The sequence below is a fragment of the Agrobacterium sp. 6Ca8 genome (genome assembly GCF_055382765.1).
Genome location: NZ_AP026435.1, coordinates 509,100 through 566,770, shown reverse-complemented (window position 1 = coordinate 566,770; position 57,671 = coordinate 509,100). Strand labels below are relative to the sequence as shown.

At 57.2% G+C, this 57,671-nt stretch carries 42 protein-coding genes, 3 pseudogenes and 2 riboswitches (2 of these 47 cut by a window edge); of the genes and pseudogenes, 19 read left to right on the top strand and 26 right to left on the bottom strand.

All coding sequences use genetic code 11. The features are described 5' to 3' along the window. Both ACZ5A6_RS26350 and ribB read left to right on the top strand, forming a co-directional pair. A pseudogene (locus tag ACZ5A6_RS26350) lies at nucleotides 1-1,273 on the top strand (ATP-binding protein) (it extends 832 nt beyond the left edge of the window). 148 nt (nucleotides 1,274-1,421) lie between these two features. After that, nucleotides 1,422-1,571, top strand: a riboswitch (FMN riboswitch). A gap of 119 nt (nucleotides 1,572-1,690) precedes the next feature. Then, nucleotides 1,691-2,332, top strand: a complete 642-nt coding sequence (ribB, locus tag ACZ5A6_RS26345) for a 3,4-dihydroxy-2-butanone-4-phosphate synthase (protein ID WP_464111493.1) — start codon at nucleotides 1,691-1,693, stop codon at nucleotides 2,330-2,332. 117 nt (nucleotides 2,333-2,449) lie between these two features. Here the strand turns inward: ribB and ACZ5A6_RS26340 are convergent, their stop codons facing one another. From ACZ5A6_RS26340 to ACZ5A6_RS26325, 4 genes are all read right to left on the bottom strand, one after another. Further along, nucleotides 2,450-3,238, bottom strand: a complete 789-nt coding sequence (locus ACZ5A6_RS26340; RefSeq protein WP_003517081.1) for an SDR family oxidoreductase — start codon at nucleotides 3,236-3,238, stop codon at nucleotides 2,450-2,452. Nucleotides 3,239-3,253: 15 nt separating this feature from the next. After that, on the bottom strand, nucleotides 3,254-4,732 hold the full coding sequence (locus tag ACZ5A6_RS26335; protein ID WP_019565851.1) for a sugar ABC transporter ATP-binding protein: 1,479 nt from the start codon (nucleotides 4,730-4,732) through the stop codon (nucleotides 3,254-3,256). A 120-nt stretch (nucleotides 4,733-4,852) separates the two neighbouring features. After that, the gene (locus ACZ5A6_RS26330; protein ID WP_003517083.1) at nucleotides 4,853-5,782 is read right to left on the bottom strand and encodes a sugar ABC transporter substrate-binding protein; all 930 of its coding nucleotides are present in this window, start codon (nucleotides 5,780-5,782) and stop codon (nucleotides 4,853-4,855) included. Nucleotides 5,783-5,914: 132 nt separating this feature from the next. Continuing rightward, the gene (locus ACZ5A6_RS26325; protein ID WP_464111492.1) at nucleotides 5,915-6,895 is read right to left on the bottom strand and encodes an ABC transporter permease; all 981 of its coding nucleotides are present in this window, start codon (nucleotides 6,893-6,895) and stop codon (nucleotides 5,915-5,917) included. A gap of 437 nt (nucleotides 6,896-7,332) precedes the next feature. Between ACZ5A6_RS26325 and ACZ5A6_RS26320 the strand changes: the two genes are divergently transcribed. From ACZ5A6_RS26320 to ACZ5A6_RS26300, 5 genes are all read left to right on the top strand, one after another. Further along, nucleotides 7,333-8,142 (top strand): transketolase, encoded by an 810-nt coding sequence (locus ACZ5A6_RS26320; RefSeq protein WP_076844245.1) that lies wholly within the window; start codon nucleotides 7,333-7,335, stop codon nucleotides 8,140-8,142. Then, entirely contained in the window at nucleotides 8,142-9,098 is a 957-nt protein-coding gene (locus tag ACZ5A6_RS26315; RefSeq protein ID WP_013637522.1) for a transketolase family protein, read from the top strand. The genes ACZ5A6_RS26320 and ACZ5A6_RS26315 overlap by 1 nt, the downstream gene beginning before the upstream one ends. A gap of 115 nt (nucleotides 9,099-9,213) precedes the next feature. Continuing rightward, complete coding sequence (locus ACZ5A6_RS26310) at nucleotides 9,214-10,683, top strand: FGGY family carbohydrate kinase (RefSeq protein ID WP_464111491.1); 1,470 nt, start codon at nucleotides 9,214-9,216, stop codon at nucleotides 10,681-10,683. A gap of 20 nt (nucleotides 10,684-10,703) precedes the next feature. Beyond that, nucleotides 10,704-11,657 carry a sugar-binding transcriptional regulator gene (locus tag ACZ5A6_RS26305; protein WP_003517093.1) on the top strand — a complete coding sequence of 318 codons (954 nt, stop codon included), beginning with the start codon at nucleotides 10,704-10,706 and terminating at the stop codon, nucleotides 11,655-11,657. A 29-nt stretch (nucleotides 11,658-11,686) separates the two neighbouring features. After that, nucleotides 11,687-12,472, top strand: coding sequence for an SDR family oxidoreductase (locus tag ACZ5A6_RS26300; protein ID WP_003517095.1), 786 nt, complete (start codon nucleotides 11,687-11,689; stop codon nucleotides 12,470-12,472). Here the strand turns inward: ACZ5A6_RS26300 and ACZ5A6_RS26295 are convergent. From ACZ5A6_RS26295 to ACZ5A6_RS26285, 3 genes are all read right to left on the bottom strand, one after another. Further along, nucleotides 12,462-13,016 (bottom strand): peroxiredoxin, encoded by a 555-nt coding sequence (locus ACZ5A6_RS26295; RefSeq protein ID WP_173994762.1) that lies wholly within the window; start codon nucleotides 13,014-13,016, stop codon nucleotides 12,462-12,464. The two genes, ACZ5A6_RS26300 and ACZ5A6_RS26295, sit on opposite strands and share 11 nt — an antisense overlap. Before the next feature lie 333 nt (nucleotides 13,017-13,349). Then, a complete protein-coding gene (locus ACZ5A6_RS26290) occupies nucleotides 13,350-13,643 on the bottom strand; it encodes a type II toxin-antitoxin system RelE/ParE family toxin (RefSeq protein ID WP_113292066.1) in 294 nt (97 codons plus the stop codon). Then, nucleotides 13,643-13,897 carry a type II toxin-antitoxin system ParD family antitoxin gene (locus ACZ5A6_RS26285; RefSeq protein WP_464111490.1) on the bottom strand — a complete coding sequence of 85 codons (255 nt, stop codon included), beginning with the start codon at nucleotides 13,895-13,897 and terminating at the stop codon, nucleotides 13,643-13,645. Before ACZ5A6_RS26285 ends, ACZ5A6_RS26290 begins: the two co-directional genes overlap by 1 nt. Nucleotides 13,898-14,375: 478 nt before the next feature. Here ACZ5A6_RS26285 and ACZ5A6_RS26280 point away from each other — a divergent pair, with 478 nt between their 5' ends. Further along, nucleotides 14,376-14,906 (top strand): carboxylesterase family protein, encoded by a 531-nt coding sequence (locus tag ACZ5A6_RS26280; protein WP_464111489.1) that lies wholly within the window; start codon nucleotides 14,376-14,378, stop codon nucleotides 14,904-14,906. Between the two features lie 376 nt (nucleotides 14,907-15,282). On the opposite strand, the gene ACZ5A6_RS26275 is transcribed toward ACZ5A6_RS26280, so the two are convergent. The 4 genes from ACZ5A6_RS26275 to ACZ5A6_RS26260 all read right to left on the bottom strand — a co-directional run bounded on the left by ACZ5A6_RS26275 (nucleotide 15,283) and on the right by ACZ5A6_RS26260 (nucleotide 27,075). Continuing rightward, the gene (locus tag ACZ5A6_RS26275) at nucleotides 15,283-16,584 is read right to left on the bottom strand and encodes an HlyD family type I secretion periplasmic adaptor subunit (RefSeq protein WP_464111488.1); all 1,302 of its coding nucleotides are present in this window, start codon (nucleotides 16,582-16,584) and stop codon (nucleotides 15,283-15,285) included. A 26-nt stretch (nucleotides 16,585-16,610) separates the two neighbouring features. Beyond that, nucleotides 16,611-18,680, bottom strand: coding sequence for a calcium-binding protein (locus ACZ5A6_RS26270; RefSeq protein WP_464111487.1), 2,070 nt, complete (start codon nucleotides 18,678-18,680; stop codon nucleotides 16,611-16,613). 12 nt (nucleotides 18,681-18,692) lie between these two features. Continuing rightward, nucleotides 18,693-20,414, bottom strand: coding sequence for a type I secretion system permease/ATPase (locus ACZ5A6_RS26265; RefSeq protein WP_464111486.1), 1,722 nt, complete (start codon nucleotides 20,412-20,414; stop codon nucleotides 18,693-18,695). A 70-nt stretch (nucleotides 20,415-20,484) separates the two neighbouring features. Beyond that, nucleotides 20,485-27,075, bottom strand: coding sequence for a peroxidase family protein (locus ACZ5A6_RS26260; protein WP_464111485.1), 6,591 nt, complete (start codon nucleotides 27,073-27,075; stop codon nucleotides 20,485-20,487). A gap of 309 nt (nucleotides 27,076-27,384) precedes the next feature. Between ACZ5A6_RS26260 and ACZ5A6_RS26255 the strand changes: the two genes are divergently transcribed. Then, complete coding sequence (locus ACZ5A6_RS26255; protein WP_464111484.1) at nucleotides 27,385-28,818, top strand: sensor histidine kinase; 1,434 nt, start codon at nucleotides 27,385-27,387, stop codon at nucleotides 28,816-28,818. 8 nt (nucleotides 28,819-28,826) lie between these two features. Here ACZ5A6_RS26255 and ACZ5A6_RS26250 read toward each other — a convergent pair whose 3' ends face one another. The 4 genes and pseudogenes from ACZ5A6_RS26250 to ACZ5A6_RS26235 all read right to left on the bottom strand — a co-directional run. Further along, nucleotides 28,827-29,498 (bottom strand): response regulator, encoded by a 672-nt coding sequence (locus tag ACZ5A6_RS26250; protein ID WP_464111483.1) that lies wholly within the window; start codon nucleotides 29,496-29,498, stop codon nucleotides 28,827-28,829. A 388-nt stretch (nucleotides 29,499-29,886) separates the two neighbouring features. Next, nucleotides 29,887-31,140, bottom strand: a complete 1,254-nt coding sequence (locus tag ACZ5A6_RS26245; RefSeq protein WP_464111592.1) for a type II toxin-antitoxin system HipA family toxin — start codon at nucleotides 31,138-31,140, stop codon at nucleotides 29,887-29,889. Next, on the bottom strand, nucleotides 31,133-31,444 hold the full coding sequence (locus ACZ5A6_RS26240; protein ID WP_464111482.1) for a helix-turn-helix domain-containing protein: 312 nt from the start codon (nucleotides 31,442-31,444) through the stop codon (nucleotides 31,133-31,135). The genes ACZ5A6_RS26245 and ACZ5A6_RS26240 overlap by 8 nt, the downstream gene beginning before the upstream one ends. Nucleotides 31,445-31,649: 205 nt before the next feature. Next, nucleotides 31,650-31,913, bottom strand: a pseudogene (locus ACZ5A6_RS26235) (TetR/AcrR family transcriptional regulator); the annotation flags it as partial. A 47-nt stretch (nucleotides 31,914-31,960) separates the two neighbouring features. Here ACZ5A6_RS26235 and ACZ5A6_RS26230 point away from each other — a divergent pair. After that, a complete protein-coding gene (locus tag ACZ5A6_RS26230) occupies nucleotides 31,961-32,398 on the top strand; it encodes a helix-turn-helix domain-containing protein (RefSeq protein ID WP_464111481.1) in 438 nt (145 codons plus the stop codon). Between the two features lie 348 nt (nucleotides 32,399-32,746). Here the strand turns inward: ACZ5A6_RS26230 and ACZ5A6_RS26225 are convergent, their stop codons facing one another. The 6 genes and pseudogenes from ACZ5A6_RS26225 to ACZ5A6_RS26200 all read right to left on the bottom strand — a co-directional run bounded on the left by ACZ5A6_RS26225 (nucleotide 32,747) and on the right by ACZ5A6_RS26200 (nucleotide 40,813). Then, complete coding sequence (locus ACZ5A6_RS26225; RefSeq protein WP_019565843.1) at nucleotides 32,747-33,775, bottom strand: methionine synthase; 1,029 nt, start codon at nucleotides 33,773-33,775, stop codon at nucleotides 32,747-32,749. Nucleotides 33,776-33,799: 24 nt separating this feature from the next. Next, on the bottom strand, nucleotides 33,800-34,777 hold the full coding sequence (locus ACZ5A6_RS26220; protein WP_076844257.1) for a DUF1852 domain-containing protein: 978 nt from the start codon (nucleotides 34,775-34,777) through the stop codon (nucleotides 33,800-33,802). A gap of 103 nt (nucleotides 34,778-34,880) precedes the next feature. After that, a riboswitch (cobalamin riboswitch) is annotated at nucleotides 34,881-35,093 on the bottom strand. A 194-nt stretch (nucleotides 35,094-35,287) separates the two neighbouring features. Beyond that, a pseudogene (locus tag ACZ5A6_RS26215) lies at nucleotides 35,288-35,436 on the bottom strand (Fic family protein); the annotation flags it as partial. 443 nt (nucleotides 35,437-35,879) lie between these two features. Further along, a complete protein-coding gene (locus tag ACZ5A6_RS26210) occupies nucleotides 35,880-37,160 on the bottom strand; it encodes a hypothetical protein (RefSeq protein WP_464111480.1) in 1,281 nt (426 codons plus the stop codon). Nucleotides 37,161-37,252: 92 nt separating this feature from the next. Then, nucleotides 37,253-39,220, bottom strand: coding sequence for a glycosyltransferase family 2 protein (locus tag ACZ5A6_RS26205; protein WP_111802777.1), 1,968 nt, complete (start codon nucleotides 39,218-39,220; stop codon nucleotides 37,253-37,255). Nucleotides 39,221-39,358: 138 nt separating this feature from the next. Beyond that, on the bottom strand, nucleotides 39,359-40,813 hold the full coding sequence (locus tag ACZ5A6_RS26200; protein ID WP_035200851.1) for an HlyD family secretion protein: 1,455 nt from the start codon (nucleotides 40,811-40,813) through the stop codon (nucleotides 39,359-39,361). Nucleotides 40,814-41,426: 613 nt separating this feature from the next. Between ACZ5A6_RS26200 and ACZ5A6_RS26195 the strand changes: the two genes are divergently transcribed. The 8 genes from ACZ5A6_RS26195 (at nucleotide 41,427) to ACZ5A6_RS26160 (ending at nucleotide 51,989) form a co-directional block, all read left to right on the top strand. Beyond that, complete coding sequence (locus ACZ5A6_RS26195) at nucleotides 41,427-41,939, top strand: RNA polymerase sigma factor (protein ID WP_464111479.1); 513 nt, start codon at nucleotides 41,427-41,429, stop codon at nucleotides 41,937-41,939. 32 nt (nucleotides 41,940-41,971) lie between these two features. Next, on the top strand, nucleotides 41,972-42,913 hold the full coding sequence (locus tag ACZ5A6_RS26190; protein WP_112402625.1) for a FecR family protein: 942 nt from the start codon (nucleotides 41,972-41,974) through the stop codon (nucleotides 42,911-42,913). Nucleotides 42,914-43,047: 134 nt separating this feature from the next. Next, nucleotides 43,048-45,489 (top strand): TonB-dependent siderophore receptor, encoded by a 2,442-nt coding sequence (locus ACZ5A6_RS26185; protein WP_464111478.1) that lies wholly within the window; start codon nucleotides 43,048-43,050, stop codon nucleotides 45,487-45,489. Between the two features lie 4 nt (nucleotides 45,490-45,493). Further along, entirely contained in the window at nucleotides 45,494-46,381 is an 888-nt protein-coding gene (locus ACZ5A6_RS26180) for an ABC transporter substrate-binding protein (protein WP_464111477.1), read from the top strand. After that, entirely contained in the window at nucleotides 46,378-48,357 is a 1,980-nt protein-coding gene (fhuB, locus tag ACZ5A6_RS26175) for a Fe(3+)-hydroxamate ABC transporter permease FhuB (protein WP_464111476.1), read from the top strand. Before ACZ5A6_RS26180 ends, fhuB begins: the two co-directional genes overlap by 4 nt. A gap of 111 nt (nucleotides 48,358-48,468) precedes the next feature. Further along, nucleotides 48,469-49,194 (top strand): ABC transporter ATP-binding protein, encoded by a 726-nt coding sequence (locus ACZ5A6_RS26170; RefSeq protein WP_112752677.1) that lies wholly within the window; start codon nucleotides 48,469-48,471, stop codon nucleotides 49,192-49,194. A gap of 510 nt (nucleotides 49,195-49,704) precedes the next feature. Beyond that, on the top strand, nucleotides 49,705-51,462 hold the full coding sequence (gene ggt / locus ACZ5A6_RS26165; protein WP_464111475.1) for a gamma-glutamyltransferase: 1,758 nt from the start codon (nucleotides 49,705-49,707) through the stop codon (nucleotides 51,460-51,462). 296 nt (nucleotides 51,463-51,758) lie between these two features. After that, nucleotides 51,759-51,989, top strand: coding sequence for a BrnA antitoxin family protein (locus tag ACZ5A6_RS26160; RefSeq protein WP_060643007.1), 231 nt, complete (start codon nucleotides 51,759-51,761; stop codon nucleotides 51,987-51,989). A 282-nt stretch (nucleotides 51,990-52,271) separates the two neighbouring features. Here the strand turns inward: ACZ5A6_RS26160 and ACZ5A6_RS26155 are convergent, their stop codons facing one another. The 3 genes from ACZ5A6_RS26155 to ACZ5A6_RS26145 all read right to left on the bottom strand — a co-directional run bounded on the left by ACZ5A6_RS26155 (nucleotide 52,272) and on the right by ACZ5A6_RS26145 (nucleotide 55,421). After that, entirely contained in the window at nucleotides 52,272-53,171 is a 900-nt protein-coding gene (locus ACZ5A6_RS26155; protein ID WP_464111474.1) for a sugar phosphate isomerase/epimerase family protein, read from the bottom strand. Nucleotides 53,172-53,304: 133 nt separating this feature from the next. Continuing rightward, a complete protein-coding gene (locus ACZ5A6_RS26150; RefSeq protein ID WP_065660593.1) occupies nucleotides 53,305-54,477 on the bottom strand; it encodes a Gfo/Idh/MocA family protein in 1,173 nt (390 codons plus the stop codon). Between the two features lie 20 nt (nucleotides 54,478-54,497). Further along, complete coding sequence (locus ACZ5A6_RS26145; RefSeq protein WP_464111473.1) at nucleotides 54,498-55,421, bottom strand: sugar phosphate isomerase/epimerase family protein; 924 nt, start codon at nucleotides 55,419-55,421, stop codon at nucleotides 54,498-54,500. A gap of 133 nt (nucleotides 55,422-55,554) precedes the next feature. Between ACZ5A6_RS26145 and ACZ5A6_RS26140 the strand changes: the two genes are divergently transcribed. Next, nucleotides 55,555-56,568, top strand: coding sequence for a LacI family DNA-binding transcriptional regulator (locus ACZ5A6_RS26140; protein WP_080863846.1), 1,014 nt, complete (start codon nucleotides 55,555-55,557; stop codon nucleotides 56,566-56,568). Nucleotides 56,569-56,647: 79 nt separating this feature from the next. Here ACZ5A6_RS26140 and ACZ5A6_RS26135 read toward each other — a convergent pair whose 3' ends face one another. Next, nucleotides 56,648-56,881, bottom strand: a complete 234-nt coding sequence (locus ACZ5A6_RS26135) for a putative quinol monooxygenase (protein WP_464111472.1) — start codon at nucleotides 56,879-56,881, stop codon at nucleotides 56,648-56,650. 71 nt (nucleotides 56,882-56,952) lie between these two features. Continuing rightward, on the bottom strand, nucleotides 56,953-57,671 hold the 3' portion of the coding sequence (locus tag ACZ5A6_RS26130; RefSeq protein ID WP_464111471.1) for an NADP-dependent oxidoreductase. Its footprint extends 298 nt past the window's final position; the window shows 719 of its 1,017 coding nt (coding positions 299-1,017); the start codon falls outside the window, past its right edge — the gene reads right to left on this strand; its stop codon occupies nucleotides 56,953-56,955.

Sequence of the window (57,671 nt, the reverse complement as noted above, 5' to 3'; positions counted from 1 at the left end):
AACCTCACGTCTGAAAGCGGAAGAGCATCAACGGCAGTTGAATGAGGTTCTGGAAGAGCGCGTCGCGGAGCGAACGCGTGAACTGGAAGAAGCATATGCTACTGTCATGGAAGAGGTAAGCCAACGAGAACGAGCTGAGCAACAGTTGCGCCAGTCCCAGAAGATGGAAGCGATCGGCCAACTCACCGGCGGCGTGGCGCACGATTTCAACAACCTCCTGATGGCCGTCCTCGGTAATCTTGAGTTGCTGCGAAAGTGCGTTGGCAATGACGCAAGGGCAATCCGCCTCATCGAGGGTGCCCAACAGGGCGCAAAACGTGGCGCTTCCCTCACCCAGCGGCTTCTCGCTTTCTCGCGCAGGCAGGACCTACGCATTGACCCGGTCGATATGCGAGCGCTAGTCACCGGAATGGAAGACCTTCTGAAAAGATCCGTCGGCTCGACCGTGGTGATCAAAACTGACGTGCCAGATCACCTTCCTCTGGTCTCGGCCGACGCCAACCAGGTCGAGCTCGCGCTCCTCAATCTCGTTGTCAATGCCCGTGATGCCATGCCTGACGGAGGCGAGATCGTTATCGGGCTGCACGATATCCATCAGAACGTCCAGGCCGGTGAGCTTGCGGCAGGCAATTACGTCGTCCTCTCGGTCGTCGACCAGGGCCACGGAATGGATCGTGACACGCTGCTAAAGGCTATCGAGCCGTTTTTTTCGACCAAGGAACTTGGAAAAGGCACCGGTCTTGGTCTTTCCATGATCCATGGCCTGGCGTCCCAGTTGAAAGGCGACCTCAAGCTGACAAGCGAACTGGGTAAGGGCACAAGGGTGGAACTGTGGATCCCAATCTCGACATCCGAAATCACAAATGACTCCGCAGCGATTGAGGTCTCGGCTGGCGCGACCTCGAGCGCCTCAGGACCGAAACGAATACTGCTGGTGGATGACGACCCTCTCATAGCGATGAGCTCAGCCGATATGCTGATGGACCTCGGTCACGATGTCGTTGAAGCGCATTCGGGGAAAGAGGCACTGGAACATCTGGGAGACGGAAGCGGCTTTGACATCCTGATCACCGACTATTCAATGCCCGGCATGACCGGCGGAGATCTGGCAATTGCAGTGCGCCATATTGTCCCAAAGCTTCCGATACTCATCGCCTCGGGCTATGCAGAACTGCCGCCTGGAGTTGATCTTGACGTTGCACGGCTCGGCAAGCCTTATACGCAGGATCAGCTGGAGCGGGAGCTTCATAAGCTGTTTAACGATCCGACGTAAACGCCGCCGTCTGGTCTCTTACCCCAGACTATTCTTATTCCGAAATGAAATACCCGGTCTCGAATATAATCGGGATATCCGTTTCGCGCGCGCGGAGGCTGGCAAAATATTGCCGCTTGCGTCCTCCCCATTTGATAACTTATGTTGGCAATGTTCTCAGGGCGGGGTGCAATTCCCCACCGGCGGTATCGGGATTTTCCCGGAGCCCGCGAGCGCTTCCGGTCTCCAAAGCCGGAAGGTCAGCAGATCCGGTGAGAGGCCGGAGCCGACGGTATAGTCCGGATGGAAGAGGACAAGGCAAAAGACGCCCGCATGCAGCGGGCTTCGCATTGCATTGTTCGCCCAAGGGATATTTGGCGCTTCTTGAAGCGCGAAAATGCCGCAAAACGGCATAACCCTTGAAAGGCTTGAAAGAAAATGACCATTGCTAAAATTGAAGACGCAATCGAAGCCATATCCCGTGGCGAGATGGTGATTGTCGTTGACGACGAAGACCGCGAAAACGAAGGCGATATCATCGCCGCATCCGACAGCATAACCCCGCAGCAGATCGCATTCATGATGAACCATGCGCGCGGGCTGATCTGCGTCGCCATGCCGGGAGAGCGCCTCGACGCGCTCGACATTCCGCTGATGGTGTCGCGCAATACTGAATCCCTCAAGACAGCCTTCACCGTCTCCGTGGACTATATTCCCGGCACTACGACAGGCATTTCCGCTGCCGACCGGGCAAAGACCGTGCGTGCGCTGGTGTCGGAAGGCTCGCGTCCCGAAGACTTTGCCCGCCCCGGCCATATCTTCCCGCTACGCGCCAACCCTGAAGGCGTGCTCGGCCGCACCGGCCACACGGAAGCCGCCGTCGATCTATGCCGCCTGGCCGGCAAGTACCCCTGCGGCACCATCTGCGAAGTCGCCAATGACGACGGCACCATGGCCCGCCTGCCCCAGCTGGAAATCTTCGCCGAACGCCACGGTCTGATCGTCGTGACGATCAAGGACCTCGTTGCCTATCTGAAGGGCGAGGTTGTCGAGGAAGTGGCGCAGAAGCAGGTTGCCTAGTCTTCACGCGCCTGTGCGGTGAATAAAAAACGCCCGGCAAAAGCCGGGCGTAAAATCAACAGACCACCTTACCTCTTGCACGTGGTCATCAATTCGGGCGGCGCTGCCGGGCAAACCCTACCAGCAGCAGAACCCGCCATCTACCAAAAGGTCCACGCCCGTCACGAAGCTCGCCGCATCTGACAGCAGGAAGATCGCCGGGCCGACCATTTCATCGACGCCCGCCATGCGCTGCATCGGGGTCTGCTCTTCGAACAGTTTCGTCTGGTGCACCATTTCCGGCCGCGTGTTCATCGGCGTCGCGGTGTAACCCGGCGAGATGGTGTTGACGCGGATGCCGCGCCCCACCCATTCCATCGCCATGGATTTGGACATGTGGATGACGCCAGCCTTCGATGCATTGTAGTGGCACTGCATCAGGCCGCGATTGACGATGACGCCGGACATGGAGGCAATGTTGACGATTGCGCCGCGACCGTTCTTCAGCATGGCATTGGCTTGCGCCTGGCAGGAGAGGAACACACCCTTCAGGTTGATGTCCATCATCGTCTGGAACTGGCTTTCCTCCATTTCCTCGGCGGGATTGGCGTTCGCGATGCCGGCGGCATTGACGGCAAGCGAGAGAGCACCGAGTTCGGCCTGCGTGCGTGCTACCGCTTCGCTCAGCGCCTGCTTGCTGGTGACATCGGCGGCGATCTGGATCGACTTGCGACCAGCCCTGGCAATGAAATCGGCCGTCTGCGCCAGGCCGTCATCGGTGCGGCGGTCAAGCAGCGCGACATCGGCACCGGACTGGGCAAGCCCCATGGCGATCCGCTGGCCGATGCCGGAACCGGCACCGGTGACGAACGCCACCTGGCCGGAAAGATCGAAGAGTTTCGGCGCGTTGAGCGTGATGGTGGACATTCTCTATTTCCTTCTTCAGATGGTTGCCAGTTCCATGACCGAGACGTCGTTGGCCTCGTCGCGATTGAGGATTCCGGCCTGTTTTCCCTGCGCAAGAACGAGGATACGGTTTGAAACGCCCAGCACCTCTTCCAGATCGGAACTGACGACGATGACGGCAACGCCGCTTTTGGCCAGACCGACGATAATATCGTAAATGCCAGCCCGCGCGCCGACATCGATGCCGCGCGTCGGCTCGTCCAGCACAACCACGCGCGGGTTACGTGCAAGCCATTTGGCGATGACGACCTTCTGCTGGTTGCCGCCGGAGAGATCCGAGGCAGGCTGTTCGCTGCGGCCCTTCACGCCGAATTTTGCAATTGCCTCCTTCGTAAAAGCACGCTTGATGCTAGGCGTTATCCAGCCGGTGCCGACACGGTCGAGATTGGCGTAGATCAGGTTTTCACCGATCTCATGCTCAACAACCAGCCCCTGAAGCTTGCGGTCTTCCGGCACCATGACGATGCCCTTCGCAATCGCATCCGCCGGGCTTTTCAGCGTCAGTACCTGTCCATCGAGCAAAACCTCGCCCGCACTGGTCGGATCGGCACCGGAAATGGCACGCACCAGTTCGGTACGCCCCGCGCCGATCAGTCCGGCAATTCCAAGAATTTCGCCTGCACGCACGCCGAAACTGATGTCGCGGAAAGAATTGCCCGTGCCAGTCAGCCCCTTGACCTCTAGCACCGTTTTTTCCTGCGGTTCGGGCAGCGCCGGGAACAGGCGTTCCAGCGACCGGCCGACCATGCTTTCGACGATGGTGCGCACCGGTGTCGCGCTGTCTTCAAATTCATGCACCCGCTCACCGTCGCGCAGCACGACGATGCGGTCGGTGATCTGCCTGATCTCTTCCATGCGGTGGGAAATATAGATGATGCCTACGCCCTCTGCGCGCAGCTTGCGAACCTGCTCGAACAGGGCCTGGGTTTCTGCACCGCCAAGGGCCGCCGTCGGCTCGTCGAGGATCAGGAGCTTGGCATCGAGCGCCAGCGCCTTGGCGATTTCGATCAGTTGCTGGTTCGCGGTCGAAAGGCCCGCCACCTTGCGGGTTGCGGGAATATGCAGATTGAGACGCGCCAGCTGCTGCTGCGCCCTTCGCACCATTTCGGCGCGGTCGACGATTCCGTTCTTCATCGGCCAGCGGCCGATGAAGACGTTTTCGGCGATGGAAAGCTCCGGCAGAAGCTTCAGCTCCTGATGGATGAGTACAATGCCCTTGTCTATCGCCTCACGCGGCGAAGCGGGCGTATAGGGCTGGCCAAGCCAGGTCATCTTTCCTTCGGACGGCTCGCGGGAACCGGCGATGATGCCAGACAGGGTGGACTTGCCCGCCCCGTTTTCACCCAGCAACGCCACGACTTCACCCGGATAGACGTCGAGATCGACGCTTTTCAGAACCTCGAGCGGGCCATAACGTTTGCTGATGCCACGGAGCGAAAGAACCGGCTCGCGCATGACGGGACCTCCTGGGAAACACGCGTGGCAGCGATGCGCCACGGCTTTGCGTCCGAATTGCCTGAAAACGAACAGATGACGCCCCCGCGCATCCGGCTGGAGTGCGCGGGGGCGGATGCATCAGGGGTGATTGGCAATGAAACCGTCGACGTTTTCCTTCGTCGTCAGCGTCGCCTCGGAGAGTTGCACGGCCGGAACCTTCTCGCCGCCGACGATCTTGACGGCCATTTCCACAGCCGTGCGGCCCATCTTCTGGGTCTGCTGCGTCGCTGTCACGTCAAAGACGCCGTTCTTCAGCGCCTCAAGCGCTGCCGTGTCGCCATCGAAGCCGCCAACGACGATCTTCTGCGAGGGGTTGGCGACCTTGATCGCCTGTGCCGCGCCGAGCGCCAGACCGTCTGCCTGGGCAAAGACGATGGAAACGTCCGGATTGGCCTGCAGCATGTTCTGCATGATCTGGAAGCCTTCATCCTGGCTCCACATGTTGGACCACTGTTCGGCAACGATCTTCACGCCGGAATTGGCCTTGACCGATTCCATGCAGCCCTTGGTGCGGTCGACTTCCGGTGTCGTGCCCTTCTGGCCATGAATGATGACCATCTTGCCCGAGCCGCCTGCCTGCTTGATGATGTAGTCGCAGACCGACTTGGCGGAAGCGACGGAATCGGTGGCGAGGAAGGTATCGCCCGGTGCGCCGTCGGCATTGCGGTCGATGTTGATGACGGGCACACCGGCCGCCTTGGCAAGCTTGACCGGAACGGTCGCCGCAGCGGCACCAGCGGGAATATAGATCAGCGCGTCGATGTTCTGCGTCAGGAGATCCTGGATCTGGTTGACCTGCGTCGGACCGTCGCCCTTGGCATCGACGGTGACAACGGTGATGCCGCGCGTCTTGGCTTCGGCTTCGACGGCCTGCTTGATCTGGTTGAAGAAGTTCGCCTGAAGATTGGCAACGGCAAGGCCGATCTTCTTGACTTCGGCGGCGTTGGCCGAACCGAGCGACAGGGCCAGAAGGGCGGCGGATGTCAGCAGAATGCGTGAAAATTTCATGATTATTCCTCCATTTGTTGATTTTTGACCTTCGGGCAGATCAAACCTCCTCCCCTTCGGCCGCTTTTCACGCCTCCCATACCGGGAGGATCGTCTATTGCGCGGACGGCTCATCGCCCTCCGCAGGCAAATTCAGCTTCTGCGCCGGCGCAATGTTTCAGCGCCCACGGCCAGCACGATAACCACACCGATGATGACCTGTTGCAGAAAGGGAGAAACATTGAGCAGGTTGAGGCCGTTGCGCAGCACACCGATGATGAGCACGCCGATCAGCGTTCCGCCGATGCCGCCGGCACCGCCCGAAAGCGAGGTCCCGCCGATGACGACAGCCGCAATCGTATCCAGCTCGTAGCCAAAACCGCTGGAGGGCTGCACCGAGTCGAGACGGGCTGCAAGAACGATACCCGCAAGACCGGCAAGAACCGCACAGGCAACATAGACGCAGATCGTCACCAGGGCGACGTTGATGCCGGCAAGTCGCGCCACTTCCGGGTTGCCGCCAACGGCATAGACGGTGCGGCCTTCGGAGCGGAAGCGCAGGAAAAGAAACGATACCAGAACAACGACCAGCATCAGCAGCACGGTCGCCGTCAGCACGCCGAAATGGCGGTCGATGGCCAGCATCATGAACCAGTCAGGGAAACCGACGATCTGCTGACCGTCCGTGATCATATTGGCAAGGCCGCGCGCCACCGACATCATGGCAAGCGTCGCGATGAAGGCCGGAACCCGAAAGGCGGTGACGAGAACGCCGACGACAAGGCCGCAGGCTGCGGATGCGATGAGCGCCAGCATGATGGCCATGCCCATGGGCATGCCCGCGACATTGGCTGTCCAGCCCATGATCATCATCGAAAGCGCCAGCACCGAACCGACGGACAGATCGATGCCGCCGAGCAGAATGACAAAGGTCATGCCAACGGCCATGATGCCGAGCACGGTGATCTGGTCGAGGATGTTGAGACCGTTTCGAAGCGACAGAAAATTTTCGCTGGTGAAGGTCAGGAAGACACACAGCAGCAGCAGGCCCAAAAGAGGTCCGGTCGCACCGCTTAGCCAGGCAAGCGGGCTTCTGGTGTGCGTAACCCCCTCATCGCGTTCAAGCACGGACATGGCTCCTCCAAGTGGCTATCTTGCATTTTTTAAACCGATTAGAATAATTATTCATGCTCGGTGAAACATGCATAAGCCAGTTGAGAGAAACTTGTCAATAGGCTTGGAGGGCGGGATGGGCCTTGCGGGTGATGGGATGGCTTCACACCTGCGCCTCTCATCCCGTTCCAGTGCGCATCGCGGGAATCCAGCTCAAGCGCGCCTGCGTGGCAAGGAGAGCCCTTTCCGCCAAAGGACTTAGGTTGAGCAGGTTCCTTTTACGGACCGAGGAATGAGGCGGGGAGGCGCGCTTCATCATTGGTGAAAATGAAGCGGCAGAAATAATCGGCACGGATTGAAACAGGACAATTCACAATTCCGGCTTGACAGAAACGCCACGTCTGCAATTATATAAACAGCTGTATAAATATTCACACGCATGTTTTGAAGAGGATCCCATGCAGCCCACAGAGCTAGAGCGCATTGCGCGCCAGATTCGCCTTCGCGACGTCCAGGCTGTTTTCGAAGCGGGTGCCGGCCATATCGGCGGAGAAATGTCGGCGATCGACATCATGACCGCCCTTTATTTCCGCGTATTGCGCATCTGGCCGGAAGAACCGAAGAACCCTGCCCGCGACCGTTTCGTGCTGTCGAAAGGCCACACCGCCTGCGCGCTTTATGTGACGCTCGCCAAACGTGGCTTTATCCCGGAAGAGGAAATCTCGACCTTCCTGCAACCCAATTCCCGCCTCAATGGCCACCCCAACTGCAACAAGGTGCCGGGGGTCGAGACCAATACCGGCCCGCTTGGCCACGGGCTTCCAGTTGCCGTCGGAATGGCCAAGGCGGCCAAGCTTTCGGGAGCGGATTACCATACCTATGTCATGACCGGTGATGGCGAGATGCAGGAGGGCTCCAACTGGGAAGCCATCATGTCCGCCGCGCAGTTCGAGCTTAACAATCTGACGCTTATCATCGATCATAACCGTTTCCAGCAGGGTGCTGCGATCTCGGAAACCAACGACGTCGCGCCGCTTCGCCCGAAGCTTGAAGCATTCGGCTGGGAGGTGAGCGAAATCAACGGCAACGCGATGGAAGAGATCGTCCCGGCGCTCGAACATCGAGGCAAGCGCCCGCATTGCATCGTTGCGCACACCAACAAGGGTCACGGCATTTCGTTCATGCAGGACCGCGTCGACTGGCATCACAAGGTTCCAAGCAAGGAACAATACGAAATTGCCGTCAAAGAACTTTCGGAGGCATTGTAATGAACGCGCCCGTAACCGCCGCCAAACTCTATGATTGCCGCGACGCCTTCGCCGAAACGCTGGAAGCGCTGGCTGCTGCAAACGACAGGGTCGTGGCCGTTTGCAACGATTCGGTCGGCTCCTCGAAGCTCGGCGGCTTCAAGTCAAAATTCCCCGAGCGCCTCGTCAATGTCGGCATTGCCGAACAGAACATGGTGGGCGTCGGCGCCGGCCTTGCCAATGGCGGCCAGCTTCCCTTCGTCTGCGGCGCATCCTGTTTTCTGACCGGTCGCGCGCTGGAACAGATCAAGGCAGACCTCGCCTATTCCAACGCCAATGTGAAGCTCATCGGCATCTCCTCGGGCATGGCCTATGGCGAACTGGGTCCGACACATCACTCGATCGAGGATTTCGCCTGGACCCGCGTTCTGCCGAACCTGCCGGTCATTGCCCCCTGCGACCGCATCGAAACGGCCGCCGCCGTCAAATGGGCTGCGGACTATGCCGGGCCCTGCTTCCTTCGCCTGTCGCGCGTCGGCGTGCCGGACCTTCTGCCTGATGGCCACGTCTTTGAACTCGGCCGCGCCAACCTGCTGCGCGAAGGTTCCGACATAACGCTGATCGCCAATGGCACGCTGACACACCGCATCGTCAAGGCCGCCGATATTCTGGCCGGTCGTGGCATCAAGGCGCGTGTGCTTAACATGGCAACCGTGCGCCCGATTGACGAGGCGGCCGTCATTGCCGCAGCGAAGGAAACCGGCGCAATCCTGACGGCTGAGGAACATTCGATCTTCGGCGGTCTCGGCTCTGCCATCGCCGAAGTTGTTGTCGATCACGCCCCCGTGCCGATGAAGCGCCTCGGCGTTCCGGGCGTCTTTGCCCATACCGGCTCGGCAGAATGGCTGCTCGATGAGTTTGGCATGGCACCCGCGGCCATCGCGGAGGCTGCAGCAGCGCTGCTCAAGAGAAAGTAAATCTCCTCCCAGGGTCGTCGCGTGTCTTCGGATGCGCGGCGACACCCTTTGCAATATCGTCGTTTAATCACCGCAAGGCTGAAACGAAAAAACTGCCGACGAAAGAACTCAAGTGATGCGCGCCATTCTGTCCATCGATCAGGGCACCACCAATTCAAAGGCCATTCTCGTTTCTGAAACAGGAGAATTGCTGGCGCGCGGTTCATCGCCGGTCGGCATCACATATCCGCAGCCCGGCTGGGTCGAGCAGGATCCGAACCGTATCTGGGCCTCGGTGCGCGAAGCGATTTCCGCCTGCCTGTCTTCGGCACCCTCTGCCGTCAACATTGAAGCCATCGCCATTTCCAACCAGCGCGAATCGGTGACGATCTGGGACGGCGAAACAGGCGAGCCGCTTGGCCCGGTCTTGAGCTGGCAATGCCGCCGCACCGCGCAGGAATGCACCGATCTCATCAGCAAGGGCCATTCCGAACGTGTCATGGCGCTGACCGGCCTGCCTATTGACCCGATGTTTCCCGGCGCCAAGATGCGCTGGCTGTTGGAGCGTGCGCCGAAGGGCCGCAGCCTTCGCCTCGGCACCATCGATAGTTGGCTGATCCACTGCCTGACCGGCGGCAGAGTGCATGCCTGCGATGCCTCCAACGCGGCCCGAAGCCAGGTGCTCGATCTCAACCGGCAGGTGTGGAGCGAAGAGCTTTGTGACCTTTTTGGCATCGACATCAACGCCCTGCCCGACCCGCGCGACAGCAGCGGCAACTTCGGCGTGACATCAGGTGTTCCCGGCATCAAGGACGGCACGCCTATTCTGGCTGCCGTCGGCGACAGCCACGCCGCCCTCTTCGGCCACGGCGCCTTCAACCCCGGTGACGGCAAGGTGACGTTCGGCACCGGCTCATCGGTGATGACGACGCTGCCGCATTTCATCGCGCCAGAGCGCGGCATCACCACGACTGTTGCCTGGAGGATTCACGGCAAGCCGACTTTCGCCTTCGAGGGCAATATTCTTGTGTCTGCCGCCTCCCTGCCGTGGATGACGGACATTCTCGGCCTGCCAGATGTCGCATCTCTTGTGGAGCTTGCCGCGACCGCTGAACCAGATGGTCCCGGTTTCGTCCCGGCCTTTGTCGGCCTTGGCGCGCCCTATTGGGATTCCAATTGCCGTGCGCTATTTTCGCAGATCAATTTCAGCACAAGTCGCGCGCAGATGGCCCGCGCCGTTACCGATTCCATCGCCTTTCAGGTTTATGACGTCTTCTCGACCATGCGCGCGCAGTCGCCCTCCGGCTTCGGACAGCTTTTCGTGGATGGCGGGCCGAGCCAGAACCGTTTCCTCATGCAATGCGTCGCCGACATGCTGGACCACCCCGTCATCCAGCGTGACGCGCCGGAAGCCTCCGCACTTGGCGCGGCCTATCTTGCCGGCCTCGCCCTCGGTCTGTGGAGCGATCTCGACGCCATCGCCGCGCTCAACAGTCACGGCAACGCCATCGCGCCTTCGTCCAGTGACGGCAGGCAACGGCTTGCCGTCTGGCGCGACGCGATTGCGCGCTCGACGTTACCTGTGACGTCGGGTAAGGGTGAATAAAAATTCACCCTGGAGGGCTTATGGGCAGGATCAACGAACTTCGGATGATATCCCGCGTGGCGCAGATGTATTTCAGCGAGCACAGGCGGCAGGCGGAGATTGCCGAACATCTCAATCTTTCGCAGGCCACCGTTTCGCGCATGCTGAAGCGTGCCGAAACGGAAGGTATCGTGCGCACCAGCATCATTCCGCCGCCCGGTACCTATAGCGATCTTGAAGCACAGCTTCGCGAACGCTTCGACCTGCCGGAAGCCATTGTCGTCGATTGCAGCGAGGATCGCGACGGCGCGATCATGGCCCGCATCGGCGAGGCAGCCGCGCATTTTCTCGAGGTGACGCTGTCGCAAAACGAGATCATCGGCGTTTCCAGCTGGAGCCAGACGATCTTCAAGATGGTGGAAAACATCCATCCGCTGAAGGGCGCCAAAGCGCGTTACATCGTCCAGACGCTAGGCGGCATGGGCGATCCTTCCGTGCAGACGCACGCGACCCAGATCACCACCCGGCTAGCGCGGCTGACGGAGGCCGAACCGAAATTGCTGCCGGTCCCCGGCGTCGCCACCTCTCGCGAGGCCAAGCTTTTGATGCTGGCCGATCCCTTCGTGCGCGAAACAATTGATCTTTTCGGTTCAATCACGCTCGCCATCGTCGGTGTCGGCGCCGTCGAGCCATCGGAGCTTCTTGCCCGTTCCGGCAATATCTTTTCCGCCAAGGAGCTTGCCGATCTCGCACAGGCGGGCGCCGTGGGCGATATTTCGCTCAGGTTCTTCGACAAGGACGGCAAGCCCGTCAAGACACCGCTCGATGACCGGGTCATAGGCCTTCCGCTGGAGAACCTTGCCAATGTCGACCGCGTCATTGCACTCGCCGGCGGCTCGAAAAAGACCGAGGCGATCGCCGGCGCGCTCAGAACCGGCGTGATCGATGTTCTCGTCACCGACAAATTCACCGCCGAACGACTGGTCGGCACATAAACACAGCCGTTATCCCATAAGGAGGAGACATGAGGCGCTTTGAAGGTCAATCCGTATTCGTGACTGGAGGCAACAAGGGCATCGGTTACGGCATCGCCCGCCGTTTTGCCGAGGAAGGCGCGAAAGTCGCCATCGCCTCTGTCGACAAGGACACCAATGACGCCGCCAAAAAGCTGGCGGACGAAACCGGCTCAGTCACCCATGGCGTGATCCTCGATGTGCGGGATGCGGCGGCGGTGCGCGAGGCCTATGGCGCAGCCGAAGAGGCAATCGGTCCGCTTTCCATCTCCGTCCAGAACGCCGGCGTCATCACCATCTCCAAGATCGAGGAGCTGACGCAGGAACAGTGGGATTTCAACCTCGATGTCAACACCAAGGGCGCGTTCCTGTGCTGCCAGGAGGCGATCCGCCGCTTCCGCGCAAGTGGCACCAAGGGCCGCCTGGTTAACACCGCCTCTGGCCAGGCCCGCCAGGGATTTATCTATACCCCCCACTACGCCGCTTCAAAATTCGGCGTCGTCGGCCTCACGCAAAGTCTGGCCAAGGAACTGGCGCCCGAAGGCATCACCGTCAACGCCATTTGCCCCGGCATCATCCACACCGAAATGTGGGATTATAACGACCGAGTCTGGGGCCAGATGCTCGGTGACTACAAGCCCGGCGAACTCATGGCCGAATGGGTGCGCAACATTCCAATGCGCCGCGCAGGAACACCAGCCGAAGTGGCAGCCTTGGTGGCGTTTCTCGCCTCCGAGGATGCGGCCTACATCACCGGCCAGACAATTAATGTCGATGGCGGGCTGATCATGTCGTAGCACTCAACCAATCGATGACGGCATCTGCGTTCTTCTCTGGCGGATGGACCGGGTAAAAGACATGCTTGATAACGCCCGTTTCGATAATCATCGTGAGCCTCTTTAGCAATGTCAGGCCTCCAGCCTGGAACGTTGGAAGGCGAAGGGCTGACACCAGAAGGAGTGAATGATCGGAAAGCAGAGGAAACGGCAGGTGAAGCCGCTCTGCTGCCTCTCGCTGATACTCCGTGGTCTGCGTAGAAAGGCCAAACAGACGCTTTGCTCCCAATGCCTTCAGTTCAGCGAAATGATCACGGAAGGCACAGGACTGTGGTGTACATCCCCTCGCGCCGGGTATTGCGTCCCATCCGTCAATAGCCTTGCCTCCGGGCGGGCTTGTCCGGGGGTAAGCATAGACCACGGTTAACCCAGGCCCACGCAGATCGACGGTCGTGCCATCCGTCGCAACCAAACCAATGCCAGGCAACTCCATCCCGGGTAAATGCCTGGCTGCTCCGTCGTCATGGGGGGTCAGTAATCTCTCATCCCCGCCGGGTTCAATCATTCCCACCTCGTTGCTCTTCCTGTCTGTCGACGTTGCGAAGTTAGCCGATTTTCATACTACCGCAATGTCTTGTGCGCAGGTGCAAAGCTGCCGTAGCGATTCGCGCCTTCAGCCTTGATGGAATACGAACGCCACACCTTCATTCGATTTGACAAAGTCACTGATTGCCAAGTCTCTGGCCGATAGAGATGGCGGCAACCGATAAAACGGAAACTAATTTTCCCGCTGAACCTTGCCTGCGTCGATACCGAATTCGCACTCTCGCAATGCCTGAACGCCTTGATGAGTTTCGCACTTACGACCAATATGTTATAAATTCGGCGAAGTGGTTGGTTAGAAAGAATCTCCCGCCCAATCTTCATGGCCGTGCCGTATGCGGATGACGAATACGCTCCCGTCTTCAATGATGCGGTACACGACAGGGTGAGCCTTGAGAGGATGGATCCTGACAGGAGGAGAAATCTCATGTCGTTCGCGTGCCATTCTTGGGTTGGTGGCGATGAGTTCGAGCAAGGCAAAAAGCTCATCGTGATATTGTCTGGCGACTAGTGCTCCGAAGATGCGGATGCCTTCTTCTGCAATGGAAATAATATCCTCTTCCGCTTGGACAGATAGGCTAAATGGCATTAAGCGCGTCCGCGGCTGATGTCAGCTCGAGAAGTGGCTAAAGCAAACAACTCTTCCGTTGAACGGCTCCCAACTCCGCTTCTGATCCCGTCGTCGACAAATCGCTGCATCTCGGCAATCTTGTCCGTACGCGCTTGGTCTCTGCGGATCAGGTCCCGGACATAATCGCTCGCATTCGAGTATCGACCAGTCTTGGCCTGTGCTTCAACCAAATCTTTCATGGGGTCTGGCAGGGATACATTCATCGTCGCCATTCGAGTCTCCTTAATGCGTCAACATACTCGCTGATGGCAAAGTTTGCCAAACTAATGATGAGGTCGCAATTACAGCTCTTGAAGGGATGTGAACCGGCGTGTCCCTGGAAATTCAAGAACTAAGCCGCTGAAAGCACAGGCCTGAGGCGTAATATAGCTTGTGGAGCTAATTGATCGCAACGATCGCCTCATCAGCTCTTCACCCGGGTCGATAGACCCAAGGGCCTTTCCTTGCAAATGTCTATTTAAAACCGAGCAACCAACATCCGCGCAGACGCAGCAACTCTTATTGCCAAATGAGAATATTCTTTGTCGAAACGCATAACAGGCGGCTTCGAGCACGTTTTGCCCTTATAGACCGTTACTTCCGAAGCCGCATTCCCTTGATCCGTCGAGTACACTTCCGAGAGGTCGTAAGGTATGCTGCGCTTCCCAGCACTAGAGCATAGCGCTGACCGAGGCGGCCTATCCGGAAGCCGTGAAAGCGTTTTACAGTGATCTCGCTCCAGCTGTTCTGAAAGAATATCCCGCTTCGAGTTACCACACCCCGTCAGACGCGTTCTCCATAACCATCAAATACTACTTTTTCGCGTGCTCCGCAAATCAACTCAGAAATCTTGCAAAAGAGCACACTGATGTCTGGAGCTATGAATTCGCTGACCGACCGGCACCCTCCTACAGAGCACCCACGAGCTTCGACCTTAAAGCAGCCCACACCTTCGAGCTTCCATATATCTTCCCCGGCTTCCATGGCGGTTCACAAGGGGCCGTGACCCAACTTAACCCGATGCAGCAAAAGCTTGCCGTGCAGATGCAGGCCTACTGGACGAGTGTCACCACCGCGCAGCAGTGGGAGGACTGGCCGAGCGTAAGAGATCAGGCGCGCGCAATAAAGCAGTTGAACCTCACTGGCTCCAGGAATGTTCGGCTGATGACTGTGCCCGTAACCACCGTTGCGAATTCTGGAATGGCCAAGGCGTCTACTGACTTGGATCGGCACCTGAAATGAAAGAATTTTCTTGATGAAGGGACCAACTTTGAACCTGTATACCGGCGTAAAGCTTCTTGCGCGACGGTCGGGTGTCCCTCAGGCCGGGCGGGAGGAGATCAAATGCGGGAAAGGTGCTTAATGGCGGCCATTCGCGGCTGCTCATCTCCCCGCACTATCTGACGACAGAGGAAGACAGGCGGGTGGCGCCGGAAGCTAGTTTGGCCGGCAGCGCCGATCCACGACGCGAGGGAGTGGTTGCAGGGGAGTGAGACGCTCCGCCTGCGAAAAGAGGGCGGCCTTGGGAGACTGAGGAATAACGCTGGCGGCGAGACTGTGCCACCACCCAACGGATGCTAACGCCATCGTTCTGCGCTTCCATCTGTCAGACAGTCGCTCATTCCTCCCGGAAAGCCCTCATGATCTGGTCGGTTAACGGCTTGCTGAGGTAGGAGATCACGGTTCGCTCTTCGGTCTCGATATAGACCTCAACCGGCATTCCCGGCTGCAGCTTGGCGGCTAATGTCCCGAGTGCATCGGGTGAGAAGGAAAGCGTCGTTTTATAGAATGGCAACCCGGTCGCCTTGTCTACCGAGGTAGCGGCAGAGACGATATCCACCTTGCCCTTTACCTCAGGCGTTGTCTGCTGGTTGAAGGCAATGAAGCGCATACGCGCCGGCTGGTGAACATTAATTCGGTCGATATCGGTCGGAGCAATTTTAACATCGACGCGCAGATCTCCCGCTTTCGGGACAAGCGACATGATGGCTGCTCCGGAGCCGATGACACCACCAACGGTATGGGCCTGAAGATCATAGATATAACCGGATTCCGGCGCACGCACGGTAGTGCGGTCGAGCCGGTGGGATACCGCGATGGCCCGCTGGTTGAGTTCAGCAATCTGGGTGTCAATTCGGACAATTTCTTTCTGGGCTTCGGAACGGCTGCTTTGGTCTATAGACGTCAACTTGATATCCAGTTCACTGATCTGACCTCTGGCTTCTGCAATTTTGGCGGTCACATCGCCTATCGTTCCCTGAAGACGAACCATTTGCCGTTTCAGGTCGCGCAGATCGGCTATGCGGACCAGCCCCTTTTCCACCAGTTGCTGTTGTAGTGAAACCTCGTCTCGAACCAGATCCTCTTCTGAAATGCTGGCTTTGCGCTGCTGCTCCAGACCATCCACCTGGTTTTGAAGCTGATTGGCCTGCAACCGTAATTGCTGCTTTTGATTTTCACGCAACTGCTGATTTTCCCGGAAAAGTTTTAGCTCTTCCCGCCCCAGCTGCGCCATGACCGGCATGTCAAAAATCAGCTCCGCCGCGTTATCCCTTTCGGCAACAAGCCGCGCCCGCATGGCCGAAAGCTGGCCAATCTGGCTTTGTATGATATCGAGCTCCACGCGAGCCTGCGTGTCATCCAACCTCAGGACCACATCGCCCTTGCGAACGAGATCGCCGGATTTCACCGGAATTTCCACCACGGTGCCGCCATCAACATGCTGAACCTGTTTGATTTCGCCGGAAATGGCGACCTCGCCCTGAGAGATAACAGCTCCGGCAAGTTTCGCCTGTGCCGCCCAACCGCCGATGCCTCCCACCAGGCAGGTCGCTAAGAGCGCGGTGGTGATCACGCGCAAACGAATGCCGTTTCCTGCAACATTGATGTTCTTTGGTTCTGCCCTGTTTGAACCTGTCATGACACTTCCTCCACCCCAACGCTTTACTAAACGGTGATTGAACCATTATCGGCATGGGCAACCGTCACGGTTAGGATGAAGTCGCCCGAATTCAATTCTTGCTGGCTTATGACGACAAGCTCGTATTTGTCGTCCGCATCCAGATCGGAATAAATCTGCACCACCTGACGATTCTCACCGTCATCGGTGAGTTCCTTGTAGAGCTTGATGAGTGTGCGATGGTCGCGGCCGTTTAGATCGGCCATGCCAAGATCGTCGGATCCGAAATACAGCGCACCGAGATCCGCACTCAGCTTTGAAAAATCGATCTTGTCACCGATTTCGAAATCGCGGATTTCATCGCGTCCGCTACCACCGTTACGAAGGCTGGAGGTTGTCGCAAAAACGAAAATATCGTTGCCCTGCCCACCGATCATCACATTGACCGTATCGCTGGCCGTTATGCGGTCGTTACCCGAACCGCCGATCGCGTTTTCCACACGGACAAGCCGGTCAGTCCCAATCTCGGCGCCATGGGCAATGCCGGCCTGCAAATCGATATCGACCCCTGCCTGGGTGGCACTTGCATCATATGTATCGCAGCCGCTGCCGCCATCGAACACGTCGTTTCCATCAGGCAGCGGCACCGTCACCAGACAGGAAGCGTCATTTTCAAGTTCCTGGTCCAGCACGGCGAGCACACCGGCGATAAAGACATCATCGCCCTCACCACCAAGAACAACATCGTTCCCTTCACCGCCAATCAGCCGATCGTTGCCATCTCCGCCGTCGAGAACATCATCTCCGGTATCTCCAGAAATTACATCGTTTCCGGCCTCACCAAACAGGCGATCATTACCGGCACCGCCCGAGATGACATCATGACCAGTGCCGCCATAGGCAATGTCGTTGCCTTCTTCGCCATAGATGAAGTCGTTGCCTTCATCACCGAACAGAACGTCGTCACCGCGTCCGCCCAATATCCGGTCATGTCCCTTGCCACCATAAATGACATCGTTTCCATCACCACCAATCAAGATATCATTGCCGGCACCGCCATCGATGAGGTCATGGCCCTCTCGCCCATAGACCACATCGTCGCCATCCAGCGCCTTGATGATGTCGTCCTTCGGCGTGCCGAGCAGCGTGTCATCGCCTTCCGTGCCGACGATCTCCTTTGGTGGATGGGGCCGCAGATCAAGCCAGGCTCGTCCCGTCACGCTGCTTTGCCCATCGCTCAAGGTGTATGTGAAGGAAACGATACCGTTCATGTCGCGGGATGGCGTAAACAGCCAGACATCTGCGCCATGAGCGCTGAGAGTTCCCGAGGAAGAATTTATGTTGGAGATCGAAAGCCTGTCGCCGTCCGGGTCCAATCCGGCGCGCGCCAGATCTGCCCAGGCCAACAAAATCGACAGGTTGACGAGACCGCTTCCGAGATAAATCACACCTGTCGCGACGGGAGCTCGGTTTTCGGAATTGCTATTGCCGGAGCCATTACCCGCCCCTCCTTGGCCGGAGCCGCTATTCCCCGCTCCGGCCTGCGCTGAAGCATTTCCGGGATTAGTGATGGAAATTGGCGTCGAATGATTACCCGGCAAAGCAAAGCGAATGCCAAGGGGAGCATTTGCACCAGCGTACGGGTAAAACTTGAACATGTTGTTATCAAGATCAAGCGCCGCCACGCGGGAAAGAACAAACTCCGCCCCGTAACTGATCCTGCCGAAATCTACAGATAGGCCATTGTATCGCACATATCGCCGCACACCGTCGGTTTCGTCCAGATAGCTCTGCAAATACTCTGTCCAGAAAGATGCAAGCTGTTGGGCAAGCGCTACCGGATCCGAGCTCGGCGAAGGAGTGCTGGCGTCCAGCATCCCCGGGCGCCCGGCACCGTCCCCCGCCGAATCGTTCGGAGATGGCGCATATACATCTTGAACACGGCCGAGATAGGCGGCGAGACCGATACCAATTGTCGAATTCAACATATGGGAACGCAGAGTGCGTTCCTGACGGTCCGGGCTTTCAAATCGGCGCCCCGGTGCGTGCTGCTCAAGAGCGGCTTCCCGGTTCAGAGCAGAAAGTTCGTCCTGGCCGTCCTTGATGTCGATCGCCATGATATGCCTCCATCACTCGGCCGCGTATTGCCGTTCGGCAACAACAGCCCGCTGCGGTGTGATCTGGGTGTTTGCCGATGTCTTTATGAGTTCTTCCTTCGGACCAAAAGAAACCAGCTTGCCACCCTGTACGACGCCAACCATATCCACCGGCTGCAAGGCGCTTGGACGGTGTGCGACCATGATGACGATACCCTTGCGCTCCCGAACCTTGACGATTGCACGCGCCAGGGCTTCTTCCCCCTCGGCATCAAGATTGGAATTCGGCTCGTCCAGAACGACGATAAAGGGGTCGCCGTAGAGCGCGCGTGCCAGTGCGATGCGCTGACGTTGTCCGGCGGAAAGAGCCTGCCCGCTGGGGCCTATCTGCGTCTGATAACCGCCCGGCATACGCACGACCATATCATGGACGCCGGCAGCCCGGGCTGCGTGAAATATCTTGCGGGAGTCCACGTCCGGGTCGAAGCGGGAAATGTTTTCCGCGATCGATCCATCCATCAGCGATACTTCCTGCGGAAGATAACCGATATTGGAGGTGAAGAACTCCGTGGGCCATTGCTTGAGATCTGCGCCATCAATGCGGACAGCACCGCGAAGAACCGGCCAGATGCCGAGAATGGAGCGAACCAGCGTCGTCTTTCCGCCGCCACTTGGACCGATCAGAGCAAGCGCCTGACCGGCCTTGAGGTTCAGGCTGATATCGCTCAAGAGGACTGTGCCGGAAAGTGGCGCAACCGTTGTAATGTTTTCAAGCGACAGTTCCTGGGAAGGTGCCGGAAGATCGAAACGCGTGTCCGGGTTGTCCAGGGCAGCCAATGTATCCTTGATGCGACCCCAGCTTCTGCGCGCAGCCACCACGCCTTTCCACTGGGCGATTGCCTGATCGACAGGTGCAAGTGCGCGGCCCGTGACGATGGATGAAGCAATAATCGAACCTGCCGACATTTCTCCCTTGATCGTCAGATAGGCCCCGACGCCGAGAATGGCTGATTGCAACATCATGCGCAGCACCTTCGAAATGCCCGAAAAAGTGCCTGATATATCGGAGGTGGCGGTCTGCGTATCGAGATGACGGCGATTGGCGCGCTCGAAGAGCTTTAGCGCACGGTCCGTCATGCCCATGGAATAGAGGACATCGCCGTTGCGAATGTGGTTGTCCGCAACGACATTGCGGTTGACAGCAGCGCGGGTCATTTCCTTGGCATGGCGCCGGGAAAGCAGTTCAGCGGCCAGTGTCACGCAGGCGAGGAAGACCGCGCCGCCAACCGTCAGCATTCCAAGAACCGGATGAAGCAGCCAGACGAAAACGAGATAGATCGGTATCCATGGCAGGTCGAACAGCGCGACTGGCCCGGCGCCGGAGAGAAAGGTGCGCACCGTATCGACATCCCTGCCGCGCTCGTTTGCTTCAGCTGGTGAATAGCCGAAGCGCGGCATGTCGATGACGACCTTGTGTACCAGCGGTGAAATCTTCTGGTCAATATTGGCCGAGAAGCGCACCAAAATTTGCGAGCGCAAAATATCAAACATGCCCTGAAACAGATAAAGGCCGATGGCGATGGCAGACAGCCAAAGGAGCGTCGCGACACTTCCGCTGGTCAGTGCACGGTCGTAAATCTGCAGCATGTAGATGGCGCCAGTGAGCGCCAGAATATTGATGACGCCGGAAAGTCCGAAGACAAACCATAAAAGGCTGCCGATGCCACTGATCTTGTAGTTTGATTGCTTACTCATAACACGTCCCCTGATCACTGCACTGTGCGATGTTCAGCCGCCCGTCGCGGCCGATGCCTCGGGTTAAAGCTCAGGAAACCCCAACGAAATCATTGGCAGTGAGGTTGTGGCGGCCATGCAGGGCGAGTTCGAAATCTGCCCCGTCATCACCCTGCGTATTGCCCCTGATGACGGTGAATTCCTCGCCATCACGGACTTCGTGAGCAATCGTCACGTCGCCAAGCGCCGTCATCGTAGTGCCGGCCGTCAGGCGCAGCCCTTGCCCCATCCCGGAGAAATCAATCTTGTCCCCGGTGCTGAAGCCATAGATCGTGTCGCCATTTGCAGCGGCAGCGGAGTTGAACTTGAAAGTGTCATCCCCAAGTCCGCCATCGATGACGTTGATGGCATTGGAGGCGACAATCTTGTCGTGACCAGATCCGCCGATAAAATTTTCGAAGCCGAAGAACGTATCGTTGCCGGTGCTTGCACCACTGACGGAACCGCGCCCCATCAGCCCATTGCCGAGATCGACGGTGAGATTGGTCGTGCTGACCGAGTAGTCCAATGTATCTGTGCCGTCTTCCCCGTAATAGACGTCGTCACCATCGTTCAGCGTGGCAAGTATCGTGTCATTGCCGGCACCACCCCAGATACGATCATTGCCGGCACCCCCTTCGAGGATATCGTCGCCCTCGTCTCCAAACAGCAAGTCGTTACCTGCGCCGCCGAAAATGAGATCGCTGCCGGCACCACCATGGATTTCGTCGTTACCGTCACCACCATTTGCCACATCCCTGCCGTCACCACTCAGAATGACATCATCACCGGCCTCGCCCCGGAGAATGTCGTTGCCGGCGTCACCGACCAGAATATCCGCGCCATCACCGCCAATCAGCGTGTCGTGGCCCGCCGCGCCGATGAGGGTGTCGTTGCCGGACGTACCGATCAGTGTTTTGGCAGCTATTGGCAGCGGCGTCGTGTTGCCACCGCCATTGTTGCCATTGGGAGCCCCATCATCTGGCGTGTTTCCGCACTCGCCACCGTTGCCTTCGCCCTCGTGATCATCATAGTCGTCGTCCTCCCCGTGCTCATTCTCGTATTCTTTAAGCCCTGGAGTAACATCGCCGAAAAATACGATCTGATGTGTGCCGTTCGAGAGGGTGGAAAGGCCCGTTGCGGCATCATAGGTTCGGCTGAAATCCTGCGGATTGCTGCCTGCGGGCAGTTCGATAACGTCCTGCGGACGAAGCGTTCCGACAATCGTATCGTTACCGCCATTGGAGCGGAAGACAATGCGATGTGCCGAAGTCAACGCGCTGATATCCACGGTATCATTGCCCGCACTGCCATAGATGGTGATGGTGCTGAAGTTCAGGCTCGTGGAGTTGAAGTTGCCGATAACCTGCACGGTATCGCCATTGTTGACACCGGTGTTCAGCCCACCGCCATCATTGGCCGTCACGTTAAGGGTATTGACGGCGATCTCTTCGATGTTGTCCAGCTCAGCAATGACAGATTCGACACCACCCACTGTTCTGGTGATGACGATTTCAGTATTGGTCGCAAAGATCGTTCCCAGAGACGTCGCGAGATTGGCGTTCTGGCCGTTGGTAACCGCATAGATACGGAACAGTTCTGAACCTGCGACACCTGTCAGGCGATACGTATCGACCCCGGCACCACCATCGATTAAATCACGCCCATCAGTGCTGGTCTGGTTAATCGTGTCGGTACCGGCACCGGCATTGATCACGTCAAAACCAGCGCCGCCATTCAGCGTGTCGTTACCGTTCCCACCGTTCAGCGTATCGTCACCGGCACCGCCGTTGAGGGTATCGTTGCCGCCAAGACCATTCAGGATGTCGTTACCGGCACCGCCGTTCAACGTATCATTGCCTCCAAGGATGATGAATGGATCGACACCATTGAGCGTGTCGTCGCCATTGGCGCCATTCAGAACATTGTTGGTGAGAGCGGTGCCATTCACGGTAACGCCGCCGCGTGCCACAACCGGCAAGGTCGGAACGGATATGACCGTCTCGGTACCGCCCAGCCCGTCCGTAAAGCTGACGGAGACACGCAATTGACGACCGATCTCACTGATATCGCCAAGCTGAAGCAGCAGCGCATTGGGCTCGGTTGGCACGAAGGTCGCAGCAGTCGCACCGGGAATATCGGTCCAGATCGTTCCGTTCAGATATTGCCACTGGTAGGCGAAGGCGCTTCCGATGCCGTTAGCGTCGGCAATCTGCGAAACATCGACCGTCAGTGTCTGGCCTTCTTCAGGAGAAACCTGACCACTGGTCGGCGTTGCGTCGATGATGACAGGCACGCCGGTTGCTGGTTGCGGTAGTCCGGCGCTGATATCGACCGTCCGGTCGGCAAATTGCAGTCGCTCGATGTTATAAAGCCGATCAGTACCGTCAGGCACGCGATTTCGCCCGGTTATCGGATCGATTGCGCCGGCCGTTGGATTGACATGCGAAATGGTAAAGCTGCCATCCTGATTGGCGGTGATATCGTAGTTTGCGAAATCATCCCAGTAGATTGCGGTATCGATATCGCCATCGCCGCCGCCATCGAGAAGTTCACGCACGATCTGCATCGAACCGGGATTGATACGACCATCGACCATCCATGAGGTCAGCGATTTCGTGACGCCATTCAGCGTGACGGTGTCTTCAAGGCTCTTGACCGTGAAGGCGATCCCATCCTTCGACTGGCCGATGATACGCACGCTCAGATAGCGGTCACCATCGATGACATCATCACCGCCGCGACCCTCGATCATATCGGAACCGCCACCTCCCAGGATGATGTTTCCACCAACAAAAATCCGCTCCGTCGTACCCGTTCTGCCGTTTTCCCAGGATCCGTCGGCCCAGTATTCGCCCGTGCTCATCATGTCTTGCGTGACGATCTGATTGAGGCCGGCGATACGGTCTATGCCCGCCTGATTAAGCTCGTTGTAACGGAAGCCTGTTTCGGGCGTCGGGTCGGCGACAGTGCCGCCTTCCGGTCCGGTTCCGAGGCGATCATCGCCACGCAAAACGTCATTATGATCCCAGCCTGAAAGGCCTTCTACCTGGCTGAAGCGGTCTCGCAACACTTCCAGCGGCAGCGTTGTGAAGATATCGACACGCATATCCGCATCGGCACCGTTCTTCTGGCCCTGATGGATAACCCAGTCATGGCCCCACATGCCGATGTTCTTCTGAATGCCCTCTCCAGCAAACATGATGTCGTCGCCGGAGTCCGCATCGTAGTCGGTATCGCCAGAACCGCCGTTCAGCACATCGTGCCCGATGACAGTGGAGTTGAAGAAGAGCTCGCCATTGTCGCCAGCGATGTAATCGAAACCGCCGCCGCCTTCGACCCAGTCATCGCCCTCGTTGCCGAAAAGGGCATTGATACCGTCACCACCGAATATGAAGTCGTCGCCCTGACCACCGCGGATTTCTCCATCATCAGCACCGGAAACAAGGTAGTCCTTGCCGTCACCGCCGAAAATCAGCGACATGCCCGTGCCATCGACAATAACGTCATTGCCGCTTTCGCCCTTCAGCACGCTGACAGCACCGATATCCGTGCCGGCACTGGTGATGATGTCGTCACCTGCGCCGCCATTGATGGCGTCCACCCCATAACCGGCCTCGATACGATCGTTGCCAATCCCACCCCAGACACTGTCGTCCCCACCACCTGAAATAATGTGGTCGTCGCCATCCGTTCCCTGAATGAGAATGTGGTCGAGGCCATTGTAGCGGATGTAATTCGGGCCTCGTTCGACCAATTTGGAGACCGCTTCAAGAACAGGGTTTTCGTGCTGCGGGTCGGCTTTTCCGGTCATTTGCGCCTGTTTGGCAGCATCGACATAGAAAATGTGGTCGGGCACCGAGAAAATGTCGGCCGGGAGGGCAAGCCCATCAGGCCCGACACTGGTGTTGCGCATGACGATTTTGGAGAGGGAGTTGTTTTCCAGCTCCGTCAGCAAGTTGAGGCCCTGCGTCCGCGACAGATAGTAGAAGCGGTCCGAATCCTGCAGATTTTCCATCTGAAGCTGGAAAATGAAGGAGAAGGTAGAGCCCAGCATACCGCCAAACGCCATCTTCTTTTCCGCAAGACCACCAACCCAAAGGTCAACGTCGTTCAGACCACCCAGGCTGCCGCCCGCATAGATGCCGCGTGCGTTGAGGAAATCCTGCCGGTCCTGTTCGCTCGGTACAAGACCATCACCGTTGATGTCGACACCGAAGACGAGTTCCATAGCGGCATCGCGTTTGGCTTCGATCGTCGTCGCGCCGGTAACGTTTGAATGTGTGCCATAGGCCGCAATGAAGTTGATGATGGATTCCGGGTTTCTGATGTTGACGGCGAAATCTGCCCAGCTCACATAAGGCCGCAGATTGGTATCGCCATTGGCAAATTCCATGAACTGCGCGCGGGCTTGATTGAGCGTCGGCATGCCTGTGTCGCGACCTCGGGCGATGTTGAGCGCAGCAAGATCGAGCGGAATGCCGACAAGCTGGTTGCGCAAGACATCGGTGACGAATTCGTCGATCTCATTGGCGTGCTGGGACGACATGCCCATGGCAATCGCACCGGCCATCTGCGCCTGGGAAATGCCGGTTCCGCCGAACTCCAGCGGGTTCAGGAAAGCGTCGAAAAGATCGACATTGTCCCGCGTTCCATCCGCATAAATGCGGTCGACTGTCTGGTTCAGCATCGAATGGCCGAAGCGGTAGACGACATTGGCAAATTCGGAAAAGATCGCCGGATTAAGTTCTACGTCCGGCTGAACGAGGAAGATATCAACATCCGGCTGGATCTTGCGGGCGAATTCCTCAAAAACCAGATGCTGATACTGCATTTCCGTAGCAAAGCGCGCCGCCTGGAAAAGACGCTCGCCATTCCAGACGAGTGTGCTGAGATCCGCCGGCAAAACGCTGATCGGTTCGGCAAGCCACTGGTTGAGGAAGGTGAAGTCACCTTCGGAAATTGTCGTTGCGAGGGCGGTTTGTTTGATCGCATCTATCTGGCGATTATGTTCCGCATGGAAAACGAAATGGACCGCCGTCAGTCCGATATTTTCGTTTCCGCGACCATCGCCCGTGATGTAATGCGCATCGAGCAGTTCGTCGTCATAATGCGTCTGGTTGCCGCGCGGACCAAAACTGCCCGAATACCCGACGGTATCGTCATTGTCGGCCATAAGCACGCCGTTGGTGATAACGGGCGCGGCGGCATGGGCGATGTCATCCAGAAACGCGTTTGGAAGTCTGAGTGCCAGCACCGCAGTCGGATTGACTGGCGCATCCGGCGTGCCGGACACCACGATATCGTCTGACGTATTGGGAACGCCATCGGCGCCGATACCAACGATCAACTGAGCAAAGCCGGTCACCGGGTCCGGAATAAAACGGCCATAGGGGTCAGTGCGGATCATCGGCACTTTACCGACATCGGCATCTGTCAGTTCGATGCCAAGCATTTCGCGCGCTTGCGCCTTGATCTCACCCCATGTCGCAAGGCCGCCATCGGCGCCTTCCAGCAACAGACCGGTCGCAACCGTTTTGCCGTTGACGGTCTCATATTCGCGCAGGAACACCTGATGTGATGCATGAGAAGTATAGGTCTGGTTCTGGTCTACCCATGGCGTGGTAACGTTGCCGGCACCCTCGCCGACCGTGGCGCGTGTCAGCACCATGAAATTGGTGTGTGGCGTTGCCGGGTTGTAAAGCGGATCGTCCGGCTGCAAAGGAATATAGACGGTGCCATTACCACCCTTGGCAACGAGATCGAGGCCATGATCAAAGAATTGGCCAAACAGTGTGAACCAGGCGTTGTAGGGTGCCGAAAGGCCTTCATCCGGGGAAACATTCGGCAAAAGCACCGTGTTGCCGTCCATCTGGACGCCCCACTGCTCAAGGAGGCCGTCAAGAACACCCGCCGCCTGAACGGTTTGCGCCTGTTGAGCCTGGGCAGCGGCCAACGCTTGCTGAGCGGCGGCAAGAGCGTCCAGCGCGGCGGGAAGATCAGCGGGGTCCGTAACCGCAACGACATCTGCCAATGCCTGCTGCACATTGGCCTGTGCGCCCGTCACGGCAAGGTTGGCCGCAACGAGATCTTCCTGCGCGGCGGCGTCGCCCTCGAAGGCTTGACGGATAGCAATCACTCCTTGGGCTATGTTCGCTTCGGAGTGGCCGGCAAGGCGCAAAGCCGCAGCAACAGCGGCCGGGTTTGCAAGGGTTTGATCCACAATGAGGTTTGAGATGAGACGAGGATCGGCATCCACCACCGTTCCAGGCGCAAAGCCCGGAGTCCCGGGTGCGCCCGGAGTGTAATTTCCGTTGTTCAGCCATACTGGGTTGGCAGGCGTTCCAAACATCAATGTATCGTCGTTTTCATTGACCCAGTTCGGCTGGGTCAGCAGTTTGAAGGGTTCGCCAGACGCGCCCCACTGCTCGCGCCCCGGTACCAGATTATTGTAGCTGCCATCCACGGTGCGGAGGCCCGATGGCAACAGCGGGCTATCGACCAAGCTCCGTAGCGCCTCCCCGATCGGGTCGCCCTCTGCGAAATCCTCCGGCGTCAAGCCTGCGATCAACGCAGTATGAGCTTCAGCAATTGCGATCTGTTTGAGAATGAATTCGAGATCGTGTTTGATGAGTGTGACCATTTGACGTTCGGGTGTCCCCGCCTCCAACGCTACTGAAAACAATCGCCGCCTCGCTCATTGCTGGCAGAGGACGACATCCCGCCTAAGAGACTGGCATAATCAGAGTTTTTTCAAATAGCGCTTGGTCTAACGATGTATTGTCGCAAGGTCTTAATCCTTCTTCCGACCATCGTCTTAATTATTATTGATATAACTAATCCGAAATGATTAGTTTTTATCGGTTTGCTATAGAAAAGGATCGAATATAGACTATTCAACGGCTGCACTGCAGGACAATCCTTTTTTACAGTCTGTCGAAGAGGGCTGGTAATGAACAAAAGTGCATCCAACATTGCAGGTTACATAAAGCCGCTGCCAAGACGCTGGATGTTCAGAGCGATTGCCGATCTCTCCATCGCCAACCAGTTCTTGCTTACCGCCTCCATCGTCGTCTTCGGACTTATGGCTGCGCTGAGCTTTTTTACCGCTTCCCGGGTGGAGCGATCAGCACTGGATGCGGCGGGCGTTGCTGGCGCTGCCCGCATGCAAACATCGATTACACCCTTCTTACGCCGAGACAGCCAGGGCAAATTCATTTTCGATGAGCAGTTCGCAAGCGATATCGAATATCTCATCGGCCACGGCCCTCAGGACGAACGTATCACCAATGTGAAGATCTGGCTTTCCGATGGAACGCCAGCCTTTTCGGCCAGCGGAGAGATTGGCAGTCAGCGGGAAATGTTTCCCGAACTCAGGGGAGCATTGGCGGGCGACATAGAGGTTTCGCGCACCGATGGCGACAAACACGAATACAGCACGGGCGAGAAAGATGAGCTGCTGCTCGAGATTTATGCGCCACTCTACACGGACACCAGTGGAAACGTCCTGCTTGCCGGTGAGATATATCAGGAGTCCGTGAAATTACGAAAACAGATATCCAATGCGCGTACCGTGACGATGGCGGTGGTCTTCCTGCTTTCGGTTCCGATGCTGTCTCTGCTTTACCTTATCGTTCGGCGCACCAGCAGGGTCATCGACGAACAGCGAAAAATATTGCGCCAAAGCCTGCGCAACGCCATTGATCTATCGATAGAGAACGACCGCCTGCGGGTCATTGCAGACAGCGCCCGCACGGAAGCCGGCAAACTTAATGAACGCATTTTGGATCAAATTGGCGCGGATCTGCATGACGGTTCCGTGCAAGTGCTGACACTTGTAAAGCTGCAGATGAGCGACATGGTCGCAACGGATCCGGAAGATACAAATCAGCGCCGCATCCTTCAAAAGATCCTTGATCTCGTCTCCAGCGTCCTCGAGGAACTGCGCAATATTTCCGCCGGTCTTATCCTTCCGGAACTGGAAGGCATCACGCTTCAGCAGTCGATCGAATTATCCATGAAACGTTATTACGAGATCACCGGGTGCGAGGTGGAGATAGCCGATCGCGAACGCATCGATATCCGCCTGCACGACCTGTCCATCTGCTTGTATCGGTTTGTACTGGAAGGGCTGATGAACAGCTATCGTCACGCGCATGGAAACCGACAGATCGTTCGTTATCGCCTACGTAACGGCCGCCTCTATGTCAGCGTTGCCGATTTTGGCGCAAGCCGGTTGATCACCTCCCAAAAAGAGGTTCAAAGGATAAGATTGGGACAAGTCAGCCAAAAACGCCGCATCCGCTCTTTCGGTGGACGCATGCGCTTTTTTCCAGGTAAAAACGGCTCGATCGCCGTTGCCGTTCTCCCAATTAATGCCGATTGACTGCATATCTATTGCAGGATGTTCTCCGATCTGGCATCGCGTGGAACAGCGCGGTTTTTAACAGCAATCACCAGCTCAACGCGGTTTCTCACATTGAGTTTCTGCATCATAGACGTCATGTAGTGTTTGACTGTCTTCTCACTGATCTTGAGATTTTCGCCGATTTCCCGGTTCGTCATTCCCTTGAGAAGACCACCGACGATTTGCTCTTCACGGTGATGAAGCCTCTCCGGCATCACGGCGTTTTTCCGAACACGCTCTGCAGTTTTCATCGACATGATAACCTTTGTCGCAAAGCCCGGCGTTACATAGGACTCACCGCGACAGGCAGTCTTGATCGCCTCTTGAAGCTCCATGCAGGAGCTACCCTTCAAGACATAGCCGGAGACGCCCGCCTCCAAAAGCTCAACCGCAGGCTGGATCGCATTGGACGCCGTAAATACCACAATTTTCGTTTCAGGAAACTGCGTCAGCAAGTGCCCTATCGCTTTGAAAGAATCTCCCGGCATGCTCAGGTCGAGTACGATAGCGTCGGGTCGCTTCTCTTCAACAATCCTGATCGCATCAAATGCCGTTTGCCCCATCGCAACGACATCAAAATCGGTCTTCTCGTTATAAAGGCTTACAAGCCCCTCCAGAAGAACTGGATGGTCATCGACGAACGCAATACGCACAGACATGCTATAGACCCCCATGTTTTGTAGGTACATTAGCATTTTTCATTTTATCCGCAAAGAATTGGTTTAGAACTAGTTAATGCAGGATTCGCTGACGTCACGTTGTTTGGCTGAAGTGATGCAAGCGATGCCATCCAAGACACGCCCAACGCAGTGCAGCAACATTATGGCCGCTTCTTGCCGCAGGACAACGCGCCACTGGAGGCCAAAATTCTCAGCCAAAGTCTGGGACTTTGCATAAGGTGACATAAGTCGCCCAGCTCGGATGTGAAGTCTATATCGCGCCCGAGTGGAACACCTGCTACTTCGCCTTGAACGGATTCGAACCAGCGACCCTATCGGTTTTGGTGGGCTATGAGACTGCTAACGAGTTACGCAAAAACACCAATTGCTAATTCGCGCACGTGCCGAGGATCGGCGACATCAGCTTGATGTGGGCATCAATCCGCTCCAACACTCTATCGGGTAGAACAGCTCGTTCAGGCAGAGACCACCAAGACTGGTTGACGCGCTCGACGGTCTCCGTAACAGCCTTCAGCACAGCAGCTTCAGGCAGTCGCGCACGATGCGCGAAGACTTTCCATCGCTGGGCGTTCATTGCCTTGAACGGCCTTTCACCGGCCAGCGACAGTGCCATAGCGTCCGACGGAATGTATGGGACTGTCGAGAGTACATCATAGACTGGGGCGAGTGCCGGCTTGTTGCCCTTCCCATGATAAATCAGCGACCAATTCTTGAGGTGCATGTCGCCATTTCCTGTCAGGACTGCCAAAGCCAGTCGTCGGACGAACTCGAGGGCTGCCGCTGAAGAAACGGCGACCCCAATAGCCACAGCGATATCATGATATGAGGCCCCCTCATATTTTCGAGACGGATAGACGCCGAATACCTGTGCGAAATCTTCGATATGGATGCGTTCACCACCGGCAACGCGATCGAAACGTTTGACGAGGAGGACTTTGCCGTCGGACAATGTCTCAAACTCCTCCGGAATACCCTCGAACTGCGATTGTTCCACGAGCTCGCGTTCCGGCACGTCCATACCAATCGCTTCGGCCAATGCAAGATTTGCAAATTCGTTTTCCGAGACAGCGGGAAATGATGTCGATGGAAACTTGGCGATATATGAACCCTGCTCGTCGCCTAAGGGGATCGTCAGACCGCCGCCCTTGCCTGTGTTTTTGATGACGGAGAGTTTCATTTGCACGCCGGCGAGCGAAAACCGGGCCTTTGGTCTCGGGGGTGTCAAACCCTCATTACGAACAACGCTGCCTTCGCTCGGCACAATTCGGACAGCCCCCGGCAGATCCGATCCGAGTGCCGCAAGCAAATCGAAATCATTTCCTGCTCGCACGCTGCCTGAATGGTGCCTCTCCATAGCCTCGCGCAGTTTATCCTCTGGAAGAAGGTTCGCAAAGAACGATGGCAAAGCCCTTGCGACAGGCTTCGGATCCTTACGCAGACCCCCATGTGCCGCGCGAAATGACAAACTGAGCACTGGGAAACCACCCGTCTGTCGATAGCTCTCCTCAAAGCTGAACGCGTTGAAGTCTCCCGGCGTCCTCACGATCATGCCGACCTTCAGGTCATTCAGCAGCACGTCCAGTGAGGTTATAGATCTTGGATCAAGAGGCGCATCAGACATTGCCATCACCATCAGGACTGGCGACGAAAGCAGGAAGGTCATCTTCGGCGCCACCTGGCTGCAGTAAAGCTTCAACCGCCGGGACCATCGCTTGAGGGATGAGCATCAGTTCCAGACCAAGCGCACGACCAATGTTGATCAGAGTGGTCGTACGGGCAGCGCTGGCTCCAGCCTCAATCTCGCGGTACCGCGGTCGCGATATACCCGCCATATCCGCAACCTGCTCCTGGGTGAGGCCCAAAGTCTTGCGCGACGTCTTGAGCAGCCGCCCTATGTCCTGAAGAGCCTCCGAATCCAACTTCATATGATACCTTAAAGCTTCATCCTTCCCATTATGATATGTTTACGTATCTCAAAGCATCTGCTCATGTCAAACGAAATGCCGCCAATGGGGATCATATGAGGCTAAAAGATCTTCTTACAGATCAATTTTGTTTCCTCCACTGAGACAATCTGGGCACCGAAACTGGAAGCACACCCGAAATACACCCTTCTTTAAATGTCCGCTTCTATCCGCCTGGCAACATGCCTGCCTCTTGATAGCTTTGGATCATCGTGTCGAACAGCGAGATGTCGGACCTGCTGCGGGCAAGGAGCTGCGCTCCCGCGATCGCGGCGAAGATTGATCTTGCCCGCGCATCGCTTCCCTTCTCATCCGTCAGGCCGGCATCGAGCAGCCGCTCCGCTAGCCAGGCGATATTGACGTCAGCGAAGGTCTGCACCTCTGTCCTGACCTGTTCAGGAAGATCATCATACTCCGCGCCGAAGAAGCTGTGATCCAGTTGCGTGCCTTGCGACCGACTATCTGTCATCGATTGCGATGAATGCCGAGCAACTCGACGCCGCCGCGTCCTTATCCATCACCAACCATCTGGTGGAACTGGTTGCGCTGGTTCTCGGCGTATCCGATCGCGAGGGAGACCGAGCGAGGGGGACATTGCGCAATCAGCTCGCTTTTTCCCTAATCAACTACATCACTTCGTATGCGGCAGACCCGGCACTGACACCGGCGAAGGCAGCCGAACATTTCCGCATTTCGGTTCGCTATGTTCACCGACTGCTGGAAGACAGCGGCGAGACATTTAGCCAGTTCTTGCTTCGGCAAAGGTTGCAAAAATGCGCGGACGATCTGCGTACCAAAGGTGGCAGCTCTATTGGAGAGATCGCTTTCCGATGGGGATTCAATGACCTCTCGCATTTCAGCCGATCGTTTCGGAACCAGTTCGGTGTCGCGCCACGCGAATATCGAGTGCAATAGTGCAAAGCAAGCAGCACCTGTTTGACGTAGACGGGTTCGTGGACGGTGGATAGCGACGGAACTACCGCGGCCGGCGACTTGTCTTAACCCTCGACAGGATCAAAACCATCAAATCCTCAGTTGAGTTGTAATGAATGTGTAAATTTTCTAATCTGGCGACGACCTGCTCTTCGGAATTGCTTGAACAGGCCGTCTTGGCAGCTTTGCGCCAAGAGGCGGACATCCGTCGAAGCCTTCAGGATGATCCGCGCCGTGACCTTATAGCCATTCGTAAGTCTCCCAGCGTTTGTCGCGATGGGCGCGGTGGCGGCGAACGGCTGCCATCCGCAGGTTCAGACTATCAAAAAACTAAACAGTGAGCTCTCTTCGGACGATCTCAGCTCCTGCGCTCAAGGAATTCAGCTTGTCTCTTGCCACACGACGAGACAGGGGGGCCATGCCGCAATTGGTGCAGGGGCAAAGTTTATCTGCGTCGACAAACTTAAGCGCCTTTCGCAGCGTTGCAGCGACTTCCTCCGGGGTTTCGATGGTATTGCTTGCCACATCGATGGCCCCGACCATCACTTTCTTACCTCGAACAAGTTCCAGAAGATCCATTGGGACATGAGAATTGTGGCATTCGAGGGAGATCATACCGATGCCGGATTTCTGCAGCCTGGGGAGAGTTTCCTCATACTGCCGCCATTCTGACCCGAGTGTCTTTTTCCAATCCGTATTGGCCTTTATGCCGTAACCGTAGCAGATATGGACGGCGGTCTCGCACTTCAGCCCTTCAATCGCCCTGTCCAAAGTGGCGACACCCCAGTCATTCACATCGTCAAAGAAAACGTTGAACGCAGGTTCGTCGAACTGGATGATATCGACGCCGGCAGCCTCCAATTCCTTTGCTTCCTCGTTGAGTATCCCGGCAAATTCCCAGGCAAGCTTTTCACGGCTCTTATAATGGCCATCAAAGAGAGTATCGATCATCGTCATCGGACCCGGCAACGCCCATTTGATGGGTTGTTTGGTCTGCTGGCGCAAAAACTTGGCGTCTTCGACGAACACGGACTTCTGGCGAGACACGGCGCCGACGACTGTCGGGACACTCGCATCGTAGCGATCGCGAATTCTGACTGTCTCGCGTTTTGCAAAATCGACCCCGTCGAGGTGCTCGATGAAAGTCGTGACGAAATGTTGGCGTGTTTGCTCGCCATCACTGACGATGTCGATGCCGGCCTGTTGCTGATCGTCCAGTGAAAGGCGCAGGGCATCTCTCTTGCCTTCCAGTAATTCCTCGCCCTCCAGCTTCCAGGGCGACCACAGTTTTTCGGGCTGCGCAAGCCAGGAGGGTTTCGGCAGGCTGCCAGCGGTCGATGTGGGGAGAAGTTTCTTCACGGTGGGACCTCTTATAAGTGATGCTCAGGCGGGGCGGTGAGCAAACAGTTGCTCAAGGACGGCGCGGTATGGCTTGATGAAGTGTTTTTCGGTGAACTTACCCTGATCCACCGCCAAGCGATTTCGTTCGTCGCGATCGTAAATGACCCGGGTCAGCGAATAGTCCTGGTGCTTCAGGTTGGGCTGGTAAAATGTCCCGGCTGCTGCGTTCGCATTGTAGATTTCGGGGCGATAAATTCTCTGAAACGTTTCCATCGTGCTGATGACGCCGATTAGCTCAATATTGGAGTAGTCGCCCAGCAAGTCCCCAACAAAATAGAACGCCAACGGCGCAACGCTGCCTGCAGGCATGAAGTAGCGAACCTGCAATCCCATTTTCCCGAAATACTGGTCGGTGGACGAGAACCCATTCTGCCGGTATTCGACGCCCATCACGGGGTGATGATTTTCGGTCCGGTAATAGGTCTTGCTGGTCGAGGCGCTGATGCAAATGACCGGCGGCTTGCGAAAGTGCGAGCGGTAGGCATCCGACCGCAGAAAAGACTTGAACAGGTTTCCATGCAGATCGCCGAAGTCGGCCGGAATGCTGAAGGCAGGAACGCTCTTGTTATGCTCCGGCAGCACAATACTGAAATCGTAGTCCCGCACATAGGAGGAGAAGTTATTCCCCACAATGCCGTCGATACGTTCACTGGTTTTGTGATCGATGATCGTCGTCTTCAGTATCTCGATGAGGGGAAATTTTTCACCTGCGACATCGAAGCTCATATCGACCGAAATGATCTCCAACTCGACCGAGTATCGGTCCGATTTGGGATTATCCCAGTGAGCGAGGGCGTTGAAGCGGCTGTCGATCATGCGCATGACATTGCGCAGGTTTTCCTGCCGCTTTTCGCCCCTGGCCAGATTGGCAAAATTGGTGGTGATGCGCGTATGTTCTGAAGGACGATAGTCCTCATCGAAGGGTACGCTCGTGATTGTAAAAATGCAGGTCTGAGACATGTTGTGCCCCTATAAAGTTGGGGGCATGGGTCTGCGGACGCATAGCAAGACAGGCCGCGACAATGCAACCGTTGCTACGGCACACTGGGACACCCCGCCCGTGGACGTTATTTCACCAAAGGCAGGTCTCCTGGCTCACGGATCATCACTTCCGTCCGTCTTCCCGGGGTAAACCAGTGACATGTTGGACTTCAGCTCGCCGCTTACAGTTGCGGGGGCAGCGTCGGCTTTTCCGCATGACACGGAGCACCGACTTCCCTCTTAGCCCCGGCACGTTGCGTGCAACGACTGGGGAACCTTAGGCGTGACGACCATATTGTAAGCTACGCCATCGGTCAACTTCATATAACGATATCTTTATGTCCTTAAGTCTGCGTTTCCATCGCCGGTTCCGACCGAGTAGGTTGCATTCGGCGTTGTCAGGCGATTCTCACATACGCGGACCTGGCCGTGGCAAACGTCTCGCTCCACGCAGTTGAAAGGATCAGACCACACCACGAATAGTTCCTAGCGCGGGAGCAGCCTGGTGATACCGTCCAGGCGCCCAGAGCGCGTTCCGCCAGACTTAGTCGCTCCAGAAGAGCCAGTACGTCGATCGACAGTTCAGGAGGCAATTGGGGCAGCTAGAAGGCGCGCATGATTTCGCCTGCCGCAGGCGTTTAATTGAAGCGGCCTCGCCGGAGGTTGGGATGCTATTCGGACATGCCCTACTGTGCCGGCGCAGCGCTAATAAAGGGATCGGCGTTTGAATTAAATAACGAATGAGCGAAGGCAAGCACCCTTAAATTGCGGGCCGATAACATCACGGGCGCGTATCCGCAACAGCACCGCCGAATTTGTGCTCGGGCCTTCGAACCGCCCCATGTAGTTGAAGGTGCACAGGAAGTTCCGATCCGCACCGGGCATCTGACAGGTCTGGCAGTGGGCGGTATTCGGCTTCGTTAATCGTACTGTCAGGCTTGAATCACTGGAACTGCTAGTCGGCAGTCAACGTTGCGGTTTTACGCTTTTCGCCGCTTTCAGCAGCGTCATGCGTCCCAGTTTTCAATCTCCGGCGCAACGGCCTGGAGCAATATCCTCCTGCTGCCGCCGAGACGAACGATTATCCCTCACAAAAACGAATACAACCGCTTTTTCTAAGAAAAGGGTTCCAGCCTTTCGCTGCAAGGATTGCCCAGGCAGTAGCCCCGACATGCGGCAACCTGAAATATTTGAAGTCGGCAAATGTCGAGGTCGGCCCGATCATCAGCCCGGTCGTCAGTTCGTCCCCGACTGTCGCGTAGATCAGGTTATCGGGAGATATTTGTGCGGCAATGGTGGCAAGCAGCGCCTCGGCCCGGTCGGCATCGCCGACCTGCTGAAATGCCAGCGCGGCCTGGGCCGTACCTTCCAGCCACACGCCATCCCGATCGTCGTTAAAATCAAAACCTCCCGCAACCGCATAATGCCGATCAACCCAATGCAGAACACGCCCACTGCGGCCCCGAAACTCCGGCACGGCGAGAATGGGCCAGAGCTCGGAATCTATTCCGGACTGGCTCGAGTTGGGTGTGTCGCTTCCAGGTTGGCTGCCGACGTAAAACCGTCCCTGCTGCTCATTCCACATCGCATCAAGAAATTTGCGTGTATTATCCCGCATCGCCTGCCAGGCGCGCGCTCCCTCAATTTCGGCGAGCCAACCCGCAACGGCATATACATCGAGATTATGTTCCGTCGATTTCCACTCGAGTTTTGCCGGTGCAGGCTCATGACCGAATGTGCCACCTGTGTAGCCGATATCGCGGACGCCCGCCGTATGCGCATCGATCCAGCGCATGAGTTTGGTCGCTGCCTGCACATAGGACGGATTGCTTAATCGTTCACTGGCAGTGAGAAGCGCAAGTGCCGCCCAGGCCAGGTTGCCCGTTGCGCTGCCGACCTGATAGTCATCCTCGACCCACGTCTTGCTGGCCTCACTCCAGAAACCGGGCAAAAGCATAGCACCATTTTCGTTCGCAACGGGGCCGGAACGGTAGGCGTTGCGCAGGCGGCCATCGCTGTAATAGCGATCGTTGTTGACGGCGAGCAGCAGCGCATCGGCAACCCTTTTTGCCTCGGTATCGTTGCCACAGGAAAAAAGGGCAATCGTCGCCAGGGCATTGTCATAGGTGAAACCCGCATTTGAAAGAGCGGGATCAAGCGCTTTGCCGCCGGGTGCAGGCTCAAAGCTCCGAAATACGAAGGGGGTGGTGGATTCGTCCATCTTCCCAACGAGACCCGCACACAAGCTAACAGCAAGGCGGTCGCGAACTGATCCGGAACCGGTGCGCCCATCGCCACCAGCGACCACTCCTGTTGTGAAGCAGGTCATGAGAACTGTCGCGACGATCGATTTGACAGACATGAGTTTTCCGTTTGGTAGGCGCTTTTCCAAACAAGCCCGCCTCTAGCTTGCGGTTTACGTCGAGCACGGTCCCGGGTTTGGCGCGAATTGTCTTAGCTGAAGGCCCTTGCGAGTAACATCTGCATGGACTTCAAGAGGTCGCCCTGTTCCGCGACATTTTCGGGCGCATTGCGGAAAAGCAGCCTCAAGATTGCACGATGCTGGTCGGCAGTAGGGGTGAGAGTGAATTTGCCGGGCGTTTGCGAGACTTTCGTTGCATCGATCTGCAGCCAGCCCACCTCGGGCACGTACAGGGACTCTGCCTCGGCGTAAGACCGGTTGAAATCCGCCAGGGTCGCGGTTTCGGTCGAAAGCGCCACGATCCGTACCGCCTTCACCTCGCTTGCGCATTGCAAACGGCCTTCGAGATCCACGCCGATCGGCTCTTCCTTGTCTACACGTGGTAATTCAATGCAGCAGATGAGGCTGGTGAAGGCAATCACCATGGCGACCGCCGACCAGATGAGGTTGAGACAATCTCGCGCCGAAAATTCTACAGGGGCGTCCCATGCGTAAACGGCGAGCAGAACTGAAACCGCGGAGGTGACGGTAACGATTGCGAAAAATAGCGCTGTAGGCCCATGAATGCGCACCTGTGACCGGTCACCACCTTTCTCCGTGACTTTAAAGGGACGTCCGAAGGGTTTGCGCATAGCCTGAAACAACGTGATGGTGATGGGAACAGCGGTCAACGCATGCGTCACTTCGGTGAACAGCGGTAGGGTGCGTTTTCCCGATATCCAGGTGGAGTAGGCCCAAAACAAAGCCAGTGACGACAGTCCAAATTTCATGAACATCAGCTCGTCGGCCTGGAGGGCGGAAACGCCTGTCAGCCAGTAGATCGATGGTGCCAGCAACAGGCAGAGGATGAAAGGCTTCGACAGCCAGCAAAACAGCCCGTGCAGATAATGCAGCCTTTGTGTCAGCGTGAACTTGCCACGCCACAATGGTCCCGTCCGCAGAAGGCCGATCTGAATGGTGCCCAGGCACCACCGCGTGCGTTGCGTGATATATTCTGGCAGGCCCTCAGCCGATAGACCGACACTGAGTTTTTCGTTGAGCCAGCGTGTGACGTAACCTCGCTCCATCAGGCGGTAGGTCAGCAGCATATCTTCGGAAAGTGCATCATGCGGAAACCCGCCGAGCTCGTTCACCGCCGCCCGCCGCACGACAAAACTCGTCCCGACGCAGAAAGCGCAACCGACCGCGTCCTTGGCCGGCTGGAATACATCAAAGAATACACGTTGATCATCGACGAAGGAATTGCGGATGCCGAGGTTGTGCTGGATGGGGTCGCAATTAAAGTAAAATTGCGGTGTCTGCACAACTGCCACCTTGGGATCGGCGAAAAGACCGGTTACGCGACGAAGGAAGTTGGCCTGTGGCGCGAAGTCCGCATCCAGTACCATGATGAAATCGGAAACCTGTGGCAACGCATTGGTGTGTTCAAGTGCATTGTTCAGATTTCCCGCCTTGGCATGTCTATTGTCCGGGCGCGTCACATAATTGACGCCGACCGTCTCGCAATAGTCCCGTACTTCCGGCCTGCGCGTGTCGTCGCAGACAAAAACACGCAGCTGCGGATATTGCATGGCCTGGGCCGCGATAACCGACTTCTCAAGGACGTTCAAAGGTTCGTTGTAGGTGCAGATAAAGACGTCAACGAGTGGCGCATCGGGATTAGTTGCAATCGCGGCTTCCCCTCTATCAGCGAGAAAAGACCAGTCCGTCCGCCTCGTCAGGATCAGGATCGAGCCTATGGCGTAAAGAACGGAGATCAGCTCGAAGGTGAAATAAATGTAGTTCCAGGCAGTCTCCAGAGAAAGCTCGAAGGGTGGCAGCGTATCGGTGGCGCGCCAAAATATGTAAAGGCCAAGAGACAGCAGCATAATCGCACTGAAGGCCAACCGGTCCAGGACCCTGCGCGGGTCGGCCAGTATGGTAAACAGGATCGCGCAAAGGGCGATGACAAGATTGACGTAGAGTACCGACTGAACATCGCCATCAGGGCTGAAATACATCGACTTATCCTCATGGTTGGTCAGGCGCGCGGCACGCCGCGCGTGAATGAGGTTGCTTCGAGTGTCTTAAACAGGTGGTGGGTCGCCCTGCGGGTTTGCATCGCACTCCCGCAGGGGCCCGTCCAATCCATGCGGGTGTCAGGATTGGGTGCGCGGCGCCTTTCCGGTGGCATCCGTATTGCCGAAAGGGTGCTGGGTGATGATATCGGGCTGATGTGCCCGGCCAGGCACATCCGGCCGCTGTTGGGGCCACTCGATACCAGTGTGTGCGGATAGCGTATCACGCGACGTTTCGATCAGTGCCCATGCGGCCTGCCTGACATCCGGCAATTCGCTGACGGAGGTCTTTGCAAACTGGAACAGGCTGGCTGATGCTTCATGCACATAATTCCGGGTTTTGCCGAGCCACTCGCGCGGCAGGCTCACACTCACCCACGTGCCGACCGAACAGGCGCCGTTCTCGGTCAATTTTTCCTGTGCCCTGCTGTCCATGCGAATATAGGCGTAGAGCTCTCGCCGCTCTGTTGGTGGAAAGGGCACGGCATAATCGAGGTCGACACGTTCGGTAGTACGTGGCACCAGGCGCTCCACCACCCCATCGGATTCTTCCGCCCAGGCATCGGAACTCACCTTCACCCGAGAACCGACGGAAAGCGCCTGTGCCTGACGCTCTGAAAAAATCGCCACGACGAAAGCGTTGCGGCAGTCAAGCGCCTCCGCCAGCGTGTCGCCTGCAACCACTTCACGGCCGGTCGCAGCCACGGGCTTGTAGAGCGTTGTGCCCGGTGGAATGGAAAGATCGGCGCGGGTCAGTCTTTCAATACGTGCGCTCTCCGCCGATGCCAGGGTTTCGAGCTCGCTTTTACGCGTCTGCATGGTGGTCATCTGCATCCGGATCTGCAGCAGATCTGCGGACCGTGTGCGAATTTCCTGCTGAAGATTTTGCAGCGATTGCAAATCGGAGCCGATATAGATGCCTTGACGCGCGAAGTTCATTTCCTTGGTGAGTTTGTCAACGGCGACTCTGGCAGCTTGCAGCTTTGTATCTTCAAGTTGTATTGTGTCCGCTATATCCTCTCCGATTCCAGAATACATCCCCTTGGCCATCAGCTTCTGTTTTCGCGTGGCTTCCGCTTTTGCAATTCGGGTCGAATAGGTCACCATCTGCAAGGCTGCATTGGCTGCCTGTAGGTCAGATTCGGTTCTTTGCAGTAACGCCGCCTGCTGACTGGCAAGATCCCTGTTCAAATCGTCGATGCGGCTGGCATAGTCGCCAATAATTCCGTTCTTCTGGCGAAGTTCATTATCGAGTGCTGCCAATTGCACCTTCAGGCCGATGAGCGTGGTATTGTCGACCTTGTCGTTTTCAATAGCAGCCTTACCGTTCTTGTCGGATATCTTTACCACACCGCTGATCGGTGTCGTCAGCGGAATGACTGGTGCATTGATGAGGGCGCGGTTCGTCTGGGATGTGAAGACCGGCGGAAACACAGAAGATGAAAACACCGTGGCGACAACGCCAAGGACAGTATAGGAGGCCAGCTTCACCGACGCACTTTGGCGCACTTCTTTGTCTCTATTGCGGAACAGCATGATATCAACTCCTGTTTTGTTGAACAGCCTTTCCTCCCGCAGTATTAAAATAGTTCACTAAGTTTTTTTGCGACGCAACATCGTTAAGATTGCATTAATAAATTTTTCGATATCGCCTAAATCATGGGCATCTGCCAGCGTTGAAATCGCAAAAACTCGTCCACGAAAAACTACAGAGCTAAATTTCAATCGTTTCGTATCAGCTGTGCCTTTTAAATGGCATCTGGTTATTACGCGGGCTCTCACCCCGCCGCGCAAGTTGCAACCTATAGAAGCATCCGCTTGCCAAGGCAGTGGCACGAGTCTGGTGTCCCATATCCGGCTTTCAATAGGCCGGCGTTCACAGGTCAGTATTCGCGGTAGCCCAAAAGGGGTCGGAACAAGATCTGGTCCTGGCAACACGCCAAGCTGTGACATTCGGCATGGCGTCGGTTCCGCCTTCGCCGGGTACGGAGAAGGCTCTGCGAAGAGCAGATTGCTGCTGGGCATCGCAAGCATCAATGGCGAGCCGATCAAATCAGCTGCAATACGCAAGCGCTTGGCGGCGTAAAAACTTGATTGCAAATTTCATCTTATCTTGATTTGATTCCGAGCCAATGGTAGCAGCGTTTTCATGGAAAGCGCAAAACACCCTGAAATCCTCGAGACCTTTTTGGGCGTACGCTCTCGTCTGATGCGCGTCATCTACCGTCGGGTCCATTGCCCGGCGACAACTGCCGATCTCCTTCAGGATACTTTTCTTCGCTTTTGGGAACGGCCGGGCCTGTTACGTGATGTTGTCGACCTGGCAGCCTATTTCATGATTACTGGCCGCAATCTTGCGCTTGATCACGAACGCCGCCGCAAGATCGCCCCCTTTGTCGACGGGATCGAAGGCCTTGAATCCATTCGTGATCCCGCACCATCTGCGGAAGCAGCTACCATCAGCCGTCAGGAACTGCTTCGCGTTCAGGCCGCACTGGAACACATGCCTGCACGCGCCCAGCAGGTTTTTATCCTCGCTCGTATTGACGGCCTGACATATGTCGAGATTGGCGAACGACTGGGAATATCGCCCAAAACGGTCTTTGGTCACATGGTCGTGGCGCTTGAGCGGTTGCGTGCAGAGGTCAACTACGAGCGCTAAAAGTCGCATGGCGGCTAAGAATGAGGCGGCGGATGCAGGATTTTTCCCTTCAGGAGCACTCTCCTGACAATGATCCAGAGATATCACGCCGTGCAGCCGAATGGTTCGCGCTGCTTCTCGATGACAGCGCGACACCACTCGACCGTGCCAATTTCAGGGTTTGGCTCGAACAAAGCCCGGCCCATGCGAGAGCCTATGCCGAACTGGAGCGTTTGTGGCTTGGAGCCTCGGCCCTGCCAGAGGTATCAAGCCCTGCATCTGTCAGACGGCGAAAAATCCTCAAATCCGGCGGTGCACTTGCTATCCTGACCGCCGCCGGGCTTGGGACGCACGCATATTTAAGGCAGCAAACAGATTACCGGACGGGTGTCGGAGAGACCGCGCGCTTTTCCTTGCCCGACGGATCGGTTGCCGAACTGTCGACGGCGAGCGCCATATCGTTAAATTTCACGGCGGGCCAGCGACACGTCATTTTACAACAAGGCGAAGCGTTTTTCACGGTCGCTCGGGACGCTGCTCGACCGTTCTCTGTTGATTGTAGGGACCTTAGAGCTTTAGCGCTTGGCACTCAGTTTTCCGTTGGGATGCATGAGGAAGGTATCGTCGTCGCGGTTGCAGAACACACGGTAAAGGTCTCATCGTTGAGCCAAGAGCGGATCGTCCAGGAGGGGCAGTCCGTGCTTTTCGCCAATGACAAACTGTCGGTGCCATCACAGACGGATATTGAGACGAGACTTTCGTGGCGAAGCGGAAGGCTCGTTTTCATCTCGGCTCCGTTCGAGGATGTCGTTGCTGCCCTGTCAAAATGGCGCTACGGCAAGATGATTGTCATGGACAGAGCCCTGGCCCGCCGGCCGATCAGCATCATCGTGGACGTGCGCAGGGCCGGTCGGATACTGGAAAGTCTGGAGCACGGCCTGCCTATCCGTATTGCGAGCTACTCGCCTTTGCTGACGTTGATCTATCCGCAATAAAAAATCAAAAAATCGACCGAGGTTTTTTCCAAGCTGAAACGTCCCCTGTTCAGAAGCCCGAAAATGCTCGGGTATTGGTCCGTTTGCAGGGGGCAAAACGAGTGACACAGAAAAACCAAGCCGGCGGCTTTCGCATGAGACTGTACCGTATAATGTTGTTGGCCGCCTGCGCCAGTTTCACCACCATCGTCTTGTCAACAGGAGCAGTTGCTCAGACCGCCAAGAGCTACGAATTTGCGATCTCCGGTCAGCCCCTGTCGGCTGCGCTGGTGCGCTTCTCATCGGTGACCGGTATCGATGTCGCTTTTGACGGTCCTCTGCCGGCAAACCTGCGCAGCGTCGGTACAGCCGGAAATCTCTCGGCTGAGGGCGCGCTCAGACGTCTTCTCGCGGGCACAGGCCTGACCTTCCGATTTACGACCGCAAATACGGTCCTTTTGATCAACCCGCAAAACTCCTCGTCAAGCGCCAGTGCGGTTGGCGCGACAATCCTTGAGCCCATCGTTGTGCAGGGAGAGAACGCTCGTGGGCCTGTAGAGGGGTTTGTCGCCACACAGAGCGCCACAGCGACGAAGACGGGCACCTCACTCAAAGACACTCCACAGGCCGTCAATGTTGTAACGAAAGACCAGATTGCTGCTCAAGGTTCGACCACGCTGACCCAGGCTCTTCGCTATACGCCAGGCGTCATCAGCCAATATGGCGACGATTCCCGCTATGACTGGTTTACGATACGTGGATTTCGACCAAGTCGATATCTGGATGGCCTGCGCCTACCGTTTGGATCGCGCGGCTACGCCCAGCCACGTGTCGAACCGTTCAGCCTGGAGCGCGCCGAAGTCCTGAAGGGTCCGGCATCGGTCCTCTATGGCCAGGGCGATCCCGGCGGTCTGATCAACATGGTATCAAAACGGCCGAGCGCAACTGCTCTCAATGAAGTGGAGATGCAGTTCGGCACCGATAAGCGTATACAGACAGCATTCGATCTCGGCGGTGGTGCTGGTGACGATGACAGTTTCCTCTACCGCATCGTCGGCGTCGGCCGGTTGACCGATACCCAGTATGACTATGTGCGCGAGAAGAAGGGATATATTGCGCCTTCATTCACTTTCAAGGCGGATGAGGGAACATCACTGACGGTTTACGGTAGCTATCAGCACATCGACTCTCCCGGCGGCGGCGGAGCGCCGGCGCTTCCCGCGAACGGCACACTCTATACCCGCATGTATCCGGAATTGCCCCGCAGTGCATTCCCAGGCGAACCGGGTTACGACCACTACAAGAGCGACCAGGCATCTGTCGGTTACGAGTTCGAACACGAAGTCGATGACACCTGGACCATCAGACAGAACCTTCGCTACTCCTATATCGGAACGGACACTCAGCGCGTTCAGCCCTATTGCCCGGCAGCCTGCAATCCCACGGCCTTCTACCGATATGCCTGGGCGTTTCCCGAAAGTGCCCGCGCCGTCACCGTCGACAATCAAGCGATCGGAAATTTCCAAACGGGGGACGTCGCTCATACCGCATTGTTCGGCCTCGACTATTCCTATGAAAGCAGCCGCTACGAAGAGTCCGTGCTTTCCCCAATTTTCACTCCCTTCAATGGACTTGACCCCGTCTACGGCGCAACGGCGATCACGCGCCCGGCGATCGCAACACGGATCGATCAGGACCGCAGCCAGATCGGCCTCTACGCTCAGGATCAGATGGAGTGGAACAATTTCGTGTTCTCGCTCGGTGGCCGCTACGACTGGGCAAATACAGATACGAGGACCCGGACGAGCGTCGCTGACAATCAGATCGATCAGAGAGACGGCAAGTTTACCTGGAGGGCCGGCCTCGTCTATAATTTTGACAACGGTTTGTCGCCATACGCCGGCTACTCAACCTCCTTCAATCCGGCCAGCGGCACCGACCGTTTGGGTAACGCCTTCGAGCCTACTACCGGTGAACAGTTCGAGGTTGGGGTCAAGTACCAGCCCAACGGTAGCAACAGCTTCGTCACCCTTTCTGCCTATCACCTCACACAGGACAATGTCCTGTCGCCAGATACGACCCCCGGATTCACGAATTACAGTGTGCAGACGGGCCAAGTCAGGATGCGCGGTGTCGAACTTGAGGGCAAGGCGGAAATCACAGACGCGTTCTCTGTCTTGGCATCTTATGCATACACCGACAGCGAGATCACCAAAGCCAATCCAAATGCTGCCGGTATCAGCAACGAGGGCAATCGCTTTGCCTTTGTCCCACGCCAGCAGGCATCGCTTTGGCTGGACTACACACTGCAGACATCGACCATCTGGGATGGTCTGAGCTTTGGCGGTGGCGCCCGTTACACTGGTCAGACTTTTGGCGACAATGCCAACAAATTCGACATCCCCTCATACACCGTATTTGATGCTGCCGTTCGCTACGATTTCGGCAAGGCAGACCCGAAGCTGGAAGGTTTGAAGGCGTCGCTGAATGTCAGCAACATATTCGACCGCAAGTATGTCTCGACCTGCATTGCTGCAACGGGATGCTATTGGGGCGAGGGTCGCACCGTCTACGCTACTCTCAAGTATAGCTGGTAGGATTGTGTCTCACGCTCGTTACCCAAATCGTGATTACAGGCTGACGCGGCGGCAATTCACCGCCGGGTTGGCTTCCGTTTTCCTGCCTGCAGTGGCAACAGCAAGCACGGAAACGCGTCGGCTCGCCGTGTTGGACTGGGGCTGGGCAGAAAGCCTTCTCGCTCTGGACTACAAGCCATTTGCTGTTGCCGAAGCCCCTCTTTACGGTGACCGCGTTGTAACACCTGCACTTTCGACAGACACGATCGACCTTGGCCTGAGATCATGGCCGAACGTTGAACTGCTAAGAGCCCTGAAACCCGAACTGATCGTTTCTCAAGCCGGATATGGTATCTCTGCTGAACGTCTCGGCGCGATTGCTCCAACCCTTGCGCTACCGCTTTACGGCCCCGCCCGGCAACCATTGCTTGCCGCAGAACACGCCCTCAAGGAGATTGCACGTCGCATTGGCAGGGAAGAGCGTGCGACAGACTATTTGGAACTGTCCTATTCGAGACTGAACGCGATAGCTCACAACGCAAAAGACTACGACGGGCGCGCCCTTTTGATCATCAAGTTTACGGATGACAGGCTTATCGATATCTACGGCGCAGGTGGCTTGTTCGATGATGTCCTGAAACGGATCGGCATTGCCAACGCATGGGATGGCAAGACCAATAACTGGGGCTTTGCAACGGCGGGATTGGAGGCGATCGCGCGCTATCCTGAAGCAAGACTGGTCATCATCGAGCCGGGTCCACCGGGCCTTTTTTTGCAAAGCGCACTATGGAACGCCTTGCCGGCCGTACGGAATGGTCGTGTATCGATGATTCCACCCACATGGGTATTTGGCGCGTTTCCATCAGCGATGCGGTTTGCCGAAGTCCTGCGGCAGAGTCTCGGCATCGCATGAGAAACCGTTTCATCACCCCACCGCGCCTCGCCTTTACCATCACACTGGCAGCGATCGCGCTCCACGCCTTTGCCGTTGGTCACTATGTGGCGATCTCCGACATTCCAGCGGCCTTATGGCAGCCGGATCCAGCTTCGTTCGGCCAGATCTATGTCTATTTCTCGATTGTCCCACGGTTCCTCGTCGCTCTGCTGGCTGGTGGTGCGCTTGCTTTCACGGGTGTAATATTCCAGCAGCTCCTGAAAAACCCTCTGGCAGAACCCTCGACGCTCGGGATACTTTCTGGCGCTCAGTTGGCGATCACCCTTCTTTCCCTTTCTACAGTTGCAGTTACGGCAGGCGAGCGCGAGATAGCCGGGCTTGTAGGCGGCCTCGTCGCCGTAACAATCGTTGCGGGACTGGGAAAAGCTTCAAACTTCGCACCGATGACACTCCTTCTCTGCGGGATGGTGATCAGCTTTTCCGCCGGCTCGGCCTCCGTCATACTAGCCTTGTTTCACCACGAATATCTGCGCGGGGTGTTCATCTGGGGAAGTGGTTCACTCATCCAGAATGACTATTCCAACGCGACCGCATTGGCCTTGCGCATGATCGTGCTGATACCGCTGCTGTTGCTGTTCTTTCGACCGCTTTCAGTTATCGGTCTTGATGAAAGCCGTGCCCGCAGCCTCGGACTGTCCCCGGGCGGGTTGCGCGCGGCGGTACTGTTTATCGCAACCGTACTGTCGGCTGTTGTTGTAGCCCGCGTCGGCGTCATCGCGTTCGTCGGCCTTGCAGCCACCAACCTCGCCCGAATAGTTGGCGCTCGAACGCTCCGCCAACGACTGCTGTGGGGAGGACTGCTTGGTGCCGGCCTCCTGCTGCTCGCTGACAGTCTCGTGCTTGCTGGAGCGCCCGTCGTCGGTGAGGTGCCAACGGGTACCGCCACCGCAATCATCGGCGCCATAGTGATGTTGGTGCTCATCAAACATGTGCCCCACTCCATTGACCAGCTTAACAGCAATGCCCTGAACCAGAGAGAGAACCCTCTGGCAGGCTGCTTTTTGCTGCCTGGTTCTCTTGCCATTGCTGCCGTTATCGCGTTGTTCTCGCTGACCGAGAGCTTCATAGCTGGCGGGGTGGAAACATCCGTGTTGTTTGCCGGTCGATGGCCAAGGGTCCTGACCTCGGCAAGTGCTGGCGCAATGCTGGCCATTGCGGGTTCCCTCACACAAACGATCACGCGTAATCCCATAGCGAGCCCGGAAGGGCTCGGCATCAGCGCCGGAGCCGGACTGGGGATTATCGCAGCTTTCTTCGCCGGAGGGATGGCGTCGCCTATTTTGCCGCTTGCCGGCGGCATAACCGGTGCAGTCGCCGCGTTTGCGATCATTCTGCTTGTGGCAAAAGGGAAAAGCTATGCGCCTGGACCTGTTCTTCTGTCTGGCATAGCCATCAGTGCGCTCGCGACTGCGATAATTTCGCTCATTGTTGCCAGTGGCGATCCGCGCGCAAGTTACATTTTGGCGTGGACCATGGGCCCTACCTTTCGTGCAACCGGCTTCGTCGCAAGCATCGCTGCAGCCTTGGTTTTGATCGGGCTGGCCATCTCGCCACTCTTGCGCCGCCCGCTAGAGGTCTTGGCGCTTGGGGACAGCACTGCACGCTCTCTTGGACTCAATCCGGCGCGATCCCGGCTCGTGCTTTTGCTGTTCATTGCCGTCCTGACGGGAGCTGCGACCGTAATTGTTGGCCCGTTAAGCTTCGTCGGCATGATGGCACCCCACATCGCCCGAGCGGCCGGGGCACGCGGCCAAATCCTGACGCTTCTCACGGCGAGCGCGGTCGGCGCAACGCTGATGATCTCAGCCGACTGGTTGGGACGGGCTGCCGACTTTCCCTATGAGATTCCCGCAGGCGTTATCGCCGCCTTTATCGGGGGGCCATACTTTCTGTGGGTGATCCGCTCGCGGGGCAGACAAAGCCCCAGGCTCTAAAATGAGGTAACAGCCTTGGTTCAGATATCCGAAGACAGCAGAACGAGAACCATCTCGAGGATACCCCTTTTTGAGTTGGAGCGGGCCAGTTTCTCCGTCGGAACTCGGGTTTTGCTCGAACCACTGACAATAAGTTTGCCAGCACGGCGAATTATCGGCCTGATCGGGCACAATGGCTCTGGCAAGTCGACATTGATCAAGCTCCTGGCCCGCCAAAATCCACTCAGTGCTGGCAAGATTTCCTTTGATGGAAAAGACTTGCATGAATGGGGCAGCAGGCCGTTCGCTCGTAAGGTGGCCTATTTGCCCCAGCAGGCGCCCGATACTGCAGGTATGCTTGTCAGCGAGCTAGTCGCGCTCGGGCGATATCCATGGCACGGCGCTCTTGGCCGGTTTGGCCCCGAGGACAAGACGAGGGTGGAGGAAGCGATGAGGCTGACAGACGTTGAGCGTTATCGCGCCCGCTTCATCGATACGCTTTCAGGTGGGGAGCGGCAGCGGGTCTGGCTCGCGATGCTCGTTGCGCAAAACCCCGATTGTCTCCTCCTTGATGAGCCGACCTCGGCCCTTGATATCGCCCACCAGATCGACATCCTCACGCTTGTTCGCCGGCTCGTTGACGAGCGTGGACTTGGGGCCATCGTCGTGCTCCACGACGTGAACATGGCGGCTCGCTTTTGTGACGAAATCCTGGCACTTCATTGTGGAAAACTCATTGCACGTGGAGGACCAGAGGACATCGTGGCCCCGGATCAACTGCAAGCAATCTACGAGACGCGAATGGGCGTTATGCGCCATCCTGATAGCGGTCTACCGCTAGCATATCCACGCAGTTGAAAGGATCGGAACCGGCGACGCCGTTATTAAGGCAGATGCGTGGAGACGACAGCGCCTGCATTTACTGCCCTTGCGTTCCGTCCTATGTCATTACCTCCAGCTCGTGGCCTGGATGAACACCAAACTGCCCATCTATTAATACGAGCCTGCCTCCCGGTTTCCTGAAGAAGGCAGAGAAGTCCGCCGCCATATACCAACTCGAAAGGCTTGTGGGATGGGAAATGAGCAGATTTCCGTTTTCCAACGATAGGTCGACCCTTCGACATGATGGACATGCGGCGACACAGCCACCATAGTGCCGAAAAAGAGCGGCGCGCCAGACAGACGCTTAACAGCGGAGCGTGCCAACGGACGGGGCTGAAATACCGGTGAAGACCGAAGCTTTGCAGCAGTCAAGGGAGAGTTCTGAAAATGATCCGTGCCGTGGTCGATAAAGGTTCGGCCTGCCTGCTGGCTCAGTTGAATGCCACGCTACATTAACGAGTTGTACGACGCTGGAGGATTGGGCTGATGAAAATGAGATTTCTCGGTGAGGCATTTTTCGCCTTGATGCTTTCCACCGCAGTCGCCTCCGCGCAGCAGGCGTCCGACACGGTGGCGCCCGAAAAAGCGACCGATATTGCGACTGCCAAACGCATCGAGGCAAAGAGCTTCATGGTAGCGGCGGCCAATCCGCTGGCGACTGAGGCAGGGCGTGATGTGATCGCCAGGGGCGGCAACGCCATCGATGCAATGGTGGCGGTGCAGGCAATGCTCGGCCTCGTTGAACCGCAGAGTTCCGGTCTCGGTGGGGGTGCCTTCCTCGTCTATTACGACGCAAAAAGCGGCAAGTTGACCACGTTTGACGGCCGCGAGACGGCGCCGATGGAAGCCACACCGAAGCTATTCCTGGATGACAAAGGTCAACCGCTAAAATTCATGGACGGAGTGGTCGGCGGCCGCTCTGTTGGCACGCCGGGAACGGTGCGACTTCTGGAGGAAGCCCACAAACGCTATGGAAAGGCCGAATGGGCAAGCCTGCTGAAGCCGGCGGAAACGCTGGCTACAGAGGGCTTTAAGGTGTCACCGCGTCTTGCCTCCCTGATCGCGTCCGAGGGAGACCGGTTGAAGAAATATACAGAACCCCGGTCCTATTTCTTTGACACCTCCGGGGCCGCCCTGCGGGCCGGCGTTCCTTTGAAGAACCCGGCCTATGCCGAGACGCTTGCGGCGCTCGCCAAAGGCGGCGCCGATGCCTTTTACAAAGGGCGAATTGCCGAGGCGATCGTCAAGACTGTGCGCGAGGCGGCCGACAATCCCGGCGTGCTGTCGCTGGCCGATCTTTCCAACTATCGGGTCGTCGAGCGCGAGCCGGTCTGCTTTGCCTATCGTGCTCTTGACGTTTGCGGCATGGGGCCGCCGTCGTCGGGCGGAATCGCCATCGGCCAGATTCTTGGTCTGGTGGAAAATTTTGATCTCAAGGCGCTTGGGCCAAAAAATGTCGACAGTTGGCGCATTATCGGCGACGCCCAGCGTCTCGCCTTCGCCGACCGCGAGCGTTACGTCGCTGACACCGATTTCCTGCCGCTGCCGATCAAGGGCCTGTTGGACAAGACCTATTTGGGCGAGAGGGCAAAGCTGCTCGACGGCGATAAGGCGTTGACCAACGATGCCGTCAAGGCCGGCGAGCCGGAATGGGACCACGCGCTGCTTTTCGGCCGGGATGCGGCGATCGAGTTGCCCTCCACAAGCCATTTTGTCATCGTCGACAAGGACGGCAACGTGGTCTCGATGACGACAACGATCGAAAGTGGCTTCGGCTCGCGTCTGATGACGAACGGCTTCCTGCTCAATAATGAGTTGACGGACTTTTCCTTCAAGACCCATGATGGCGGTCTGCCGATCGCCAACCGCGTTGAGCCAGGCAAACGACCGCGCTCCTCCATGGCCCCGACGATCGTGATGAAAGATGGCAAACCGCTGCTCGCCATCGGTTCGCCGGGCGGCAGCCAGATCATCGGCTATGTAGCGCAGGCGCTGATCGCCTATATCGATTGGGGCATGCCTGTAGAGGCGATCGTCTCCCAGCCGCATCTCATCAACCGCTTCGGCACCTACGACCTCGAGGCCGGTACAAGCGCGGAAGGTCTGGCAGGGCCACTGAAGGCGCTGGGTTACGAGGTGAAACCGGGCGAGATGAATTCCGGTTTGCATGCAATCGAGATAACCGCCGAAGGTTTGATCGGCAGCGCGGATCCACGACGCGAGGGAGTGGCGGCAGGGGAGTGAAACGCTCCGCCAGCGGAAAGGTCATGAGAAAAGGTCAACACGAAGGGTGTGTATCTCGCCAAGGGGCGCTAACACCTTGACAAGAACCTGCGGCCTCCGAATGCAATTGTCGATAACGGTGCACGATCTCTTCCAGATTGCGCGGGTGAGGCTGTCCGGTTTGTCGGCAGCAATTACGTTCTTCCGGCTAACCACTACACGTGGGTTGCGACCACCGCTGTGTTTGACATACAGCCTGCAAACAGAAACTGACAGGCTGCGCTGTTCGAGCGCACGACACAAGAGGATATATGACCATGGCAACACCCCGACGACCGTCCAATCCCAAAGACGCAGCCGAGGCGCTATTCAAACCGGCAAAGAAGGTCGCAGCGCCGGCCGTTGAACGGCCTGCAATCCCTAACACCAAAGAGCTTGTATCATTGAAGATCGACAGCGATGTGCTCGCTCATTTTCAAGCCGACGGTCCGGGCTGGCAGGAGCGCATCAACGATACCTTGCGAGCCGCAATGAATGCGTCCAAATAAGCTCTTGAAGAGTCCCGACCCCATGCCCCGCCAATAGCTGCCGCTTCTCGGCCTCGCGGCTCGTTGGGCAAGCGTGGCGCAATCATGCGCCATTCACAGTCAGCCCGGACCTCTGTCGAATCGAGAAGGCCTTCTCCGCGTTGAAGGCGCTCGTACCAGAGGTGGCCCAGTGAACGATCCCGCGATTGTGGGATAGCATCGAAAGGCCGGTTGATCTGGTCGAGCCACAAAAGCCTGGTCATATCGCAGGGCCTTTTCGACCACTCCGCGATTGAGGAGGAGTTATTTTGGCCAGTACTTGTTCACATACATCTGTGTCTCACGAAGCATGAAACGGGCACTGTCTTCGGCTCGGTCCTCCCAAGCGAAAACGCAATTTGAAAGGACACCGTCGAATTTCATGTCGGCAAGAGTTGAGAAGAATACTTCCCAGTTGATCTCACCTTGGCCGAAGTCGGTGTGTTGATGGACGCGCACCTTCGCTCCAGGCGGATTTACAATGTAGCGCAGTTGCGAAGACTTGTTATGGTCATAGGTGTCTGCGAGGCGCACATGTGCTAGAAGCCCCTCGGTCGCTCGCAGGTTAGCAACCATGTCGGGACCGTAGAAGAAGGTATGGGGCGCGATGAACGATGCCTTTACAGCCTTTGAATTGATCGTCTTGATGATATCGATGGCAGGGGCGATTTCCTCAATCCAGTCCTCTGGATGCGCTTCGAGCGAGAGGATCAGCCCTTCGCGCTCCAGAATTGGCACGAGGATATCCATCGCACGGAAAAACTGCCCCTCACACGTCTCCGGACGATGCAACCCACTGCGGTCATTCAGGCTTCGATCCGGGGATCCCCCTCGCCCGAACTCCGAGACCAACATCGGGCATTCCATCTCTGCCGCAATTTCGATGGCACGCTTCCAGTTCTCTATCGCCGTTTCCCACTCGTCTTGGTATGGGCTGGCCCAGCGGTACATTGGCTGCAGCGTTGCCAGGCCCACCCCATGGTCCTTGAGGGCCTTCTTGAAGCTCTTTACCCTCTCGGGATAAACCTTCGGACGCGTCCACCAGGAGAGAAAGTCCGGACGGGGTGAGACCTCAACATAATCGTATCCCAGCTCGGCGGTCTTTCGGCAAATTTCCTCCAGAGATAAATGACGGATCATGTGCGGATCGAGTGCGTGTTTCATCAAAACCTCCTGATAATATAAATTCGCCCCTTCACGGGAGCGTCGATGCGGACAAGCATCGCTTGCTGGACCACGTCGCGTGGGTGGCAATCATTTATGGAGCTGCGCCAGTGGTGCTGCTCCCTCCATCGCGCTACCGATAGTCGACCCAGACCCCGCCGAGATCGGCAGAACGAACGCAGTTCTCAACCCAGCGAACGCCCTCAACCCCTGCAGCAATCCCCGGAAACCGAAGGCTCCCAAGGCGTTCGCCATCGTTTTCGTTGCGCGCCTCCATAGCGATAGCAAAGCGGTCGTAGAGGTTAGCCCAGGCCTCGAAGAGGCCCTCGGGATGGCCTGCACCGATACGATCGTCGGCAAGTGCCTTTGCGTGCAGGTAGCCCATGCCACGCTCAAGAATGCGTACCGGCTCGCCCTGAACCTCAAATCGTAGCTGGTTTGGCTGCTCGTCCCACCATTCGATCGAAGCCTTTGATCCGACGACGCGCACCTTTTGTCCATGCATGGAACCCGCATTGATGGCGCTCGACCAGACGGTGCCAAACGCGCCATTGTCATATTCCATCAGGGTCATGGCGTTGTCTTCGAGCGGTGCACGCGTCTTGACGAAGCTCTGCCGGGTGCACAGAAGCCGTTTGATACGGAGGTCGGGCAGGATGACCTCGGAAATATAAAGCGGATGTGTACCGATATCGCCGAGCACATAACTTGGACCTGCGAATTTCGGATCGACGCGCCAGCGGGTCGCCGGGCTTTGAAGCTCGACAGCCTCGTTGTGAAACCCGTGGGCGAATTGCAGGTTGACCAGACGAATTTCCCCGAGCTCGCCGGCAGCAACGAGCTCGCGGGCATGCTCGATGACTTGGTGGCCGCTATAGCCGTAGGTCACGCCAACAATACGGCCGCGCTCTGCGGCGATACGCTGAAGATCCTCGGCCTCGGCCACCGTGAAGCACAGCGGCTTTTCACACACAACGTGCAGCCCGCTTTCCAGTGCAGCCTTGGTGATCTCGTAGTGGGTATTGTTGGGCGTTGCGATCGATACTGCCTCGATCCCATCCGGACGCTTTGCCTCCTCTGCGAAAAGCGCACGCCAGTCGGCGTAGCATCGCGAAGGCTCGAGCCCCAGTTCAACACCGAAGGCGCGGCCGCGCTCGGCATCGAGGTCGAAGGCGCCAGCGACCAGATCGAAGTAGCGATCACGCAGGGCGGCGCTGCGGTGAATATAACCGATCTGACTGCCGCGACCACCACCCACCATAGCCCAGCGAAGAGGTCGTTTTGTCTGACGCGTTCCGTAAATCATGAGGTTTCTGTCCCGGATTGTTAGAAGCCAGCCGACTTGAGATAGTCACGGCTGAGTTTTACGTCGGCGAGGCTACCGCCCGCGTTGCGCGGATCACGCTCCTGCTCAACGGTGATAAAGCCTTCATAACCAAGATCATCAAGAAGGGCGCGAATGGCGGGATAATCGATACAACCCTTGCCGATGGGACACATGACCCCCTGCGCGCAGGCTTCAAAGAAGCGAATGTGCTCACCCATCACGCGGCCAAAAACGGCCCTGTCGATGTCCTTGAAGTGGATGTAGTCGAGACGGTCGGCGTATTTGCGCAGGGTTTGGACAGGGTCCATGCCGGCATACCAGGTATGGCCAGTGTCGAGGCAGAAACCGGCAACCTCCTGGGGTATGTCAACGGCGAGACGGGCAATCTCGTCCTCGAATTCGATGTAACCGCCGGCATGCGGATGAATGGTGGCGCGAACGCCATATTTCTCGCGGGCAAGAGCGGATATCGCCCTGATATTATCCATCATGCCGTTCCATGCCGCGTCATCGAGCCGGGGTGCCCTGTCGGAATGACCCGCCGCATAATCGCGTTCGTCGTGTCCCCAATCCATCACCGTCAGATAAGGTGCGGGAAATCGCTGGCCCAACGCCTTCGGCGGCCTCGGGAGACGGGTGATCAGAGCGCAAATCTCGTCCGTCTGGCGCAGCAGGCTATCGCGGTTTTCCTCAGCGACAAGATCATTGAAGATCGTTCCGGCGACGATATAGAGCCCTCGACTTGTCAGAGCCTGAGAGACCATATCGATGTTCAGCGGAACATAACCATAGGGGCCAAGCTCCACTCCCCCATATCCGGCCGCCTTGACTTCATCGAATACCATTTCCCACGGCGGTAGGTTTGGATTGCGCACGTCATCGACGCCCCAGCAGCACGGTGCTGTGGTGACTGTTATACCCATAATATTCTGGTCCTTCCCTGGTGTCGCTCACTTGGTGGGCGACCCTCCCTGACGCAGAGATTTAGCTGGAGATCTCCGATTTACAAAGTTGGAATTTGATGGGATTCAATCAGAAAACCGGGTGGAGAGGTAAATGACTGCACGCAAGATAAGCATTTCGGATGTTGCAAAGGCAGCCGGAGTCTCGACCGCGACGGTGGATCGGGTTCTCAACAACCGTGGCGGCGTGCGTACCGACAAAGAAGACCGCGTTTTGGCCGCTGCCCGGGCGCTCGGTATTGACCGGGCCCTAGATCGTACCCCTTCACGCGCGCTACGCGTCGCGGTCCTTATCCAACCGCCAGTCAACCCGTTTCACGCGTCTTTGCGCGAGGGTATCGATCTTGCATCGCGAATGTACGCAACACTGAACGTGCAATTCTTCGTCCATCACATCGATCCACGAAAGCCGGCGGCGATCGCCGCAGCCGTCCGCGATTGTCGCTCCTATGATGGCCTCGTCATCACCAGCCCTGACGATATCAGGGTGCGAGAAGCCGTAGCATTCCTGTCGCGCAATGTCCCGGTGGTTACTCTGGCGACCGACCTCACAGATTGCGGGCGAGCCGCCTATGTGGGGCCGAACGACAGGCAGGCCGGTCGGGTAGCTGGCGACCTGATGGGCCTTTTCCTCGGACGGCAAGGCGGCCGCGTCGTCGTGGTTGCCGGCTCACGCGATATCACTGGCCATCGCGACCGGGAAGCCGGGTTTCGCGACATCATGACCGAGCGTTATCCTGAATGCAGCCTGGCCGTAGTTCTGGAGACCGGAGAAAATCAGGAGGAAGCAGGCCGTGTCGTAGAGATTGCATTTCGGGATGACCCGGGATTACGAGGCATATATCATCTGTCCGCGGGTGCTTTGCCGATTGTCAGTGCTCTGCAACGCCTTGGCCGAATCGACAATACGGTTGTCATCACCCACGAACTCACGCCCAATCGACGGATGCTGCTAAAGTCCAGAAAGATCAACGCGGTTATCGACCAAAGACCCCTTTTGGAAGCACGCCTGGCAGTTGAGACCATCGCAAAGCTCCTCGGTAGAATGCCTGGAGAAGCGGTCTCTATCTCAACGGACATCCAGATCTTTCTCGCGGAGAATGCCTAGCGTGCGTGTATCAGTCATCCATGATGTCGCGTTCGTTCAATACGTCGTATTTCCGTATTTCGCCTCACATTTTACTGCTTCAGCGGCCGGCAAACGCGATCGTGTCAGCTACCTGCAAATGAGCGCCAAGCGCAGCCTGATCGATCCAACGTTCCGAGATCAGCAATCGCCCTGTTTGTGGGTCGTCCACGGCAGCATCATACGTGATGCTTCCCGGACGCTTTCGTGTTGTGGATGCCAGCGCATTCAGTTCTGTCATGAATTGCGCCAGATCGGCTGGATCGACGTGCATGTAGCCGGTTATAATCAGCATGGGATAGCGGCTCCATCAGGGCCCCGACCACCTGTTCGCGGCGGCTTGGGCCTTGACTGGTCAAGTGGTGATCAGACGGCGACCAGCACGATCTTGCCCTGGATGCCTCCTTCGGAAGCACGACGATGCGCTGCCGATGCCTCGGCCAGCGGATAAGTGCTGTCGATCACCACCCGTACGGAGCCGTCCTCAAGCAGACGGCCGGCCTCTTCCAATTGCGCGCCGTTCGAGCGCACCTGCGTCGTCGAGACGGTTATCTTCCGCCGGGCGGCTTCGTGATGGCCTGAAAAACCCAGTGGGTTGACGAGAAACAGGGCGCCATACGGCTTAATGCTGCGGAGAAAGCGTTCCATATTCGCGCCGCCGACGGCATCGAGCACCAAATCAACATCCGTGGCCACGGTTTCGGCAGACGTCTTCGTGTAGTCGATGAAGATATCGGCGCCGAGATCATTGAGAAGCGCCTCGTGTTTGCCGGAAGCAACGGCCACCACCTTCGCGCCTTGCCATTTCGCAATCTGGACTGCGAGATGGCCGACGCCGCCGGCGGCACCGTTCACCAGCACTGTCTTGCCGTAGAGCGGAGCCGGGGCATGCGGGAAGGTCTGGAAAGGGTTCGGCGCATCGTGTCCCAGATCGACCAAAAATTGCCAGGCGGTCAGAAACGACATCGGCGCGCCGGCAGCCTGGATGTGGTCGATCCCTGCGGGCTTCAGCGCCAAGTCCGATGCGGGAACACGAACATATTCGGCATAGGCGCTGCTTCCCGTCATGAGGTCATCCGGGAACC

Bases quoted from the DNA above. Each gene is read 5' to 3' on its own strand.
- ribB (WP_464111493.1), top strand. From the start codon at position 1,691: ATGACCATTGCTAAAATTGAAGACGCAATCGAAGCCATATCCCGTGGC.
- ACZ5A6_RS26340 (WP_003517081.1), bottom strand. From the start codon at position 3,238: ATGTCCACCATCACGCTCAACGCGCCGAAACTCTTCGATCTTTCCGGC.
- ACZ5A6_RS26335 (WP_019565851.1), bottom strand. From the start codon at position 4,732: ATGCGCGAGCCGGTTCTTTCGCTCCGTGGCATCAGCAAACGTTATGGC.
- ACZ5A6_RS26330 (WP_003517083.1), bottom strand. From the start codon at position 5,782: ATGAAATTTTCACGCATTCTGCTGACATCCGCCGCCCTTCTGGCCCTG.
- ACZ5A6_RS26325 (WP_464111492.1), bottom strand. From the start codon at position 6,895: ATGTCCGTGCTTGAACGCGATGAGGGGGTTACGCACACCAGAAGCCCG.
- ACZ5A6_RS26320 (WP_076844245.1), top strand. From the start codon at position 7,333: ATGCAGCCCACAGAGCTAGAGCGCATTGCGCGCCAGATTCGCCTTCGC.
- ACZ5A6_RS26315 (WP_013637522.1), top strand. From the start codon at position 8,142: ATGAACGCGCCCGTAACCGCCGCCAAACTCTATGATTGCCGCGACGCC.
- ACZ5A6_RS26310 (WP_464111491.1), top strand. From the start codon at position 9,214: ATGCGCGCCATTCTGTCCATCGATCAGGGCACCACCAATTCAAAGGCC.
- ACZ5A6_RS26305 (WP_003517093.1), top strand. From the start codon at position 10,704: ATGGGCAGGATCAACGAACTTCGGATGATATCCCGCGTGGCGCAGATG.
- ACZ5A6_RS26300 (WP_003517095.1), top strand. From the start codon at position 11,687: ATGAGGCGCTTTGAAGGTCAATCCGTATTCGTGACTGGAGGCAACAAG.
- ACZ5A6_RS26295 (WP_173994762.1), bottom strand. From the start codon at position 13,016: ATGATTGAACCCGGCGGGGATGAGAGATTACTGACCCCCCATGACGAC.
- ACZ5A6_RS26290 (WP_113292066.1), bottom strand. From the start codon at position 13,643: ATGCCATTTAGCCTATCTGTCCAAGCGGAAGAGGATATTATTTCCATT.
- ACZ5A6_RS26285 (WP_464111490.1), bottom strand. From the start codon at position 13,897: ATGGCGACGATGAATGTATCCCTGCCAGACCCCATGAAAGATTTGGTT.
- ACZ5A6_RS26275 (WP_464111488.1), bottom strand. From the start codon at position 16,584: ATGACAGGTTCAAACAGGGCAGAACCAAAGAACATCAATGTTGCAGGA.
- ACZ5A6_RS26270 (WP_464111487.1), bottom strand. From the start codon at position 18,680: ATGGCGATCGACATCAAGGACGGCCAGGACGAACTTTCTGCTCTGAAC.
- ACZ5A6_RS26265 (WP_464111486.1), bottom strand. From the start codon at position 20,414: ATGAGTAAGCAATCAAACTACAAGATCAGTGGCATCGGCAGCCTTTTA.
- ACZ5A6_RS26260 (WP_464111485.1), bottom strand. From the start codon at position 27,075: ATGGTCACACTCATCAAACACGATCTCGAATTCATTCTCAAACAGATC.
- ACZ5A6_RS26255 (WP_464111484.1), top strand. From the start codon at position 27,385: ATGAACAAAAGTGCATCCAACATTGCAGGTTACATAAAGCCGCTGCCA.
- ACZ5A6_RS26250 (WP_464111483.1), bottom strand. From the start codon at position 29,498: ATGTCTGTGCGTATTGCGTTCGTCGATGACCATCCAGTTCTTCTGGAG.
- ACZ5A6_RS26245 (WP_464111592.1), bottom strand. From the start codon at position 31,140: ATGTCTGATGCGCCTCTTGATCCAAGATCTATAACCTCACTGGACGTG.
- ACZ5A6_RS26240 (WP_464111482.1), bottom strand. From the start codon at position 31,444: ATGAAGTTGGATTCGGAGGCTCTTCAGGACATAGGGCGGCTGCTCAAG.
- ACZ5A6_RS26230 (WP_464111481.1), top strand. From the start codon at position 31,961: ATGAATGCCGAGCAACTCGACGCCGCCGCGTCCTTATCCATCACCAAC.
- ACZ5A6_RS26220 (WP_076844257.1), bottom strand. From the start codon at position 34,777: ATGTCTCAGACCTGCATTTTTACAATCACGAGCGTACCCTTCGATGAG.
- ACZ5A6_RS26210 (WP_464111480.1), bottom strand. From the start codon at position 37,160: ATGTCTGTCAAATCGATCGTCGCGACAGTTCTCATGACCTGCTTCACA.
- ACZ5A6_RS26205 (WP_111802777.1), bottom strand. From the start codon at position 39,220: ATGTATTTCAGCCCTGATGGCGATGTTCAGTCGGTACTCTACGTCAAT.
- ACZ5A6_RS26200 (WP_035200851.1), bottom strand. From the start codon at position 40,813: ATGCTGTTCCGCAATAGAGACAAAGAAGTGCGCCAAAGTGCGTCGGTG.
- ACZ5A6_RS26195 (WP_464111479.1), top strand. From the start codon at position 41,427: ATGGAAAGCGCAAAACACCCTGAAATCCTCGAGACCTTTTTGGGCGTA.
- ACZ5A6_RS26190 (WP_112402625.1), top strand. From the start codon at position 41,972: ATGCAGGATTTTTCCCTTCAGGAGCACTCTCCTGACAATGATCCAGAG.
- ACZ5A6_RS26185 (WP_464111478.1), top strand. From the start codon at position 43,048: ATGAGACTGTACCGTATAATGTTGTTGGCCGCCTGCGCCAGTTTCACC.
- fhuB (WP_464111476.1), top strand. From the start codon at position 46,378: ATGAGAAACCGTTTCATCACCCCACCGCGCCTCGCCTTTACCATCACA.
- ggt (WP_464111475.1), top strand. From the start codon at position 49,705: ATGAAAATGAGATTTCTCGGTGAGGCATTTTTCGCCTTGATGCTTTCC.
- ACZ5A6_RS26160 (WP_060643007.1), top strand. From the start codon at position 51,759: ATGGCAACACCCCGACGACCGTCCAATCCCAAAGACGCAGCCGAGGCG.
- ACZ5A6_RS26155 (WP_464111474.1), bottom strand. From the start codon at position 53,171: ATGAAACACGCACTCGATCCGCACATGATCCGTCATTTATCTCTGGAG.
- ACZ5A6_RS26150 (WP_065660593.1), bottom strand. From the start codon at position 54,477: ATGATTTACGGAACGCGTCAGACAAAACGACCTCTTCGCTGGGCTATG.
- ACZ5A6_RS26145 (WP_464111473.1), bottom strand. From the start codon at position 55,421: ATGGGTATAACAGTCACCACAGCACCGTGCTGCTGGGGCGTCGATGAC.
- ACZ5A6_RS26140 (WP_080863846.1), top strand. From the start codon at position 55,555: ATGACTGCACGCAAGATAAGCATTTCGGATGTTGCAAAGGCAGCCGGA.
- ACZ5A6_RS26135 (WP_464111472.1), bottom strand. From the start codon at position 56,881: ATGCTGATTATAACCGGCTACATGCACGTCGATCCAGCCGATCTGGCG.